The 57671-nt window shown below is 53.6% G+C and carries 43 protein-coding genes (2 of these 43 cut by a window edge); 30 read left to right on the plus strand and 13 right to left on the minus strand.

Features of this window, described 5'->3' with window-relative positions; genetic code table 11:
• The 3 genes in view from GC101_RS16665 to GC101_RS16675 are tightly spaced (at most 36 nt apart) and all read left to right on the plus strand, a layout consistent with a single transcriptional unit that may run on beyond the window.
• On the plus strand, positions 1 to 277 hold the end of the coding sequence (locus GC101_RS16665; RefSeq protein ID WP_042238062.1) for an ABC transporter permease. The gene continues 647 nt to the left of window position 1, outside the view; 277 of the gene's 924 nt are visible here — the last part of the coding sequence; the start codon falls outside the window, past its left edge; its stop codon occupies positions 275 to 277.
• A gap of 16 nt (positions 278 to 293) precedes the next feature.
• On the plus strand, positions 294 to 1217 hold the full coding sequence (locus GC101_RS16670; RefSeq protein WP_171718152.1) for a carbohydrate ABC transporter permease: 924 nt from the start codon (positions 294 to 296) through the stop codon (positions 1215 to 1217).
• Positions 1218 to 1253: 36 nt separating this feature from the next.
• A complete protein-coding gene (locus tag GC101_RS16675; RefSeq protein WP_171718153.1) occupies positions 1254 to 3683 on the plus strand; it encodes a glycoside hydrolase family 31 protein in 2430 nt (809 codons plus the stop codon).
• A gap of 719 nt (positions 3684 to 4402) precedes the next feature.
• Here the strand turns inward: GC101_RS16675 and GC101_RS16680 are convergent.
• The gene (locus GC101_RS16680) at positions 4403 to 5839 is read right to left on the minus strand and encodes an alpha/beta hydrolase family protein (protein ID WP_171718154.1); all 1437 of its coding nucleotides are present in this window, start codon (positions 5837 to 5839) and stop codon (positions 4403 to 4405) included.
• 227 nt (positions 5840 to 6066) lie between these two features.
• On the opposite strand from GC101_RS16680, the gene GC101_RS16685 reads away from it, so the two are divergent.
• From GC101_RS16685 to GC101_RS16750, 14 genes are all read left to right on the plus strand, one after another.
• A complete protein-coding gene (locus GC101_RS16685; protein WP_171718155.1) occupies positions 6067 to 6579 on the plus strand; it encodes a stalk domain-containing protein in 513 nt (170 codons plus the stop codon).
• A 215-nt stretch (positions 6580 to 6794) separates the two neighbouring features.
• The gene (locus GC101_RS16690; protein WP_171718156.1) at positions 6795 to 8588 is read left to right on the plus strand and encodes a sensor histidine kinase; all 1794 of its coding nucleotides are present in this window, start codon (positions 6795 to 6797) and stop codon (positions 8586 to 8588) included.
• Positions 8566 to 9639 (plus strand): response regulator transcription factor, encoded by a 1074-nt coding sequence (locus GC101_RS16695; protein WP_171718157.1) that lies wholly within the window; start codon positions 8566 to 8568, stop codon positions 9637 to 9639. The genes GC101_RS16690 and GC101_RS16695 overlap by 23 nt, the downstream gene beginning before the upstream one ends.
• 132 nt (positions 9640 to 9771) lie before the next feature.
• The gene (locus GC101_RS16700) at positions 9772 to 11094 is read left to right on the plus strand and encodes an ABC transporter substrate-binding protein (RefSeq protein WP_171718158.1); all 1323 of its coding nucleotides are present in this window, start codon (positions 9772 to 9774) and stop codon (positions 11092 to 11094) included.
• Positions 11095 to 11126: 32 nt separating this feature from the next.
• Positions 11127 to 12014: a carbohydrate ABC transporter permease gene (locus tag GC101_RS16705; RefSeq protein WP_171718159.1), complete on the plus strand. Its 888-nt coding sequence runs from the start codon at positions 11127 to 11129 to the stop codon at positions 12012 to 12014.
• Complete coding sequence (locus GC101_RS16710) at positions 12011 to 12883, plus strand: carbohydrate ABC transporter permease (protein ID WP_171718160.1); 873 nt, start codon at positions 12011 to 12013, stop codon at positions 12881 to 12883. Before GC101_RS16705 ends, GC101_RS16710 begins: the two co-directional genes overlap by 4 nt.
• Positions 12884 to 12898: 15 nt before the next feature.
• The gene (locus tag GC101_RS16715) at positions 12899 to 14728 is read left to right on the plus strand and encodes a glycoside hydrolase family 5 protein (RefSeq protein ID WP_246354371.1); all 1830 of its coding nucleotides are present in this window, start codon (positions 12899 to 12901) and stop codon (positions 14726 to 14728) included.
• Between the two features lie 998 nt (positions 14729 to 15726).
• The gene (locus GC101_RS16720; protein WP_171718197.1) at positions 15727 to 16653 is read left to right on the plus strand and encodes an ABC transporter permease; all 927 of its coding nucleotides are present in this window, start codon (positions 15727 to 15729) and stop codon (positions 16651 to 16653) included.
• Positions 16647 to 17507: a carbohydrate ABC transporter permease gene (locus GC101_RS16725; protein WP_171718161.1), complete on the plus strand. Its 861-nt coding sequence runs from the start codon at positions 16647 to 16649 to the stop codon at positions 17505 to 17507. Before GC101_RS16720 ends, GC101_RS16725 begins: the two co-directional genes overlap by 7 nt.
• 79 nt (positions 17508 to 17586) lie before the next feature.
• Positions 17587 to 19131 carry an extracellular solute-binding protein gene (locus GC101_RS16730; protein ID WP_171718162.1) on the plus strand — a complete coding sequence of 515 codons (1545 nt, stop codon included), beginning with the start codon at positions 17587 to 17589 and terminating at the stop codon, positions 19129 to 19131.
• Between the two features lie 80 nt (positions 19132 to 19211).
• Positions 19212 to 20966, plus strand: coding sequence for a sensor histidine kinase (locus tag GC101_RS16735; protein WP_171718163.1), 1755 nt, complete (start codon positions 19212 to 19214; stop codon positions 20964 to 20966).
• Positions 20944 to 22497, plus strand: coding sequence for a response regulator (locus tag GC101_RS16740; protein WP_171718164.1), 1554 nt, complete (start codon positions 20944 to 20946; stop codon positions 22495 to 22497). The genes GC101_RS16735 and GC101_RS16740 overlap by 23 nt, the downstream gene beginning before the upstream one ends.
• 120 nt (positions 22498 to 22617) lie before the next feature.
• The gene (locus GC101_RS16745; protein WP_171718165.1) at positions 22618 to 23655 is read left to right on the plus strand and encodes a LacI family DNA-binding transcriptional regulator; all 1038 of its coding nucleotides are present in this window, start codon (positions 22618 to 22620) and stop codon (positions 23653 to 23655) included.
• Between the two features lie 191 nt (positions 23656 to 23846).
• The gene (locus GC101_RS16750; RefSeq protein WP_171718198.1) at positions 23847 to 27032 is read left to right on the plus strand and encodes an alpha-mannosidase; all 3186 of its coding nucleotides are present in this window, start codon (positions 23847 to 23849) and stop codon (positions 27030 to 27032) included.
• 114 nt (positions 27033 to 27146) lie between these two features.
• Here the strand turns inward: GC101_RS16750 and GC101_RS16755 are convergent, their stop codons facing one another.
• Together GC101_RS16755 and GC101_RS16760 are read right to left on the minus strand one after the other, a co-directional pair.
• On the minus strand, positions 27147 to 28886 hold the full coding sequence (locus GC101_RS16755; protein ID WP_171718166.1) for an ABC-F family ATP-binding cassette domain-containing protein: 1740 nt from the start codon (positions 28884 to 28886) through the stop codon (positions 27147 to 27149).
• A gap of 104 nt (positions 28887 to 28990) precedes the next feature.
• Positions 28991 to 29914 (minus strand): AraC family transcriptional regulator, encoded by a 924-nt coding sequence (locus tag GC101_RS16760; RefSeq protein ID WP_171718167.1) that lies wholly within the window; start codon positions 29912 to 29914, stop codon positions 28991 to 28993.
• A 150-nt stretch (positions 29915 to 30064) separates the two neighbouring features.
• On the opposite strand from GC101_RS16760, the gene GC101_RS16765 reads away from it, so the two are divergent.
• A complete protein-coding gene (locus GC101_RS16765) occupies positions 30065 to 32725 on the plus strand; it encodes a glycoside hydrolase family 78 protein (protein ID WP_171718168.1) in 2661 nt (886 codons plus the stop codon).
• A gap of 485 nt (positions 32726 to 33210) precedes the next feature.
• On the opposite strand, the gene GC101_RS16770 is transcribed toward GC101_RS16765, so the two are convergent.
• A complete protein-coding gene (locus GC101_RS16770; RefSeq protein ID WP_341068689.1) occupies positions 33211 to 34092 on the minus strand; it encodes a LysR family transcriptional regulator in 882 nt (293 codons plus the stop codon).
• Positions 34093 to 34251: 159 nt separating this feature from the next.
• On the opposite strand from GC101_RS16770, the gene atoD reads away from it, so the two are divergent.
• Genes atoD through GC101_RS16785 form a run of 3 tightly spaced genes read left to right on the plus strand, consistent with a single transcriptional unit; the run spans position 34252 to position 36771 of the window.
• Positions 34252 to 34911, plus strand: coding sequence for an acetate CoA-transferase subunit alpha (gene atoD, locus GC101_RS16775; protein ID WP_076245753.1), 660 nt, complete (start codon positions 34252 to 34254; stop codon positions 34909 to 34911).
• A gap of 1 nt (position 34912) precedes the next feature.
• Positions 34913 to 35584, plus strand: a complete 672-nt coding sequence (locus tag GC101_RS16780; protein WP_042138826.1) for a 3-oxoacid CoA-transferase subunit B — start codon at positions 34913 to 34915, stop codon at positions 35582 to 35584.
• A complete protein-coding gene (locus GC101_RS16785; RefSeq protein ID WP_171718169.1) occupies positions 35581 to 36771 on the plus strand; it encodes an acetyl-CoA C-acetyltransferase in 1191 nt (396 codons plus the stop codon). Before GC101_RS16780 ends, GC101_RS16785 begins: the two co-directional genes overlap by 4 nt.
• A 766-nt stretch (positions 36772 to 37537) precedes the next feature.
• Here the strand turns inward: GC101_RS16785 and GC101_RS16790 are convergent.
• From GC101_RS16790 to GC101_RS16800, 3 genes are read right to left on the minus strand one after another with little or no spacing between them, the layout of a single operon-like run.
• Positions 37538 to 39715 (minus strand): serine hydrolase domain-containing protein, encoded by a 2178-nt coding sequence (locus GC101_RS16790; RefSeq protein WP_171718170.1) that lies wholly within the window; start codon positions 39713 to 39715, stop codon positions 37538 to 37540.
• Positions 39716 to 39745: 30 nt separating this feature from the next.
• On the minus strand, positions 39746 to 40831 hold the full coding sequence (locus GC101_RS36765) for a DUF5808 domain-containing protein (protein WP_171718171.1): 1086 nt from the start codon (positions 40829 to 40831) through the stop codon (positions 39746 to 39748).
• A gap of 2 nt (positions 40832 to 40833) precedes the next feature.
• A complete protein-coding gene (locus GC101_RS16800) occupies positions 40834 to 41229 on the minus strand; it encodes a GntR family transcriptional regulator (RefSeq protein ID WP_042138822.1) in 396 nt (131 codons plus the stop codon).
• 337 nt (positions 41230 to 41566) lie between these two features.
• Between GC101_RS16800 and GC101_RS16805 the strand changes: the two genes are divergently transcribed.
• The gene (locus GC101_RS16805; RefSeq protein WP_171718172.1) at positions 41567 to 41923 is read left to right on the plus strand and encodes a hypothetical protein; all 357 of its coding nucleotides are present in this window, start codon (positions 41567 to 41569) and stop codon (positions 41921 to 41923) included.
• 79 nt (positions 41924 to 42002) lie between these two features.
• On the opposite strand, the gene GC101_RS16810 is transcribed toward GC101_RS16805, so the two are convergent.
• Both GC101_RS16810 and GC101_RS16815 read right to left on the minus strand, forming a co-directional pair.
• Positions 42003 to 42788: a 3-hydroxybutyrate dehydrogenase gene (locus GC101_RS16810; protein ID WP_171718173.1), complete on the minus strand. Its 786-nt coding sequence runs from the start codon at positions 42786 to 42788 to the stop codon at positions 42003 to 42005.
• A gap of 26 nt (positions 42789 to 42814) precedes the next feature.
• Positions 42815 to 44194 carry a GntP family permease gene (locus GC101_RS16815; RefSeq protein WP_039295304.1) on the minus strand — a complete coding sequence of 460 codons (1380 nt, stop codon included), beginning with the start codon at positions 44192 to 44194 and terminating at the stop codon, positions 42815 to 42817.
• 349 nt (positions 44195 to 44543) lie between these two features.
• Here GC101_RS16815 and GC101_RS16820 point away from each other — a divergent pair, with 349 nt between their 5' ends.
• The 3 genes from GC101_RS16820 to GC101_RS16830 all read left to right on the plus strand — a co-directional run bounded on the left by GC101_RS16820 (position 44544) and on the right by GC101_RS16830 (position 46525).
• On the plus strand, positions 44544 to 44945 hold the full coding sequence (locus GC101_RS16820; RefSeq protein WP_039295309.1) for an RrF2 family transcriptional regulator: 402 nt from the start codon (positions 44544 to 44546) through the stop codon (positions 44943 to 44945).
• Positions 44946 to 45022: 77 nt separating this feature from the next.
• A complete protein-coding gene (locus GC101_RS16825; RefSeq protein WP_171718174.1) occupies positions 45023 to 45928 on the plus strand; it encodes an SAM-dependent methyltransferase in 906 nt (301 codons plus the stop codon).
• A 168-nt stretch (positions 45929 to 46096) separates the two neighbouring features.
• On the plus strand, positions 46097 to 46525 hold the full coding sequence (locus tag GC101_RS16830; RefSeq protein ID WP_171718175.1) for a GreA/GreB family elongation factor: 429 nt from the start codon (positions 46097 to 46099) through the stop codon (positions 46523 to 46525).
• A gap of 283 nt (positions 46526 to 46808) precedes the next feature.
• On the opposite strand, the gene GC101_RS16835 is transcribed toward GC101_RS16830, so the two are convergent.
• Together GC101_RS16835 and GC101_RS16840 are read right to left on the minus strand one after the other, a co-directional pair.
• Positions 46809 to 48746 carry an NAD(+) synthase gene (locus GC101_RS16835; protein ID WP_171718176.1) on the minus strand — a complete coding sequence of 646 codons (1938 nt, stop codon included), beginning with the start codon at positions 48744 to 48746 and terminating at the stop codon, positions 46809 to 46811.
• Between the two features lie 594 nt (positions 48747 to 49340).
• A complete protein-coding gene (locus GC101_RS16840; protein ID WP_171718177.1) occupies positions 49341 to 49682 on the minus strand; it encodes an antibiotic biosynthesis monooxygenase family protein in 342 nt (113 codons plus the stop codon).
• A gap of 304 nt (positions 49683 to 49986) precedes the next feature.
• Here GC101_RS16840 and GC101_RS16845 point away from each other — a divergent pair, with 304 nt between their 5' ends.
• Positions 49987 to 50838 (plus strand): MBL fold metallo-hydrolase, encoded by an 852-nt coding sequence (locus GC101_RS16845; protein ID WP_246354372.1) that lies wholly within the window; start codon positions 49987 to 49989, stop codon positions 50836 to 50838.
• A gap of 166 nt (positions 50839 to 51004) precedes the next feature.
• Here the strand turns inward: GC101_RS16845 and GC101_RS16850 are convergent, their stop codons facing one another.
• Positions 51005 to 51775, minus strand: a complete 771-nt coding sequence (locus GC101_RS16850) for a DeoR/GlpR family DNA-binding transcription regulator (RefSeq protein ID WP_039295325.1) — start codon at positions 51773 to 51775, stop codon at positions 51005 to 51007.
• A 339-nt stretch (positions 51776 to 52114) separates the two neighbouring features.
• Between GC101_RS16850 and GC101_RS16855 the strand changes: the two genes are divergently transcribed.
• From GC101_RS16855 to fucU, 4 genes are read left to right on the plus strand one after another with little or no spacing between them, the layout of a single operon-like run.
• Positions 52115 to 53881 carry an L-fucose isomerase gene (locus GC101_RS16855; RefSeq protein WP_171718179.1) on the plus strand — a complete coding sequence of 589 codons (1767 nt, stop codon included), beginning with the start codon at positions 52115 to 52117 and terminating at the stop codon, positions 53879 to 53881.
• Positions 53882 to 53909: 28 nt separating this feature from the next.
• On the plus strand, positions 53910 to 55397 hold the full coding sequence (locus GC101_RS16860; protein ID WP_171718180.1) for a rhamnulokinase: 1488 nt from the start codon (positions 53910 to 53912) through the stop codon (positions 55395 to 55397).
• Positions 55394 to 56047 carry a class II aldolase/adducin family protein gene (locus GC101_RS16865; protein ID WP_231575179.1) on the plus strand — a complete coding sequence of 218 codons (654 nt, stop codon included), beginning with the start codon at positions 55394 to 55396 and terminating at the stop codon, positions 56045 to 56047. The genes GC101_RS16860 and GC101_RS16865 overlap by 4 nt, the downstream gene beginning before the upstream one ends.
• A 39-nt stretch (positions 56048 to 56086) precedes the next feature.
• Positions 56087 to 56527, plus strand: a complete 441-nt coding sequence (fucU, locus tag GC101_RS16870) for an L-fucose mutarotase (protein WP_171718181.1) — start codon at positions 56087 to 56089, stop codon at positions 56525 to 56527.
• A gap of 529 nt (positions 56528 to 57056) precedes the next feature.
• Here fucU and GC101_RS16875 read toward each other — a convergent pair.
• Positions 57057 to 57671: the 3' portion of a sugar phosphate isomerase/epimerase family protein gene (locus tag GC101_RS16875; RefSeq protein ID WP_171718182.1), read on the minus strand. It continues 228 nt past the right edge of the window; the window shows 615 of its 843 coding nt (coding positions 229-843); its start codon lies off the right edge, out of view; it ends in the stop codon at positions 57057 to 57059.

A 57671-nucleotide genomic window follows, 5' to 3' on the forward strand; every position in this document is an offset into this window, starting at 1 on the left:
CGATATCCCGATGCTGATGCCGACGGCAATCACGCTGCTGATTCTGCGGGTGGGCGGCCTGCTCGGCGTAGGATTTGAGAAGGTCTATCTGATGCAGAATGATCTGAACATCACCTCCAGTGAGATTCTGTCCACCTATGTCTACAAAATCGGTCTGCTCAGCAGCCAATACAGCTTCTCGTCGGCCATCAACCTGTTCAATACGGTCATCAACTTTATTCTGCTGATCATGGTGAACCAGCTTTCCAAAAAACTTAGTGAAAACAGCCTGTGGTAGAAGGGGGAGCAGCACAATGGGAGTACTAGAGCCTGCAGCCAGCAAGAGAACTGGTAAAATCAAAAATAACCGGTCCTCGGATTCGGTAATGGAAATTATTATGTATGTTATCGCCGTCCTGTTTCTGATCATCCTGATCTATCCGCTGTATTTCATCGTTATTGCTTCATTCAGTGATCCGTCTGCGGTGGCGGGCGGCAAGGTCTGGCTGTTCCCGAGGGGGTTCACGCTTGACGGTTATCAGGAGCTGCTGCGGCATAAAAACATCTGGATCGGCTACCGGAATACCATCCTCTACACGGTGGTGGGGACGGCCATCGGTCTGGTTGTGAATATATCGGCCGCCTACGCGCTGTCCAGAAAAGATCTGGCGGGACGCAAAATCCTCTCGCTGTTCTTCATCTTCACCATGTTCTTCAACGGCGGGCTGATTCCGACCTTCCTGACGATCCGGGACTTCCACATGTATGATACCTTCCTGGTTATGGTGCTGCCGTTCTCGGTCGGCGTCTACAATATTATCGTAGCCCGGACCTTCTTCCAGACGAGCCTTCCCGGAGATCTGTGGGAGGCGGCGCAGATTGACGGCTGCGGGAATCTGCGTTATTTCCTGCAGATTGTGCTGCCGCTGTCCAAAGCGATTATTGCCGTGCTCGGCTTATGGATTGCCGTCGGATATTGGAACTCCTATTTCAATGCATTGATTTATCTGAAGAATCCGAACATGTATCCGCTGCAGCTGATTCTCCGTAACATTCTGATTACCAATCAGATGCAGTCCGGCATGGGCAGTGGTGAAGCGGCACAGATTGCGCTGCGTCTGGCTAATATGATGCGCTATTCCGTTATTATCATTGCTACCGTTCCCATTATGTGTGTGTATCCGTTCGTTCAGAAGTATTTCAATCAAGGCGTCATGATCGGTGCCGTGAAGGAATAGACAGATTGCTTATCTACGCAGAAATGAGGTTTATCGATGAATACAACAACTCAAGAGCTGCTGCCGTTGCCGGAACATTTACGGTTTGCATCTGAACCAGCCGCAAGTGCGGGTGCAGTCATTCAAGGTGACTGCTACCGGTTCACGGTGCTTACTCCGGCGCTGATCCGGATGGAATACAGTCCTGAGGGAGGCTTCGAAGACCGGGCGACCCAAATGGTGATGAACCGTAAGTTCCCGGTTCCTGACTTCCGGGTGACCGATCTCGGGAACAGGCTTGAAATTATGACGGACCGCCTGCAGCTTACTTATGACAAAGCGCCCTTCTCCCGGCATGGGCTGAGTGTGAAGGTGAGGAATGAATCCGGACATTTGCTGAGCGTCTGGCACTATGGTGATGAGGTGCAGGATCTCGGCGGTACCGCGCGCACGCTGGATAATGCTGACGGTGCCATTCCGCTGGAGCCGGGACTGCTGTCGCTTGCCGGGTATACGGTGGTTGATGACAGCCGTTCTCTGCTCCTGGAGGCAGACGGCACGGTGCAGCAGCGGGAGCAGGACGGACTGGATCTGTATTTGTTCGGCTATGGCCATGAATACCTGAAGTGCCTGAAGGATTTCTACCGGCTGTGCGGCAGCACTCCGCTGCTGCCCCGCTATGCGCTGGGCAACTGGTGGAGCCGGTATTACCGGTATTCAGAGGAAGAATACATGTCGCTGATCGAACGCTTCGGACAGGAGCAGCTTCCGTTCTCGGTGGCTGTAATGGACATGGACTGGCATCTGGTCGATATTGATCCGAAGTACGGCAGCGGCTGGACCGGCTACACCTGGAACCGGGAGCTGTTCCCGGACCCGCAGCGTTTCCTGGACTGGCTGCATGGCAGGGGCTTGCGCGTAACGCTGAATGTCCATCCCGCTGACGGGGTACGGTCCTTCGAGGAGCCGTATCTGGCAATTGCGGCGGAGCTGGGCATGGACCCGGAGCAAGGGGAGGCAGTGGAGTTTGATATTACCGATCCGGAGTTCCTGCAGGCTTACTTCAAGTTCCTGCATCATCCGCTGGAGGAAGAGGGCGTGGACTTCTGGTGGATCGACTGGCAGCAGGGCGGGATCACCAGGGTTCCGGGCCTTGATCCGCTGTGGATGCTGAACCACTATCATTACCTGGACAGCGGCCGGCGGGGTAAGCGGCGGCTTACCTTCTCGCGTTATGCAGGTCTTGGCAGCCACCGTTATCCGGTAGGGTTCTCCGGCGACACGATCATCACCTGGGAGTCGCTGGACTTCCAGCCGTATTTCACGGCAACGGCGTCCAATAGCGGGTATGGCTGGTGGAGTCATGATATCGGCGGCCATATGGGCGGGTATCTGGATGATGAGCTGGCACTGCGCTGGGTGCAGTTCGGCGTATTCTCCCCGCTGCTGAGGCTGCACAGCTCAGCCAGTCCGTTCAACAGCAAAGAGCCATGGCGGTTCAATCGAATTGCCGGGGAGGCTATGAAGGATTCCCTGCGTCTGCGGCACCGTCTGCTGCCTTATCTGTATACGATGAACCGTTATGCCAGCCGGGAAGGGTCTCCGCTGGTACAGCCGATGTATTACCATCATGCAGAGCAGCGGGAAGCTTACGGGGTGCCTAATCAGTATTATTTCGGCACGGAGCTGATCGCTTGCCCGATTACCCAGCCTGTACATTCCAAGACAGGCGTGGCGGAGTTCAAGGCCTGGCTGCCGGAAGGGCTATGGACCGACTTCTTCAGCGGAAGAGTGTATGACGGCGGCAGAAGGCTGTCCTTGTACCGCACGCTGGAGCAGATTCCGGTGCTGGCGAAAGCGGGGGCCATCGTGCCGATGGCCGATCTGAGCGAGCATACATCAGCGGTAGACAATCCGCAGCAGCTGGAGGTACGGGTGTTCGCCGGAGCGGACGGCCAGTTCCAGCTCTGGGAGGACGCAGGTGACACTGCGGAAGACCTGGACGGGAACTGGTGTGTTACCGGGATGGCCCTGGCATGGGGACAAGCCGGACAGTCGACGGTCTTTACCATCCAGCCTGCGCAGGGCAATACTGCGGTGGTGCCGGAGCGGCGGAGCTGGAAGCTGGTCTTCATGGGTTGTGCAGAGACGGATGTGACAGTCCAGGCTGGAGGAGGAGCAGCGGTTGCGGCCGAAACCAAGTATGATGAGGCTTCGCATACCTTGACCGTGACTGTGCCGGAGCTGGAGGTGACTGAGGAGCTGACGGTAACGCTCACTACGGCGCGGGTTGCGGTGAACCGGGTGGAGGAGGAGGTATTTGCGCTGCTAAACCGTGCGCAGATCCGGTTCGATCATAAGGAACAAATCTACCGGCTGGTGAAGGAGAGCTCAGGTCCTGCGGCGACGCTTGCCGCGCTGGCTTCGCTGGAGCTGGAGCCGGCGCTGTATGGTGCGATATGTGAGATTGTGACGGCCCGGCTGTAAGCGGGCTGCGTCTCCGGAACTGAAGCGCGGAGTATAATGTGAAGCGCGAAATGTGGAGCATGGAACATGAGGAATGAACATGAGCGTGAGCATGAACATGAGCGTGAGCATGAACATGAGCATGAACATGAGCATGAACATGAGTATTGAGCATAAGCATTCAGCATGAACATAAGTATGAGTATGAGTATGAGTATGAGTATGAGTATGAGTATGAGTATGAGTATGAGTATGAGTATGAGTATGAACATGAACATTAAGCATGGAGCGTTCAGTGTTGTCCCCCTGCGAATTCCCCGTCTGCATAAACGGGGAATTCGCAGGGGGACTTTTTGAAGCCGGGCAGGTAGAGCATTCAGGATGGAGAATTAGATTCTGATTGGGTGGATACGAAAATTCTAACAGTTTCTAGCGGATATCAGCGGCCTTATCGTAAGGTGCACCTGTTACGGACTGAGGAGATCCTATTTCCTCGAAAAGCACCGTTTTTCTGTGCTAACGGACTCAGATGCAGCTATTTGCCAGGATTCACCTGAAATCGGCTCCGTGGCGAGGCAATAAGCGCGCTGGAGTCCGTTAGCCTGGCGAATCGTGCCCAGGACTGAAAATAAGCGCGGTACAGTCCGCAAGAGAACAGGTGAAAGACCTAAGCAAGCCAGAAGCAAGCCAGAAGTAAGCCGGAGACAAGTCAGAAGCAAGCGATATGTATTCCAAGGAGATTAAGGCCTAACCTCCTCCACATACCCGGCATCCGTCCCGGCATCCTCTCCATCCTCATGGATTCCCTTCAAATGGCTGTTGAAGAAATCCAGCACAAGCTGATTCACAATTTCGTTGCTTCGCCCGCCGTCAATGCTGCCCGTCATTCCGGTGTACTTCAGCAGGCTTGAATAGAGCTGCAGATCTGTAAAGTTGAAGTGTGCTGTGCCTTTGATATAGAGCTTGCCGCCCCCGCTTAGCCTGGCGTTATTCATTATTTTTTCCTCGGCATCGATATCCGGATCTGCAATCTGCTTCTTCCGGTTATAGTAATCCTCCGATTCTATGAACAAAAACGGTTTACCCCGGGACGGACCTGTGAGGGTATACAAGCTTCCATCCAGATCGATTCCGGCTTTAAGCTCAGGAATGGAGAACATCGCCTCGTACGCAGCCGCTCCACCGAAGGAGTGTCCTGCTATCCCAATGTGATCAGTATCTATGTAATCTGCGAATTGCTGCTTCAATTGGCTGAGGACAAAGCGGTTATCGTCGTTCCATACATTGCCCAGCTGCGTTCCTGTTGCTATGAAATGATCACTGCTTAAAGACTCGCTGAACCCGGTAACTGTCCCGTCTGGAAATAAAGTAGCCGCTGTACTGTAGGTATGATCTACTGCCGCTACAATATAACCGTTCGCTGCCAGGTTCTCTGCAAGTGCGGTATGCAGCAGGCTGGAGGTGCCGTTACCATGATTGATCAGGATCAGCGGATAAGGTCCTTCTGAGCGCAGCCAGTCCACATTAGGATAAGCATTCGTATGAATGTACTGCCAATAATCCAGGGAGAATGATGGGATGCCCAATGATCCGGCAAAAGCGGACGTCAGCTTCCGGTTGCTTGGTCTATCTCCATGCAGCAAAGGTGCGGTCTGGCGATCATTCTTTGCCGCTGCCGGATACCATACATAAACCATCAGCTCCCGCGAATCCCCGGGGTCAGGTGTCTGAGGTTCCGGCCGGCTGCTGTCGGTGAGATGTAGAGTCTGGATACCAACGGCATATGGTCCTGCCGGATCGGGGAACTTCACAACCGGAATCGTGGAAGACAGTACTGCCGAGCCGATCACCATAAGTATACCTGTTGCAGTACCTGCAACTACACAGCATCGTTTCAGCGAGCGGAATGCAGATTCCCCGGTTTTTTGGCCAGCGGATAACAGCTTCTGCGAGCGGCCTCTGATTATGCCTGCCATGCGGAGGATCATGCCAAGCAGCACCATTACATACACACCCGCCATTTGCCAGCGGTACCCTTCGATCCAAAGCTGTGCCGCGCACAATATAATACTAATAGCAGATAATACCAATTTTACCTTGAGAAACAACTTGCCTGACACGAAGCTGAACATTAATAATAATGCTGACATGGTCAAAATAATCTCCAATACTCTCATATGTACCTCCTATATTTATATCCACAGTAAGACCGCATGCTGCGTACCTTCAGCCTCTCTAAAGTGTACAGACTGAAGGTTAAACTCAGGTATCTGCCGGGTTTAAATTTGGGTTAAAAGGTTCCTTCGGTCAGGCACATCCCACGAAATCAGCGCCAAAGGGCGGCACAGGCCGCTGTAAAATGATAGAATAGTAGTCATAGTCTTTGACGGGGAGTGAATTTCTTATGAAAAAGATTGCTGCCGGATTCATTGCCGGGGCGATACTGATGGTGGGTGCGCAGGCGCTTGGCGCTTCGGCAACGCTGGTGGGAAAGGCAATTCAGGCGGAGTATACCGTGAAGGTGTATGGCAAGAAGCTGGCCGATCCGGCTATCGTAATTGACGGCAAAAGCTATGCGCCCGTACGCGCAATCGGTGAATTAGCCGGGTTCAAGGTTTCTGTAGAGGGCAAAACGATCAGCCTGGAGGAGAAAACGGGAGCGGATTCTTCCTCAAGCGATAAAAATACCATTGTGGGTCCTGTGCCGATTGTAACGCCTGATCCCGCCTTAACCGTGACCAAGAGCAAAATTGAAGTCATCGACACTAAAATTGATACTGCTGTCAATAATATTCTGGCCACCAGCAGCCTGCTGAAAGCGAGTCCGGACAGCGCTGACTTGAAGCTGAAGCTGGAACAGTACAAAGCGGAATACGCTGACCTGCTGAAGCAAAAGGATCTGGAGCTGCAGAAATAAGCAGGAGCACGCACAAAGTAACAGCAGCAGGATGCCCCTTACAGCCGTGAATGAAATGAATCATGGCTGCGGCGCATCCTGTTTGGCGTGCATGGACCTAAGAACAGATAGAACAGCCAACCTGCGATATTCTCAGCACCGTATTGTCTGGCCTGATCCGGCATGCTATATTTTGACGGTAAAAGCAATCCAGCTTCGCAGAAAGGAATCAGCCTATGATGAAGCGGACAAGTCTCCGGGTCCGGCTCCTGGTCATCATGATTTGCCTGACCACATTGCCGGTGCTCACTGTTACCACCATTGCCACGTACAATACGCGGCAATCCGTGGAGAAGGAAATGATCAATGCGAATAACTCCCGGATGCAGTGGGCGGATCAGTATCTGGATGAGCTGATTGAACAGCTGGATACCCTGTTCTACACCCTGCAGATTAACCCGCAGCTTATGGCGGGGCTAACGGGTACGGACAGCCCGGACATTAGTGTCCAGTACCGTTCGCTGAACAATATCCGCGAAGCCATAACCTCGCAGTTCTATACGAACTCCCGGAAGGTAGACGAGCTGACACTGTACATGCATGACCAATTGAAAGCCATTTCCGTTGACTTCGTGAATAGTGGAAGCGTTTCCCCGCTGGATATCGGTGAGGGCCCCTGGAGCCGGCTGCCCTACGGGCCGGTCAATATGTATTTCAAGCAGAACGGCAGCGGCATCTATGCCTATCACGGCATTAACCGGTTCGAGGATCACCGGCTGCTCGGAGGCATCGGCGTGCGGATCAACCGGGAGGTATGGGAGGAGGTCAGCCATATTCTCCAGTCCGAAGACGAGAGCTCGGTCTTCCTGCTGAATGATGAGGGAGAGCTGCTCTCCGGCTCGAGCATTTCCGAGAGCTCCGGTGATATCGGCAGGCGGCTGCAGAGCCTTGCCGTCTCTGAGCATGAACTGGAATTCAGGCAGGAGGACGGCTATTTCTTCTTCATGAAAAAAGTGGCCGACGGCCAGCTTACCGTTGTGAAAGCCATTCCCTTATCCACTGTCGCTAAGAGCGCACGGCCTACGATTGCTGCCGGTTTTCTGACCGGAGGCTTGTTCATGATTGCCTCCATTCTGCTGTCCATCCTGTTCTCGCTGCGCATTACCCGCCCGATTGTCAGTCTGGCGGTGTCGATGCGCAAGGCGCATGTAAGCAACTTCGAACAGCACTCGGTGCAGAGCCGTGATGAGATCGGGCTGCTGGAGCGCGGCTACAACTCGATGATGGAGCGGATCCGGGAGCTGATTGAGGTGGAATACCGGCAGGAGATCGAGGTCAAGAATGCCCAGCTCCTCGCTCTTCAGGCCCAGATCAATCCGCATTTCCTGAACAATACGCTCCAGCTGATCGGGGGGATGGCTTTGTCGAGGAATGCCGATGATATTTATAACATCACCCGGGTGATTGGCGACCTGCTGCGTTATTCGATCAGCAATGAAGGCGGGCTGGTGAAGCTGGAGGAAGAGCTTAAGCATGTGCGCAATTATGTGTTTATTCAGGAGAACCGCTTCCTGGGACGCTGCAGCGTGGTGATTGAGGCGGATGAGTTCTCCCGGGCCAGCCTGCTGCCGCGCTTCACGCTGCAGCCGCTGGTGGAGAACGCTTTTGAGCATGGGCTGCAGCCGCAGCGCGGGCACTGGAGGCTGCTGATCCGGATCCGGACCGTCGGCAGCCGCACCGTATTCATGGTTAAGGACGAAGGCGTCGGCATGACGCCGGAGCGGCTGGAGGAGATCCGTGCGGCACTCCGGGGGAATGTCACGATGCTGGCCGATCCCGGGGCGGGAGAGCTTCCCCGGCGGAGAAAGGGCATCGGCCTGCACAATGTCCATTCGCGGCTTGTGCTGCAATTTGGAGAGAAATATGGAATGCGTATATACAGCAAGGCCGGGGCGGGAACACTGGTTGTGATCCAGTGGCCTGCGGCCGCAGAGGGGGGAGAGCGGAATGCTGAAGGTTCTGATTATTGACGATGAGCCCTGGTCCAGACAGGTCGTGAAGTCGCTCGGCGCCTGGGAAGAACACGGAATGCAGGTGATCGGCGAAGCGGAGGACGGAATCGAAGGACTTGAGCTGGTGGAGAAGCTTCATCCGGGGCTCGTAATTACCGATATGCGGATGCCCGGACTGGACGGGGTAGAACTGCTGGAAAGGCTGAAGCATCAGTACCCTGAGGTGCAGATTATTGTGATGAGCGGATATGATGACTTCGTCTACCTGAAGCAGGCGATCCGCTCGAAGGCGGTTGAATATCTGCTGAAGCCGGTGGACCGGGCAGAGCTGAATAACGTGCTCTCAGAGTGCGCGAAGGAGCGGGAACGGCAGCGCTTAACCGGATCACCGCTGATGCTCATGGATCAGCCGCTGATGGAGCGTTATCTCGCCTACCGCCAGCGGATCTATGATCAGCTGCTGGCGCTGAACAAGCCGGCGGCAAGAGAAGAGCTGGAGAAGCTGGGGCGGGAGCTGGAACGCTCGGTGCCGCAGCATCAGCTGGAAGCAATGATCGAGCGGACTGCACGTGATCTGCTGCTGCTGGCCGGTGAAGCCGCGAAGACAAACGGGGGTGTGACGGCAGCGGATGCGCCGGATACGCCCGATAGACCTGATAAGCCATGGCCGTCGGTTCAGGCCATGGTGGCGGGGCTCGGGGATCACTTCACAGAGCTGATCAACACGCTTCTGGAGCAGCGCAAGAACCGCGTTAAGCTTGATCTGGCGGAGGTTGAGGACTATATCCGGAATCATTACCTGGAGCAGGTGTCGCTGGAGGGCATCGCCGCACATTTCCTGGTGACGAAGGAGCATCTCAGCCGCGCTTTCAAGGCCGCAACGGGAGATACGGTACTCGACCGGATTACCCGGCTGAGAATGGAGCGGGCCAGAGAGCTGATCGCAGGGCGTGACATGCCGATCAAGGAGGCTGCCGGACTCTGCGGGTACGAGGATCTGGCATACTTTTACCGTGTCTTCAAGAAGCACTACGGCATTACCCCCGGAGAGCTGCGGAGCGAGAAGTGAATTTTGCGGATGATAAATAAAAATGAAAGCGTATCAATATAATGCAACTCCCGATGTTAATATCCTCAAAAGACGCTGCCCCTTATATCCCCTAGACTAAAGAGGCAGACATAACAGAAGGGGGTAACAGAAATGAAGAAAGCGCTTAATACAGCAATGACACTGATGCTTGTTCTGGGGATTGTATCGGGGTGCAGCTCCGGTTCAAATGGAAATACGCCAAGTGAGGGCGCAAGCAGCAAGCCGGCGGAAAGTGCGGCAGCAGCTTCGACTGAAGGCCCGGCCCAAAAAGTGGAGCTGAAGGTATTCATGAGCTTCCCGCGTTTTAAGGATCAATTCGATAAGTATTTCGAGCAATTCAAGGCCAAGGAGCTGGCGGAGAAAAATATTGATGTCACCGTCAAGCTGGAGATGCCGAACCCGGATCAGGCCAAGCAGATTCTGGAGACCCGGATGGCCTCAAATGATGCGCCGGATGTATTCACCCTCCATGCGATTGCGGATGTGCCCCGGTATTACAAGGCCGGCTATCTAAGCGATCTGTCGGATCAGGACTTCGTACCGAAGCTGTATGACAGTGTCCGGCAGACCGTTACCTATGATGATAAAGTTGTAGCCCTTCCGCTGGAGAGCCTGTCCTGGGGTTATCTGTACAACAAACAAATCTTCAGCGAGCTCGGCATTCAGCCGCCGCAGACACTGGATGACATGCAGGCAGCGATTGACAAGCTGAATGCAGCCGGGATTAAGCCGTTCGAGCTGAGCTTCCAGGAATCGTGGATTCCACAGCTGATGATGGCGCTGTCTCTAGGAGGCATCGTATCCTCCGAGCATCCGGACTGGGTGGAGAAGATGAACAAAGGCGAAGCCTCCTATGCCGATGTGAAGGATGTTTTCAACATTATTGATCTGATTATGGCTAACGGCACGGATAAACCGTTTGAGGTGGGCAGTGCGGCAGGCTCAACAGATTTTGCTAATGGCAAAGCGGCGATGTGGGTGCAGGGACCGTGGCAAGCGGAATCCATCCTCAAGGCCAATCCTGATATGGAATTTGGTGTGGCTCCGCTGCCTGTCAGCAACGATCCGGCTGCTACGCAGATCAATCTGGCGACCTCGACCTCCCTGGCGGTATCCCCCAACAGCAAGAACAAGGATGTGGCGCTGGATCTGGTGAATTATGTGCTGGATGACCAGGATTCATCGGCGCTGTTTGAGGAGCTGAAATTTAATCCGGTCGCGAAGCAGCACACCTACAATACCTATCCGTGGGTGACCGAGGCCAGCTCTTATGTCTCCGAGGGCAAGGCTTATCTGGATCTGTCGCTCCCGAACGGCGTAACCGATGAGACAGCCAAGCTGCTGCAGAGCTATTACACCAAGGGGGTAACCCAGGAGGAGTTCGTTAAGACGCTCGACAAGACCTGGGCCAATGCGGTAAAAGCAGGCAACTAAGGAAACCCAGAAACAGCATAGGAGTGATAGAGATGAGTGGTAGCAGTAAAAGCAAACAGTCGCTCATTCTGCTGGCCTTCGTGTTTCCCGCCCTGCTGTTCTACGCCGTATTCATGCTTGCTCCCGCCTTCGGCGGGGCATGGTACAGCTTCACGGACTGGAACGGATTGAATCCCGCCTACCATCTGGTGGGATTCGCCAATTACATCGAAGCGCTGACGGATGATGCTTTTTTCATCGATTCAGTCTGGTTTACCCTGAAATTTGTAGTGTTTATGGTCGTGCTGCAGAATGTGCTGGCGGTGCTGCTGGCGGTACTGATCGAATCACGCCGGCGCAGCAAGGCCTGGTTCCGGACGATCTTCTTCATGCCCAACATGATGAGCATGATTATCGGCGGCTTCATGTGGCTGTTTATTTTCACCAAAGCACTGCCTTATATCGCTGAGCATGCGGGCCTGGCTTTTCTGGACCAGTCGTGGATCGGCGACCCGAAATACTCCTTTCTGGCGATTGTCATTGTCTCCCTGTGGGGCGGCGTAGGTTACCTGATGGTGATCTATATTGCGGCGCTGCAAGGGGTACCGGATTCGCTCAAGGAGGCGGCTGCAATCGACGGCGCGAACAGCTGGCAGACCTTCCGCAGCATTACGCTGCCCATGGTCTATCCGGCTGTAACGATCGGTATCTTCGTGACGCTGAACAGCTCGTTCAAGGCCTTTGATGCCGTGTTCGCGCTCACCGGAGGCGGGCCGGGGAGGGCGACGCAGGTGCTGGCGCTGAATATTTTTGAAGAAGCGTTCAAGATGAGCGGCCGCTACGGCTACGCCAGTGCCAAGGCGATGATCCTGTTCCTGGTGGTCCTGGTGATCACGCTGATACAGCTGAGCATTATGAAACGAAGAGAGGTGGAGGCATGAGTACCGTCCGGTTGAATTCAACATCTAAGTCCGGTATTGCGGAGCGGCGCAGATTGTCTTCGTTTATCGTCTTTCTTTTCCTGCTGGCAGGTGCCGTAATTACGCTCTTTCCGATCTACATGGGGGTGCTCAACTCTCTGAAGACGGAAGGGGACATGATGAATAATATTCTGGCCATTCCGAGTAAGCTGGAATTCGGCAACTATAGTGATGCTTTTGAGAAAACCAATTTCCTGCGCAGTCTCGGCAATACCGTGGTGGTCGCAGCTACCGGCCTGGTCGGCATTATTCTATTCTCGTCCATGGCCGGCTATAAGCTGTCCAGAACACCCGGCAGACTCAGCACGTTCCTGTTCAACCTGTTCGTCCTGTCGATGCTGATTCCGTTTCATTCCATTATGATCTCGCTGAATCGGATCTCCATGAAGCTGGCGGTGCAGGGCACAACGGTCGGCCTCGGCCTGATCTATATCGGGCTTGGCGTGTCGATGGCCATCTTCCTGTACCACGGATTCGTCAAATCGGTCCCCCGGGATCTGGATGAGGCGGCGGTGATCGACGGCTGCGGGGAGGTCAGGCTGTTCACTACGATTATTTTTCCGCTTCTGCTGCCGATTACGACAACTGTGGCGATTCTCAACCTGCTGTGGATGTGGAATGACTTTCTGCTGCCGCTGCTCATGCTCACGGATGCCGATCAATATACACTGCTGCTGTCCACCAACATGCTGTTCGGACAATATGGCAATAATGACTGGTCGGCGATTCTGTCTTCGCTGGTGCTGACCATGCTGCCCGTTGTAATTCTATATCTGCTGCTGCAAAAATATATTCTGAATGGCATTGCCGAAGGCGCCGTCAAAGGGTAAAGGGAGGAAATACAAATGATTCACCCGGACGATCATGAAGTAAGCGGGTTTCTCTATGCAGACGGACACCGCTTAAGAAACGGGGATGGGCGCGAGCTGCTGCTGCGCGGTGTAGGGCTTGGAAGCTGGCTGCTGCCTGAAGGGTACATGTGGCGTTTCCCGGAACAGGGAGACCGTCCGCGCCGGATCGAAGCGATGATTACAGCGCTTATTGGTGCTGACGGGGCGGAGGCGTTCTGGGAGACCTATTATGACCGCTATGTGGCCGAAGCGGATATTGCGCGGATTGCCGCAGAAGGCTTCAACTCGGTCCGGATTCCGATTAATGCCCGCTATATCCTGCGGGAAGAAGAGGGAGTGTCCGGCTGGCATGAGGAGCATCTGGTGCGACTGGATCAGGTTATCGGCTGGTGCAGGGAGCACAGAATCTACGCCATTCTGGATCTGCACGGAGCACCCGGCGGCCAGACCGGAACGAATATCGACGACTCCGCGCGGGATGTGCCGGAGCTGTTCACGGATGAACGCAACAAGCAGCTGACTATCGCCATCTGGCGGATGCTCGCCGGGCGGTATAAGGATGAATGGATCGTTGCGGGCTATGACCTGCTGAACGAGCCGCTGCCGGATTGGTTCTCGCAGTACAATGATCAGGTGATGCCGCTGTACCGCGAGATTATTGTGGCTATCCGGGAGGTTGATGCCCGGCATATGATTATTCTGGAGGGTGTGCACTGGGCGACGGACTGGTCGATCTTCGAGGGATTGCCGGATAATAAGCTGCCGGATGATAATGTAATGCTGCAGTTTCACAAGTACTGGAACAACCCCGATACCGAGAGCATTCAGAAGTATCTGGACGCAAGAGAGCGGCTGAATGTGCCGCTGTTCATGGGCGAGGGCGGAGAGAACAATAAGGACTGGTACGCCGGTGCTTTTCGCCTGTTTGAGGATCACGGGATCTCCTGGAACTTCTGGACCTGGAAAAAGCTCGACACGGATAATTCCCCCTGTTCAATCGTTCTTCCGCAAGGCTGGCATAAGCTGGTCGGCTATCTGGAGGGAGGCGTGAAGCCGGAGCGTGTGGAGGCACAGGGGATTCTGGACGAGTACTTGCTTAATCTGAGCCTGGACAACTGTGTGTACCATGCGGACGTTGTCCGCTCGCTGTTCCGGCGGCTGCCGGTGCGGATTCCTGCTATTTTTTATGGCTACAAGGGGAGCGGTCTCAGCTTCGGGAGAGCTTCCGGCAGGCAGGCTGCGGCAGGCACCGGCTTCCGGGAGGAGGACGGAATGGACTTCCGCTTCGTGGAGGGAGACCGGACGGTACCCAATTTCCAGCACGGCCGCGGACAGGCCTGGCTGCCTGAGGAGAGGCTGTGTGTCAGCTTGACCGAGGGCGACTGGGCGGCGTATGAATTTACGGTTGCGGGCCGGGATTCGGAGCGGCTGAGGCTGGGGGACAAGGAGGGCTTGCGGGAGCGGCAGGAGTCACGGGACTCGGAGGATGCGCCAGAGTTGCAGAGCTTGGAGGAACCGGGGGACACGCAGGAGTCGCAGGACACGCGGGTCTTGGAGGAGTCGCAGGACACGCAGGGCTCGGAGGATAGGCAGGATTCGCTGGCTCTGGAGCTGCGGGTCCTGATGAGCGGGCCGGACAGTGAGCTGCTGGTGAAGCTGGACGGTCAGGAGATCGGCCGAATTCACGGTGCTGCCTCGGACTTCGGGCAGGACTGGCAGACGGTGCGGATTCAGAGCGGCCAGCGGCTGGAGGCCGGAAGCCATGAGCTGACAGTCAGCGCTGCGGCTGGTGCGGCATCCCTGGAGTGGCTGGATTTGCGGTAGTGCAAAGGTGCTGTAAAGGTACAACATGAAGGTACAGTAAGGATGCAGCGAAGGAACGGTGAGGGTACGGTAAAGGTACAATGAGAGTGCAGTAAAGGTAGAGTAAAGGTACAGTAGAAGTACAGCAAAGGTACAAAGAAAGTACAGTATGCATGCAGAGAAGGAACGGCGAGGGTGCAGTAAAAGTAGAGTAAATGGTAGGGGAGAGGTAATGTAAGAATAGAATATAATTAGAGTGCAGGTAAAATAGAGGTACAGCGAAGGTACAGTAAAGGTACAGTATCGGAACGCAGACAAGCATGCCCGCCTGCGCTAACAGGATCATTCAGCTAATGTGATAAGGCTCGTAAATTGCGTTTCCGCAGTTTACGGGCCTTTTTGTATGCAGTAATACTTTGTTACTTAGGTACCTTTGTTACCTCAGGAATTTCCTCATTCATCCGCTTTCCGCGGCAGGAGCGAGTGACTTTTTGTGAAATCCTGCACAAAATACAACATTTTCTGCCTAATATCGATTCAAATCCAATATTGTTGTATCTAATGCAACATTTTTCCTGTTTCAGACGGCTTAGCCGGATTATTCTTGTATTTTATACAACAATCCTCCCGAACACTGAGCTATCCATGAATCAAAGTTGTAAAACGTACAACAATTTTGTCTTCAGTACTTCTAGAGTGTCTCCATTTAGCCGGCAACGAATCACGCGCATGGAATTGACGTATTCCGCCAGTCCTACAGCGATCATTCGGTAACTTGTCGGGTTGTTGTCTTTAGTGCGGCCCAGATAGATTGGAGTTGAAACTGTAATGCAGGTTATTGCTGTTTCATGTTCCCGACAGACCGGCTCAATCCGAATAGTAATATTGTTCTATCAATCCCTTAAATCCGTTCATGGCTGCGCCGCGGTTCCCTTGTTATTCTTATCTTGTAAACGATATCAATGCAAAGAGGTGAATTCCTTGTGGCGCATTTCCCGGCTCCCCTGAACACTGCCGCAATGCCGAAGAGCGCATACAGAGCTAAGGTGTGGAAGCGCATATGGAGCATGCGTATCCTGTATCTCATGCTGCTTCCCGGTGTGGCCTACTACATTATTTACAAGTATATACCCATGTACGGAGTGCTGATTGCCTTCAAAGATTATGACATTTTGAGCGGGATTGTGCGCAGTCCGTGGGCAGATCCCTGGTACAAGCATTTTCAGTTTTTTTTCGAATCGCCTTATTTCAGTCAATTGCTCACGAACACCTTCCTGATCAGTCTGTACAAAACAATCTGGGGAACGATTCCTGCCATCGGCGTGGCTCTGCTCATTCATGAAGGCCGCAGCCTTTGGCTGAACCGGATCGTACAAACGCTGAGCTATATGCCCCATTTTCTGTCCTATGTCATTATCTACGGCATTGCAATTGCCTTTCTGTCGGAAACCTCAGGCCTCGTCAACCGCTGGGTGGTGGAAGCGGGCGGGAACGGCATTCCGTTTCTGACCTCGACAGCGTATTTCCGCAGTGTGCTGGTGGGAACCGATGTCTGGAAGGATCTTGGCTGGGGGGCTATCATTTATCTGGCGGCCATGTCCAGCATTGATGCTACTCTGTATGAAGCGGCCCGCATTGACGGCGCGGGAAGGCTGCGCCGGATCTGGCATGTGACACTGCCCGGCATCCGCTCCGTGATTATCCTGCTGCTGGTGCTGAAGGTCGGCTCCGCACTGGATGCCGGTTTCGAGCAGATTTACATTATGTACAATCTCCAGGTAATGCCGGTGGCAGATATTATTGATACCTGGGTATTCCGGGTAGGCTTGGAGCAACTGAATTTCAGCCTGGCGACAGCGGTCGGATTGTTTAAATCCCTGATTGGACTTGTGCTTATCTTCCTGTCTAATAAGCTGGCCCGGAGATGGGGGGGCAATCTATGGTAAGCCACGGAAACGAACGCTATTTCGATTATTTCATTAATATTCTGCTGATTTTGCTGGCTGTGATTTCCGTCTTTCCCCTGCTGTATGTGTTCGCCGTATCGATTACGCCATACAGCGAGGTGCTGCGCAACGGCGGTTTCGTACTGATTCCCCGCCGGATTACCTTTGAGGCTTATAAGGCGCTGTTTGGAATGGATGCCATTCCCCGCGCCTTCCTCGTGACCAGCTTCGTTACGGTAATGAACACGCTGATCAATCTGGTCCTGACGGTGCTCATGGCCTACACCTTGAGCCGCAAGCATCTGGTGGGCCGCAGCTTCTTCATCTTCCTGATCGTGTTCACCATGATGTTCGGCGGCGGCTTGATCCCGACCTACCTGGTCGTAAAGGGAACCGGCCTGCTCAACACGATCTGGGCGATGATTATTCCCGGGGCGATGTCTACCTGGAATGTGCTTGTGGTCAAAACGTTCTTCGAAAGCCTGCCCGAAGAACTGTTCGAATCGGGACGGATCGACGGTGCGGGCGAATTTACAGTGCTGCTGCGGCTGGCCCTGCCGCTCTCCATCCCGGTGCTGATGACCATCGGCTTGTTCTGTGTCGTAGGCAGCTGGAATACCTTCTTCAGCGCCGTCTACTATATTACTGACCCCGGCTTGAATCCGCTTCAGGTCATCATCCGCGGTCTGTTATTATCCTCCGAGCAAATGGAATATAATGCGGACATTGTACTGCCGACAACGACCTTGCAGATGGCTTCGGTAGTGGCGGCAAGCCTGCCGGTCATCGTGGTCTATCCCTTTGTGCAGAAGCATCTGACAAAAGGCATGCTGATCGGTGCCGTGAAGGGTTAACGGATTGTTCCCGGCGCTGTTCAAACGCTGGCAGCGCCGACTCAATACAACATTTGTTATACGAAAGGGGAGTATCACTATGAAACACAAGAAGCGTATTCCTGCTGTACTGGCCTGTGTATTAACAGCGGGCCTGCTGCTGTCCGCCTGCGGAGGAAGCCCGAAATCAGATTCTTCATCTACGAAGGGGCCAGGCTCATCAACAGACGCTCCGGCGGACGCCCGGGCGGAGAAGGTAGCTATCGAGGTCATGCGGGTCGGCTGGAACACCACCACCCAGATGCCCAAAGAACAAGATAACTTCGTGAAGAAGACGCTGGATGAGAAACTCAATATTGACCTGAAAATGACGCTGACCTCTTCAGCGGATGAATTCATTCAGAAGCTGAATATCCGGGCGGCGGGCAGCGACCTGCCCGATGTGATCCTCTTCAATGGGCGGAATGAGTTCCAGGAATATGTCAAGAAGAACATTCTGCTTGATCTGGAGCCGTATAAGGAGAAATTGAAGCCCGCAGCGGATGCCATCGGAGACAATGTGTACAGCCGGGTGGAGGTTAACGGCAAGCATTACGCCATATCGCTTAATCCCCAGAGTAACTGGAATTTATTCTGGGTGCGCAAGGATTGGCTGGATAAGCTGCAGCTGCCGGTTCCTGAGACCCTGGATGAAGTGTTTGAGGTTGCGAAAGCGTTTACCGATCAGGACCCGGACGGGAATAACAAGAAAGACACGTTCGGGATCACAGGCAGCCTCGGCACTCTGGTCCATTTGATCAACCTGCAGCATGGCGTCGCCGACGCGCTGTATATCAAGGACGGGAAGATGGTCAACGGCATGTTCGAGCCGGAAATGAAGGAAGCGCTGGCTTATACTCAGAAGGTTCTGAATTCCGGCGTGGTTGATCCGGAGATTGCCAGCAACAAGGGCGACAACGCCAAAGACAAAGCATTCCAGGGCAAGGCCGGCATTATCATCAGCGACTGGACGCAGATTATGAAGGACAATGAAGTGGAGAAATGGAAGGGCGCCAATCCGGATGCGGAATTCCTGATGCTGAACAAGCTGCAGGGACCCAAAGCGAACATCCTAGCCGCCATGGATAAGTCCAGCGTATCCGGCATCGTAGCCATCTCGCGCCAGGCCGCCCAAGACGAAACCAAGCTGAACCGCATTTTTGACCTTATCAATTATACGGCCTCCGGTGAAGGATCCGAGCTTGTGCAGTTTGGCCAGGAAGGTGTACATTTCACCAAAGAAAACGGTAAGCCGGTCATTACGGACCGGTCCGCAGAGGCGGCATTCACCTGGGTCTACCAGCTGGCCGGCCGGCCGGAAGCGGAATATCTGAGCACCAAATTTGCCAAACAGATTGACTATATTCAGGCGAGCGAGCAGGTTGAAGTGCTGGATACCTACAACGGGTTTGTTGTTTTCCCGCAGAACTACAACGCAGCCGACGCCGACCGCTTCAAGAATGAGGAAATGCTCAAATTCCAATACGGCAAAACAAAGCTGGAGCAATACGACAGCTTCCTGGAGAAGCTGAACACGACCTTCAAGTACCAGATCTTCCAGGACAGCGCCATGAAACAGCTGCAGGAGCTGGGTTATGCGGAATGAACAGGATAAACCTGCGGAAGCCGGAAGTTGTGATATACTGTAGCATGAATTTACGGTAACGATAACCGGGAGGGAAGACGATGGGAGGCTGGAAACGCATATGGCCACAAAAGTTCAGAGACCGCTTGTTTGCCGCTGTTGTGATCTTCCTCCTGCTGCCCTTTTTCCTGCTGCAAATCTATAATTACCGGATGATGGAACGGACCGTATCCCGTGAGTTTCAGGAAAAGGCAATCGAGCAGCTCAACGTGGTTAACGACGCCTTGAACAACGAGATCAATAAAGCTTTCCTCTATTATGTGTACCTGGAGCGGGACCCTTATACCCGCTCCGTATTGCTGTATCCGGGACAATTCAATCCTGCGGAGAAAGCGGTATTCCTGCAAAGCACCGCCCGTCCGGCATCGCTGGAGTTGCCCGCCCAGATTACTGTCACGCTGGCTGACCGGTCCGGAACGGTGTACCGCACCGACGGGCTTGTGCAGACCGGGCTGGAGCATGCCGATTTTGTCTCGGAGAGCGGGTTTGCCGGACTCGGTGCTGAGGGAGACTCCTTCCGCTGGGTGACCGGCGAGGATTTGTCCATGTATGCTGTATTGCTCGATAAATGGCAGCAGCCGTTCGGTTATCTGCGGATTAATTTTTATTATGACGGCTGGCTTGCTGAAGCGTCGCGGGATCTGCTGCTCCAGCAGCATTATGTATTGATGGACCAGGGAGGCCAGTTGCTCAATTCCTCCGATTACTTCCGGGCAGTGGACCGCACGGCCATCCAAGAAATGATCCGCGTTCCGGAAAGAGAGGAACCTATGCAGCGGGTTGATTATGAGAGCTCGTCGATTCTGACGATCAGCCCGCTCTACAATCTGGATTGGTATCTGGCAGCGTCCATGCCGCTGAATACTTATCTTGGGAATATGAAGGAACTGCGGGAGCAGAATTTCAATTTCTCCCTGCTGTTGTCCGGCGGCTTCCTCCTGCTTACCTTCCTCATCGCCGGTGCCATGTCCCGGCCCATCGCGCTGCTCCGGCGCAAGATGGCGTTATCCGCACAGGGGGAATTGAATACACGGGTGGAAGAATCCTTTTTCCATGGAGAGATGAGGGATCTGGCGGCAACGTTCAATACGATGATGACGGATATCGGCGGATTGCTGCAGAAGCTGAAGCTGGAGGAACGGCAGAAGGAAGCGCTGCATTACCAGATGCTGACCGCCCAGATGAATCCGCATTTCCTGCTGAACACGCTGAACACGATCAAATGGATCGCCTATGAAAAGGAAGAGGATGAACTCGCGGAAATATCGATTTCATTGGGCAAATTGCTGGAAACAAGCCTGTACTCGGATGTAGAGCTGATTCCCTTGCAGAATGAGCTGGATCTGTTGCAGGCATATGTATATATCCAGAATATCCGCTATGAGGGCAAAGTAAGGGTCACTCTGGATGTGGAGGAAGGGCTGGCCTATGCTCTTGTTCCGAAGCTGGCGCTGCAGCCGCTGATGGAGAATGCCTTCAAACACGGCTTCTCCACGCTGCAGGAGGATGCCCGGGTCTCTGTCCGGGCAAGGAGATCGGGACGCACGCTGATTCTGGAGCTGGAGGACAACGGTGTCGGCCTTGCCCGCGCCGGGGAACACCCGGAGCTCCGCACGCGCAAGGGCATCGGAATCGCCAACATCCGCCAGCGCCTGCAGCTGCTGTTCCGGGAAGATGGCAGTCTCGTTCTTCTGGAGGGGGAGAAGGGGACAATGGCACGCATCACCATCCCGTTATTGATTGCAAATCCTTTTCAATCCGGAGGTGTAGAGCATGTGGAAAATTCTTCTGGTTGAAGACGAGCCGTTTGTCCGGCGCAAGCTGCTTAAACTGGTGGACTGGGAAGCTTATGGCTTCAGTGTGGCAGGGGAGGCTTCCGACGGAGAGGAGGCTCTGCAGCTGATGCATCAGCTGAGACCCGATCTTGTCATTGCCGACATTCTTATGCCCCGCATGGATGGCCTGGAATTGCTGCGGCAGACGCGCCATGCCGGGCTGGACAGCCGGTTCGTCATGCTGACCTGCATGGGTGAGTTCGAATATGCCCGCAAAGCGCTGGAGCTCGGAGCCAGCGGGTATGTGCTCAAGCTGTCGCTGAGTATCCCGGAGCTGCAGGAGATACTGCTTAAGATCGGCGAAGAATTGTCAGCGTCGCGCAGGCAGCGGCATGCGCTGCTGGGGCAGGCATTCGACCGCTATTATCCCCTCGTCTGGGAGGCGGTGAAGGCGGGGCAGGAGACAGCGCCTCCAGCGCCTCCGGCATCTTACCGGCGGCTGCTCATGATCTCCTGCATCGGGACCGCCCGGCCGCTGCTGGAAGCCGTTCTGGAGGCCTGCCCGCCAGACACCTGGATGGAGGAGGTGTGGACCGGTTCTTTTACGGCAGACGGCTGTACGACCTGCTTCTTCTGGTCTGACGGCAGCCTTAGGCTGCCCGGTAAGCTTGCAGCGGGCCTGCCCGTTCCGGCTGTGGCCTGCGGCGGTCCGGTTCCGCCCGGTCTCATCCATGCGGAGTGGACCCGGCTCTACCGGCAGCTAAACGACCTCTGGTACGAAATTAAGGGCGAAGCTCCGGCAGACGGCAGCGGAGCAGAGTCCGCTTCTACATCTGCCGCCGGGCCCGAGGCGGCCGGAGAGCCGAAGCTTCCGCCTATATGGGTCATGGAGAAGGAGATTGTTCTGGCCTTTGCCCAGCGGCGGAGCGCGGATATGCAGCGTACGGCCTGCGCGATGTGGGAAACGCTGCGGGCAAGCCGGCTGCCCTTCTGCCTGGTGATGGAGAAGGCGGAACGCCTGGTACGGACCTTTGCCGAAATCGGCAATCCTCCTCCGTCCGGTGCCGCTCAGCGTCTGCGCGAAGCGGCCACCCACCGGGAGCTGCTCGCTTGCTTTTTGGGTGTGGCGGATGAAATGCAGGTGCGCATGGCCGCAGCGGAGGGGATAACAACCAATCATCCCGAAATCAACCGTGTGCTGGAATACATCCACAGCCGTTTTGCCGAGAACATCACTCTGCGGGCGGTCGCCCGTTATGTCGCCATGGAGGAGCATTATCTCAGCGGGCTTTTCCGCCTGAAGACAGGGGAGACGCTCATCAACTACCTGCAGCATGTGCGTGTGAAGAAAGCCCGGCGCTTACTCCGCGAAACAGACTTAACCGTTAATGAAATCGGCCGCAGCGTCGGGTTCCCGAACGATAATTATTTTATCAAAACGTTCAAGAAATGGTCCGGACAAACCCCAGGGACCTACCGCAGGGATGAAAGGGGGATCGGAGACGGTGCACCCGCCTCAGGCGAGGCCAGTCTAGATCCCAAGCGCACTTAGCAGGGGCCATTCAGCAGAGTTATTGCAAAAGGCCCCCTTATTTTCGCCAGGTGCAAAAATAAAGAAAGCGCTATACAACTTTTGATAACACGTGTTATACTCTCGGTGAGGTGCTGATATATGAGCAAAAAAAGAGTGACCAGCTTTGACGTAGCCAAGCGGGCAGGCGTGTCCCGCAGTGTGGTATCTGCAGTGCTGAATGATACTCCCGGCATCGGGGTTGGAGCCGAGACGCGCGAAGCCGTGCTGGAAGCCATCCGCGAGCTGAATTACCATGTGGACGCCGGAGCGCGCAGTATGAAGACGGGAAGAAGCATGACGCTTGCCGCTTTCGGTGATACGCGTCATCCGCTGTTCACCCGGCTGCTGGAAGGCATGCAGCGGGAGTGTGAGCTCAGCGGGTATCATATTCTGCTCTGCTCTCCACGCCATAAGGGGAACGCCAACGGCAGGGCCGAGCTGCTGGAGCTGTATCACCAGCGGAAGATTGACGGGATAGTGACGCTGGATCATACCAGCTACCACGATGAGGAGTGGGCTTCCCGCATAGGGAATGCCGGAATCCCCTATGTTTCTGTGGAAGGGTATGCAGAAGTACCCGGTGTGTTTTCCGTGCTGGCCGATTATTCGGGCAGTGTGGAGACGGCGCTGAATTATTTGCTGCGGGAGGGTACACCGCAGCAGCCCGGCCCGGTCTATGCCGAGGTATACCATGAGCATAGTGCGGATAACTGGGCAGAGCGGAACCGCCGCGATGCCTATACCGGCTGGTGCAGTGCACACGGGATGAAGCCAATCGTGATCCGGCTGGAGGAACACCATGGCGACTGGACAGCGTGCCTGCAGAGGTTGGCGGATAGCGGTCCGCAGCATGCGCCGCTGCTGGTTAATTGGTCAAGCGCGATTCCCGACCTGTACCGGGCGGCTCACAAGCTTGGCCTGCGCATTGGTGAAGACGTGCGGATCATGGCGGCAGATAATACGATTCAGGGCCACCGTCTTAGCCTGCCGTCTCTAAGCTGCGTAGAAATCCCTTATGTGAGTATGGGGGAGGAAGCTGTGCGCTGCTTACATATGCAGATGAACGGCGGGATGGGAGCAGGTCAAGCAGAGAAGATTTGGCTGCCGGCCGTATTACGGGCAGGAGAAAGCGCGTAGCATGGGTTGTGCAGGGGATTAGGGAACGGCTTAACCTGTGAAATTGTGGGTTGGTAGCGGCAGATGAAGCTGGTTGGTATGCGTTGTAACATCATTTTTACCAGCGAACGGTACCATCCTTACACGGATGGACCGTCTTTCTGCCCGTTTTATAACACGTGTTATATAAAAGGAGGAGAATCGGAATGGGAATGTTTTGGACTGAAGAGAAGCTTGCACTGCGGTTGAAGGAGCTGGATCGTTACCGGTACCGTGAGAGTGTATCGCTTGATGAATGGCTGGTTACAGAGGATCAGGAGGGTGACAATGGTGTCTATCCGTCCGCCCCGGAAGGAGACAAGAAGCTTCGTATAGGAGATTACTGGACCGGCAGTGACGTATATTTGTGGCTGCACCGCAAAATAACCGTACCCGCAGCTTGGCAGGGGAAACGTATTGTAGGTATATTCGATTTCGGCCGGACAGGCGGAGGCAACAACAGCGGCTTCGAATCCCTGTTGTTTCTGGACGGCAAGCCGTATCAGGGCGTGGATTCCAATCACCAGGAGGTGTTTCTTGAGGATGCCGCTGGCAGGGATCTGGACTTCACCTTCCGCTTATGGTCAGGCCTGAACGGAGACGGCCAGCTGATTGCTCAGGAACACCGGATCAAACGGGCGGAGCTGGCTTATCTGGATGAATCAGCCGACAATCTGTATTATACAGGCCGGGCGGCACTGGGTACTTTCAAGCAGCTTGCCGACAGCCAGATCGAGAAGCATGAGCTGCTGATGGCATTGAACCGCTCGTTTAACAAGCTGGACTGGTCAAGGCCCGGCAGCGCGGATTTCTATGCATCAGTCCAGGAGGCCGAGAAGAGCCTGCTTGAGGCCCTGGCCCTGCTGGAGCAGCAGCATCCGGTTACGGTAACCGCGATCGGTCATACCCACATTGATGTGGCCTGGTTATGGCGGCTCACCCATACGCGGGAGAAAGCGGCCCGCTCCTTCTCTACTGTGCTCCGGCTGATGAAGGAGTTCCCGGAGTACATCTTCCTGCAGACCCAGCCGCAGCTCTATGCCTACATCAAGCAGGATTATCCGGAGATTTATAGCGAAATTAAGCAGCGGGTGGAGGAAGGCCGCTGGGAAGCCGGAGGTGCAATGTGGCTGGAAGCGGACTGCAATCTGACCAGCGGCGAGTCGCTGGTGCGCCAGATTCTGTACGGGACGAAATTTTTCCGCGAGGAATTTGGCGTAGACTGCAAGTACCTATGGCTGCCGGATGTGTTCGGCTACAGCTGGGCGCTGCCGCAGATTCTGCGCAAGTCGGGCATTGACACCTTTATGACGACCAAGATCAGCTGGAGCCAATACAACCGCATGCCGCATGATACGTTCCACTGGAGAGGGATTGACGGCAGCGAGGTACTGACCCACTTCATCACCACACCCGAAGCTCCTGATTCCAGCGCCTGGTACTATACGTATAACGGCCTTATCGAGCCTTTCTCTGTGCAGGGAATCTGGGACCAGTACCGCGACAAGAACCTGAACCGTGAGCTGCTGCTCTCCTACGGGTATGGCGACGGCGGCGGCGGTGTGAACCGCGAGATGCTGGAGATGCGCCGGAGGCTGGATACCATGCCGGGGCTGCCGCAAGTGAAGCCGGGCCGGGCGGATGACTATTTCGAGCGGCTGCATGAAACGATAGAAGGCACCGATCAATATGTGCATACCTGGGACGGGGAGCTGTATCTGGAGTTTCACCGCGGGACTTACACCAGCCAGGCTTATAATAAAAGAATGAACCGGAAGCTTGAGCTGCTGTACCGCGAGGCGGAGTGGCTGCAGATACTCCTTGCTGCGGAGACAGGCGGACTAGCGCAATATCCTGCGAAATCGCTCCTGGAAGGCTGGCAGATTATTCTGCGCAACCAGTTCCATGATATTATCCCTGGCTCCTCGATCCATGAGGTCTACCAGGATTCACGGCTGGAATATGCCGAAGCAGAGCAACTGGGCCGGGCTGCGCTTAATGCTGCGGCTGCAGGACTCGTCAACCTTAACAGCCCTGATGCTGCATCAGCGGGTGAGGATGACCCGGCGTATACCGCGTCACACAAGGAGTACACGCTGTTCAACAGCTCCCTCTTTGGAGGTCCCCGCCTGGCAGCCGTCCCTCACAGCGCAGAGAATGCCGTCTGGAGTGATGCCGCCGGCAACCTGCTGTCCGCCCAGCGCTCCGGCAGTCAGTGGCTGGTCGGGGTAGAAGATGTTCCGGCGATGGGCAGTGCAGTGATCCGCGCTGCACAACCCGCCGCTTCCGGAGAGAATACGGAGCCCTCCGTTCCTTTTACCTGGCAGGATTCTACGCTAACTACCCCTTATTACATTCTGGAGTGGAATGCAGTGGGGCAGCTGAGCCGGATCTTCGACCGCAGAGAAACCCGTGAGGTGCTGGCACCGGGCGAATGCGGCAACCTGCTGCAGGTATTCGAGGATAAGCCGAAGATGTATGATGCCTGGGATATCGATCTGTATTACCAGGAGAAAATACGGGTGGTGAGCGATCTGCGCTCTGTAGAGCTGACCGAATGCGGCCCGCTGCAGGCGGTGCTTGAGTTCACCTGGCAGTACATGGATTCCTCGATCACTCAGAAGGTTAGGGTATATGCCGGAAGTGCACGGATTGATTTCGAGACCCTGGTGGACTGGCATGAACAGCATCAGCTTATGAAGGTAGCTTTCCCTGTTGCGGTTCGCGCGACGGAAGCTACCTATGATATCCAGTTCGGGAATGTGAAGCGGCCGACCCACTGGAATACGAGCTGGGATTATGCGCGGTTCGAGAGCGTCGGCCACCAGTGGGCGGACTTGTCGGAGCGGGGCTATGGCGTCAGTCTGCTGAACGACTGCAAATACGGATACGACATCAAAGATCACACGATGAGGCTGTCGCTGATCAAATCGGCAACCAGCCCGGACCGGCTGGCTGACCAGGGCGAGCACCGCTTCACGTATGCCTTGCTTCCGCATAAAGGGGATTGGGCTTCGGCTGGCACGGTGCAGGAAGCCTGGGCGCTGAATAATCCGCTCCTCGCTGCAGAAGGGGGTTATGCCGCCGGTAACGGCAAGTCGTTGATCACCTGCGATGCCCCGAACATTGCCGTCGATGCCGTCAAGCTGGCCGAGGATGGCAGCGGATGTATCGTCAGACTGCATGAGTACACCGGAACACGCTGCACGGCAAATATCGGCAGCGATTACTCCGCCGTCTCCTGGCAGCTGCGCGATCTGATGGAGCGTCCGCTGGAGACTGAAGCGGTGGACGGACCGGCCATCCGCCTTGATTTCAAACCGTATGAGATTCATACGCTGCATGTTGTCTTTGCCTAAGCTAACACTAGGCAGAATGCGGTTAGTGTATAAAGCAAAAGCAAATGATCCCCGGACTTTGGGGATCATTTGCTTTATTCTTGAGGCTATTGCCTAAAGTAGAGACATGTTGATTTACAGCAGCTTAATCAGCTCTTCCAGCTCATCCATCAAACCTTGTGCAAGTTCAAAGTTAGCAGCTTTCAAAGCCAGCTCGATTTTCGTTTCAACAGCTTTTTTATTTTGTTCCAGTTCCAGATAGTCCTTATCGAAATGCCGGGCATAAATCATCTTTTTGAATTTCTTGATCGTCATTTTTCTAATCGTCTTGCCGTCAATGATCAGAACATAATCCATCCCGTTTACCACCGAATAGAAATCATGCGAAATCATGAGAATCGCACCTTTATAGTTCTGGATTGCATTCTCCAGTGCGATTTGTGTATAGGTGTCCAAATGGCTTGTCGGTTCATCAAGCAGCAGTACGTTCGCTTTACTGGCCGAAACTTTAGCTAACTGAAGCATATTTTTTTCGCCGCCGGATAAGGATTCTATTCTTTGCTCAAGGATTTCCCCTTCAAAGCCGTAGCTTGAAAGATGCGATCTAATCTCATCATACGTTGCGAACCCGGCATCGATGAATTCCTCCAGGATGGTATTAGAATCCTTCAGCATTTCACCTTGAAGCTGAGATAAATAAGTCACATTAGCATCCGGATTTACTTCAATTGCATCATGATTATTCCTATATATCTCCCGGAGTAATGTCGTTTTCCCGGTGCCGTTTGCACCGATAAGGGCTACTTTATCCGTAGATTTGATCTCAAAGTTAACATTTTCTAACAGCAGCTCATCAAAGGAAACGCTATAGTTATTAACAGTTATAACAGTCGTGTCTTCCAGTTCATGATCGATACTGAAACGGATATCCGGCTGCTTAATCTCTACGAATGGAGCTTTAATTCTGCGCGCTTCCAGTCTTTCCTGAAATTTAACTCTGGCTTTTAGCGCTCTCCCTCTGGAGGCCTCTGAATTATAAGTTGCGATTGCTCTAAGGTTATTAACGATGTTCTCGTTTCTCGCAATTTCTTCCTCTTCAGCGATGGCGAGCTCCTGCAGCTCAATTTTGGTTTGCAGCAAGGAGAAGTTGTAATCAATATACCGCCCGTCAAACTCCTGGATCTCCTTGTTTTCAAGGTGCAGGATTTTGTTGAAGCAATGATTGAGCAGATAGCGGTTGTGCGTAACCACCAGCAGTATGCCTTTGTGGGCATTAATAAGATTCTTAAGCGAATTTAGGTTGTCAAAATCTAAAAATACATCGGGCTCGTCCATAATCATGAAGTCCGGACGGCTGAGCATTTCCTTCATTACTTGAATGAGCTTGAATTCCCCGCCGCTCAGGTCAGATACCCTGACATCCTTTAGCTTCATGAGGTTTGCCAGATTTAGCTTCTTATTAATATTGCTTTCGTAATCATTCCCGTCCATAGCATCGAAGGCGTCCAACGCTAACTGATACCTTTCCAGCAGCGAATCCATATCCGAGGAGGTTTCCATTTCAGCCAAAATAGAATTTATTTCATTTTGTACCTTAATAAATTCTTCGCCGATATATTCAAAAACGGTTGTTTCTTTAGTTTTCTCCGGTTGGGAGAACTGGCTTACATACCCGATGCTGCAAGCGGGATCTATCTCTAACCTGCCCTCAAACAGATATTTTTCCGGGTCCATCAGAATATCGGTCAGTGTACTTTTCCCGCTGCCGCTTGTTCCAATGAAAGCACAATGCTGTGCGGCTTCAAGCGTAAAGGAAATATCTTTATATAGTTCTTTTTGCGGGAATGAAAAGGATAAGTGTTCTGCTTTTATCATATGTTACCTTTCTTTCTAACTAAATTTGTGACTATTTTAGGATGTATTGAAGAGCACAGATGTTGAGTTTACCGTTGATAGCCTAACACTATTTACAAATAACATCAATCATTCCGCGTTAAAGTTGTTCCTCCCGGCTCCGGCCCCTCCGGATGCTTCCTGCCGGACGCCTGCCTGTAGCTCCCCGGAGTGGTGCCGATAATCCGCTTGAACACCAGATTGAAGGTCTTCGGGTCATGGTAGCCGACCTGCTCCGCAATGAGCTGAACGGGCGCTTTGGGCTGCTGAACCAGCAGCAGGCAGCTTTTCTGGATCCGGACATTCTGCAAGTAATGATGGAAGGTCTGCCCGGTATGCGCCTTGAACAGCCGCTGAAGATGCCTTTCACTCCAGTCAAAGCTGCGTGACAGACGCTTCAGGGTGATTTCCTGCGCGTACTCCTGGTTGACATAATTCAGAATCTGCAGGAATTGCGTCTGCTTGTTCAGCGGAAACTGGACCTCGTCATGCCTGAGCCGGTAGATACTTATCAGCAGTTGAATGAACAAGGTCAGCAAATAGCTGCCCGCGCCGGTCTGCGGAAGATGAACCTCCCGGTGAAGCGCCAGAAACAGGCTCTCGATGGAACCGTTCAGATCCGTCACGGAGAATGCGGGCAGCTGATGATTGCGGATCTGCTCCAGGTAGGAGGCAATCGGCGGGTCCGGAATCAGGGCGGCAAGGCTGTCCAGCAGCTCCGGCTTAAACAAACAATTGTACACCACGAGCGGCTCACGGAGCGGGCCGGGTGAAGACGGACGGAAGACATGGGAGACTCCTACGGGAATGTAGTACAGCTGGCCCTTGCCGGTCTGCTGAGCCTGCTGCCCGATATAATGAAAGCCCTTGCCTTCGGCAACGAACGTCAGCTCCATGAAATCATGGGTGTGAAGCGGAAGATCATAGTTCTCGGTAGCGCGGTTCACATATAACTGGAGATTGTTCTGGAAGAAATACTCTCCTTTTAGCGTATGATTGGCCGAATGCATCAGTTCACTCCTCTAAACAACAGAATGTCCTTTTTACCCCGGTGAAATGTCCATATTGCAGGTCATTTAAATGCTGCGGAATTCTATAATTGTAATAGAAAGCGTTTCATATTTATAGGGGCAATCCCAGAAAAGACGGGGTGTAATGAAATGATAGCTGTTCATAAATTACGTGTGGAGTACAAAGACAATCCGCTGGGGCTGGATGTCCGTTATCCAAGAATCAGCTGGCAGCTGGATGCGGATGAGCGGGATGTCATGCAGCAGGCGTATCAGCTTCAGGCAGCAATGGATCAGAACTTCGGAAGCACGGTATGGGATTCGGGCAGAGTGGAGTCCGGACAATCCCTGCATATTGAGCTGAAGGAGCTGCAGCTGCAGCCTAAGCAGCGCTATTATTACCGGATCAGAGTATGGGATCAGCAGAACCGGCCTACAGAGTGGTCGGATACCGCCTGGTGGGAGACGGGCCTGCTCTCGCCGGAGGATTGGGTGGCAGAGTGGATTACAGCGCCGCTGGCTTGCCTGGATGTCCAGGCAGAGCAGGCTCCGCTGCTGCGGCGGAGCTTCCATGTAGACCGGCAGGTCACCCGGGCCAGAATGTATGTGACCAGTCTCGGTCTCTATGAAGTAGAGCTGAACGGTACAAGAGTCGGCGAGGATTATTTGACCCCCGGCTGGACCAGCTACAGCACCCGCCTGCAGTTCCAGACCTATGACATCACAGGGCAGCTGACAGTGGGGGACAATGCGGTTGGCGCCTGGCTGGGGAACGGCTGGTACAAGGGAAACCTGGCCTGGGATAACAAAAAGCATGTGTTCGGCGACCGCACGGCCCTGCTGATGCAGATTCATCTCATCTATGCGGACGGGGTGGAGCAGATCATCGGAACGGATCAGGGATGGACAGTATCACCCGGACCGCTGCTGATGTCGGAGATCTATCACGGCGAAACCTATGATGCCCGTCTGGAGCAGACCGGTTTCAGCAGGGCGGAGTACGATGACCAGTCATGGATGCCTGCGGAGATCCTTCCGTACACCAAGGATATTCTGCTGGCCCAGGAGAATATTCCGGTAAAAGCAATTGAAGAACTGTCACCCATCGCACTCCTGCGCACTCCGGCCGGGGAGACCGTGCTGGATATGGGCCAGAATATGGTCGGCTGGATGCGGTTCTCCATGGAAGGGCAGGCAGGACAGGAATTTCAGCTGCGGCATTTCGAGGTGCTGGATCAGGAAGGTAATGTGTACACAGACAACCTGCGGGCAGCCAAACAGACAGTTACTTATATTGCCAAAGGTGGAGGACGGGAGAGCTTCCAGCCGCGTTTCACCTTCCAAGGCTTCCGGTATGTTCAGCTGATAGGCTTCCCTGAGAACCTCTCGCTGCAGGATTTCGCAGGTGTTGTCCTGCACTCGGATATGGAGCCGACCGGTAGCTTTACCTGTTCGAATCCGCTGCTGAATCAGCTGCAGCATAACATTCTCTGGGGGCAAAAAGGCAATTTCGTCGATGTGCCGACAGACTGCCCGCAGCGTGATGAACGGCTCGGCTGGACCGGGGATGCGCAGATGTTCATCCGTACGTCGGCGTATCTGATGAATGTGGCCCCCTTTTTCAGCAAATGGCTCAAGGATCTGGCGGCCGATCAGCTGGATAACGGCGGTGTGCCGTTCGTAATTCCCCATGTGCTGGATGAGAATTCCCATTCTTCCGCGGCCTGGGGCGATGCGGCTGTCATCTGTCCGTGGACGATTTATCAGTGTTATGGCGACAAGCGGATTCTGGAGCAGCAGTACAGCAGCATGCAGGGCTGGGTGGAGTATATCCGCCGGCAGGGGACGGATGAATTCCTGTGGAATACCGGTTTCCATTTCGGAGACTGGCTGGGCCTGGATGCCAAGCCGGACAGCTACATCGGCGCTACGAACAGGGACTATATCGCGACTGCCTTCTATGCCTATTCTGTAGAGCTTATGGGTAAGACTGCGGCAGTGCTGGGCAGAACAGAAGATGAGCAGTACTATTCACAGCTGCATGTGCGGATCAAACAAGCTTTTAACCGGGAATTCATCACGCCTGCCGGACGGATAAGTGTAGCTACACAGACGGCCTGTGTGCTGGCGCTGATGTTCGGTCTGGTGGAGGGTAAGGCGGAAGAACGCACGGTTGCCAAGCTTATAGAGCTGCTGGAAGAGAGCAAATATCATCTCACCACAGGCTTCGTCGGCACGCCTTATCTGAATCTGGTGTTGGCTGGAGCGGGGCATTATGATGCTGCCTACAAGCTGCTGCTGCAGACCGATTACCCTTCCTGGCTGTATCAGGTTACCCGGGGGGCGACGACCATCTGGGAGCATTGGGACGGGATTAAGGAGGACGGCAGCTTCTGGAGCAAGGATATGAACTCGTTCAATCATTATGCGTATGGGGCGATTGGTGATTTTCTGTACCGCTGTGTTGCCGGCATCGAGCAGGTGGAAGAGTATCCGGGTTATAAGCAGTTTCTGATTCAGCCGCATCCGGGAGGCGGACTGACTTCGGCTGCCGCCGGGCTGGAATCTATGTATGGAGAGATCCGCTCCGAGTGGACGATTGATTCCGGCAAAATAGAGCTGGTGACCGTAGTTCCGCCGAATACCTCGGCTACTGTACTGCTCCCGGACGCTGTGCTGGCGGGTGTGCTGGAGAACGGGCAGGAGCTTCAGGCGGTCCGCGGTATTCATTCTGCCGAGCAGCTGGAGCTGTCGGTGAAGATTACGCTCGGCTCCGGTGAATACAGATTCGGATATGCCTTACGAAAGTAAGCGGTATAGCAGAGTTCCTGTGGAAAGACGGGGCTCTGCTTTTTGTTGATTAGGAAATTATGAGATTCGTCTGTTGTGGATAAATTTCATTGGAATTTGGTTGGATCATTCAATTTCTGGTGTGTGGTTTGATTTTCCCTTAGGACGAATTTGTTCTTATGCAGCCAGTAACTAGCGTGATGTGCATAGCATTTAATTGTATTTTCTGCAGTTAAAAGACGGCGAGATTCCGGATTTTCCGGTTTAACTGTATTCTGTACAACTAAAAAAGCGGTGAGTCCTCTTTTACGAAATATGTGGATTTTTAAGTGTAGAAAGTGCAATTAAAACCCTCACAGCGCAATAATCGCCCGTTTTAGTTGCACAAAATACAGTTAAAGCTTAGACGGCGCGAATCCCGGCACAGCCAGCTGTCCAAGCGGTGAGCCCGGGACTAATCAGAAAGATTACCAGTTCAAGCTATCAAGCTACATATTCACATTGCGCTATACAACCAAGGAATGATCCTCCAGGAAACGGATGAACTCCCGCATGCATTTACTGATGTAACGCTCCTTGTTCCAGATCAGCACAACGTTCCACGGAATGGACGGATTCCGCAGCGGCAGAATGCGCACATTCTGGTTGGATACCTTCTCACAGAGCGGCTCAGGCAGGAAGGCGATGCCCAGATTGGCCGACACCAGCTCGACCAGCAGATCCCATTGAGCGCTTTCATAAGCGATATTGGCTTCAAACCCTGCGCTGATGCAGGCTTCGATAATATGCTGCCGCATGGCGAACCCCTTGGCGAACAGGATCAGCGGCTCTTCCCGGAGATCGGTCAGCGAAGCCTCTTCAAGTGCCGCCAGCGGATGTGACTTGTGGACAACAATTGCCAGATTCTCACGGACAAAAGGCTTGATTCCGAAGCTGCCCTCCCGGACGGGAAGCAGGACGGCGCCCAGATCAATACTGCCCTCCAGCACCATATTCTCAACATTCTTCGAGCCCTGTTCAATGAGCTCGAAGGAGATGTTGGGATATTTTTTTTGGAATGGAGTCACGACTTTGGGGACAAAAACGGAGCTGATCACCGGAGGAAGGCCAATTTTGATCGTACCGGTCTTAAGGTTGCTGATGTCGTCCAGCGTCATATGCAGATTGTCCACTGCGGCAATAATCAGCCTGATCTGCTCCATCGCCGCTGTTCCGGCATCGGTCAGCCTGACATATTTGCCCGAACGGTCAAACAGGATGACACCAAGCTCGTCCTCCAGGCTCTTAACCATCTTGCTGAGGGTGGGCTGGGTCAGGTGAAGCTTCTCCGCCGCCTTGGTGATGTTGTGCAAATTGGCCACTTCCAGCACGTATTTCAGGTTCCGCACATCCAAAAGTAAGCGCCTCCAATCTATGATATATTTTCATGGTTTGCATGCGATGTCTGAATTTTACCCCTAAAAAAGCGCGTTGTACACTGTATACATAAAGACATCCGCATCACATTTGTCAATGGGCTGCAGCAAAAAAAACAGGAGGGGTTCGGTGTGGGGAAAGTAACGACGCTTGAAGAAATAGGCGAACTTGTGCATGACGGTATGACCATTATGGTTGGCGGTTTCATGGGAACCGGAGCACCTGATGCACTGGTAGGCATTTTGATGGACCGGGATATCAAAGACATTACGCTGATCTCCAGCGACACGGCTCTGGTCGATACAGGAGTAGGCCCGCTGGTCTTGGGCCGGCGGCTGAAGAAGGTGATCGCTTCGCATATCGGCACCAACCCGGAGACGGGCAGACAGATGCTCGCCGGGGAGCTGGCGGTGGAGCTGGTGCCACAGGGTACGCTTGCCGAGCGGGTGCGGGCCGGCGGTGCAGGGCTCGGCGGCATTCTGACGCCGACAGGAACGGGGACGATGGTCGCCGACAACAAGCAGACGCTGACCATTGAGGGCAGGGAATTTCTGGTGGAGCTGCCGCTGCGGGCGGACGTTGCCCTGCTGAAAGCACACAAAGCGGATAAGTCGGGCAATCTGGTGTACCGCAATTCGGCACGCAATTTCAATCCGCTGATGGCGCTGGCCGCCGATCTGGTCATTGTTCAAGTGGATGAAATTGTGGAAACCGGGGAGCTTGACCCCAATATTGTGGTTACGCCGGGTGTCCTGGTCGATAAAATCATCTGTTATAAGGAGAGTGAATAACATGGATACGAAAGAGCTGATCGCACGCAGAGCGGCAGTTGAACTGCATGACGGGGACGTAGTCAATCTGGGCATCGGGCTGCCGACGCTGATCCCGGATTATCTGCCGGCAGGCATCAACATTATTCTGCAATCCGAGAACGGCTATATCGGACTTGGACCGGTGCAGGATACGATCATTCCCGATCTGGTCAATGCAGGAGGCAAACCGGCTAACATTCTGCCCGGGGGTTCCTTCTTCGACAGTGCCACTTCCTTTGCGCTCATCCGCGGCGGACATGTGGATGTTACCATTCTTGGCGGACTGGAGGTAGACGCGCACGGCAATCTGGCCAACTGGATGGTTCCCGGCAAAATGGTGCCCGGCATGGGCGGCGCCATGGATCTGGTCACGGGTGCAAAAAAAGTTATTGTCGCCATGGAGCATACCTCCAAGAACGGTGCTTCCAAAATCGTAAGCGACTGCACCTTGCCTCTAACCGCGCGCGGCGCAGTATCGATGATTATCACGGAGCTGGCGGTATTCCGTTTCACCCCGCAGGGGCTGGTGCTGGAAGAGCTGGCTCCAGGCGTTGAATTGGAAACGGTTACAAATAGAACGGGTGCAGCGTTTACGGTTTCTGCGGATTTGTCTCCCATGCGGAATATCCCTTCGAATGAGGTGTTGTTATGAATACAGCCCAAGAAATTGTCATTGTCAGTGCTGTGCGGACGGCACTCGGCACCTTTGGCGGAAGTCTTGCCGGAATTGCCGCTGTAGATCTGGGGGCGCTGGTCATCAAGGAGGCGCTGCAGCGGGCGGGTGTTGCTCCGGAGCAGGTCGATGAAGTCATTATGGGCAATGTGCTTCAGGGCGGGCTGGGCCAGAATCCGGCGCGTCAGGCGGCAATGAAAGCGGGCATTCCAGTGGAGGCCTCAAGCCTGACTATCAATAAGGTCTGCGGTTCGGGCATGAAGGCGGTTCACCTGGCTGCGCAGAGTATTATGGCGGGAGACAGTGAGATTATTGTAGCCGGCGGGATGGAAAATATGTCGAAAGCGCCTTATGTGCTGGATCAGGCCCGTTACGGCTACCGCATGGGCAACGGCACACTGATCGATACGATGGTAAGTGACGGCCTGACCTGCGCGTTCAACCAATACCACATGGGGATCACGGCTGAGAATGTTTCCGAACAATTCGGGATCAGCCGCGAAATGCAGGATGCCCTGGCGGCGTCCAGCCAGGAGAAGGCCGTGCGCGCCATTGAAGCAGGCCATTTCAAGGAAGAAATCGTGCCTGTAGTCATTCCGCAGCGAAAAGGCGATGCCATCATCTTCGATACCGATGAGTTTCCGCGGAAAGGAACAACGGCCGAGAAGCTGGCAGGCCTGCGCCCGGCCTTTAAGAAGGACGGTAGTGTAACCGCCGGGAATGCCTCGGGCATTAACGACGGTGCTGCGGCGCTGGTCATTATGTCGGCGGAGAAAGCTGCGGCGCTGGGGCTGAAGCCGCTGGCGCGTATCCTGTCTTACGCGTCCGGCGGTGTGGATCCTTCCATCATGGGGATGGGGCCGGTACCGGCAACGAAGAAGGCGCTGCAGCGGGGCGGCCTGACGATCAGCGACATCGATCTTATCGAGGCTAACGAGGCGTTTGCCGCACAGATGCTGGCGGTAGGCCAGGCCCTGGACTTCCCGGAGGAGAAGGTCAATGTGAACGGCGGGGCCATCGCCCTGGGCCATCCTATCGGTGCGAGCGGCGCTAGAATTCTCGTAACACTGGTACATGCACTGAAGCAGCGCGGTGCACGCACCGGACTTGCCACGCTGTGCATCGGCGGCGGCCATGGCGTCACGACGATTATCGAGCGGGTCTAGAGCAAAGATTGCGCGAAGATAGAGTGAAGATTGAGCGAAGATAGCGAAGATAGCGAAGATAGCGAAGATAGATCGGATATATGCTGCAGACATCCGCGAAGGCGGCATCCTTGCCAGGACGATCAGAAGGTTTGTGAAATAGGGAACAATATTGTTGCAGGCAAAGCTCCTATATCTGGGGCTTTGCTTTTTTTGAAATATTACGCCAGAATTTATATGCTTCGCATGATAACTTATCCTTCTATTTCTCGCTGAAACGCACCGTCCTTTAAAGGACGGTGTAGCCGTTCCCACTTGATAACAAACTGTCAGACCAGCTTCTCCTCCCTGGATCCATTTCTCCTGAAGCGGACTGAGATTCCTCTATTTCTCAAAAAAAACTGTAATATGAGATGAAGCGGACTGAGATTCCGTTATCTTATTCATTTGAACCCGAAAGACGGCATTTCGGGTTAGATAAGCGATTCTGAGTCCGATTAACCGGCAATTTCGCCGAATTTACTCAAATAACGGATTCTCAGTCCTCTTCGGTGACGGACAAGTTATGAAGATTGCGGCACGATATCGTTTTCTTAGCATAACTACGTCAAATCAGAGCTAGCACGGTACAGGCTTTAAGGGGCTTGACCATGGAAGTTCTAGTAATGACAAACTCTAGTAACTGGAGCCTTGTTTATATTGACTTTACGGCCGGAACACGTAACATCAAGACGCATCCGCGGTGCCGGGCCTCCAGAGTAATGATGAAGAACTACCCGATACGATGTTATTGCACTGAAACCTCAAACTTCGTGCCGGCATCCCCTGCGAACACAATCGATCCTCCCGCAGGCAGCATGATCTGATCTTTGCCTCCGATGACACTGAAATAGATGCATGTTCCCTTGGCATCATAAACGGCGAAGGAGGCTTTCGAGGGCATACTCACCTTGATGTTCTTGCCCCCGTCTTTGTCGCTTATCGTATACCACCTGGCGTATCCGCTCGGCGGAATCGTTACGGTTGACTTCTTAGCGAAATTAGTAGGCTTCAAGGCGTCCTCGTTCACTAAGATGAATCCGGCAAGATTCAAGTACTCAACGCCATCTTGTGTAAAGAACGTAAGACCGGAGAGATCCCGCCCGCTGTTTCCCGGAATTTGCAATTCGGAGACGGCTGAATCCGGACCGGTTATTCGCTTATCGAGCACGTACCCCGGCAATTGCTCCGACACATTCAATTCGGTGGGAGGCAATACGAGATAACCGAGCGACGTATACTTCGCATTCAGCAGATAATACTTCTTGCCGTCGCGCTTCATCCATGCTTCCCTGGTTTCTGCCGGAAGCTCTTGGGGCTGGAGCTTCTCGGAAGTGTACTCTGACGATGCGGTCTGCCCAAGACCCGGCACCGAAACGTATTGACGAATCCAGAAGTAAGTGCGGCCGTTCTCCTCTTTCACGAAGCTGACCATCGCATCTCCATCCGAACTATGAAACATGCCGTCCCTTGAATAGTTGAAGATCTGTTTCGGATTATTGGAGGGCTGTTCCGAAGTAATGGACAAGACGCCGCCTGCGGATATTTTGATATTCATCATTGTACCAGTCGCGCCATAGATTCCCGAATACTGCAGCATGGACTCCGGGATGTCAGCTTGTACCGGCGCACCGTATGACTTCTCAGGCTTAAATTCAGTAATTGTACCTTTTTCCTTCAATGCCTGCAGCAGAATTTCGTTCGCCATGAGCTGATTGTACATGCCGCTCCCGCCGGAAGAGACAACAGCTGCCGCTATGTCCTGTCCGGGAAGCACAACGAGCGACGCTTTATAGAGAGTGATTTCCCCGCCTTTGGTCAGCGCCTTTATTCCGTATTCACTGAAGGGATACAGATCGACACTGTCCCAGCCGAGACCGTATCCGATGGAGTTGTCCGCATCGTCAGGCCAGAGTGGCGTCTTATACTCGTCTTGTGCCATGAGCGCAGCCGATTTGCCGGCCAATACTTCTTCCGCTTCTCCCGTGAAAAGTTGCGAGAACCGGGCCAAATCTTCCGCTGTGGAATAAATGCCGCCCATTCCGATCGCGTTGACCGTCTGGTCCGGAAGTTGTCCGGGATATGCAGGATAATAGAGTCCCGCCATCTTTGCCCTGTCCGGTGAATCGAGCGGCGTCAGCGTATTCATCATACCCAGGGGTTCCGTAATATACCGGTGGACATAAGAGGTGAAGTCCATGCCGCTGACCCGCTCGACCAGAATCTCGGCCAGTGTAAATCCGTCATTGCAGTACACCGAATAAGCGCCCGGGTCCGCCTTCAAGGTCTGACCGGACAGTTGCTTCAGCAGTGTGTCGTGGGCATAAGTATCGTTGTCTTCGAATAAATCAGCGTTCACGTTCGACGATCCGTTCAGCCCGGAGGAATGATTCAGCAGCATGCGCGGCGTAATCTGCTTGTAGCGTTCATCCGTCATCGTAAACTCCGTGATATACCGGATGACCGGCGTGTCGAGACCGATTTTCCCTTGTTCGGCCAGCTGCATAACGGCAACCATGGTAAACATCTTACTTATCGAGGCGATCCCGTACATCGTGTCTTTCGTGAGCGGGTTCAGGCCCTGCTCATCATTCTTGCCGGATTGGCCAGATACGGTGATGCTGCCATGATCGATAAGGGCGTATTGCACGCTGTTCGTGGCATATGTAGTTGTGAGAAGTTCTGCTTTCTCCTGTGCGGCTTGCCGGGTAATTTCGTAAGTGGGTTCAGCTTGCTGTGGAGGCGAGTCCGCTTCCGCCGTTGACACGGCTTGCGGAGCAGCACTTGACAGGGTTACCTCAGCCGTATTCAGTGCTTCTGCTACGTTCTGCATTTCAGCCACTGGTGTGTTGTCATTGCAGGCGGTTAGTAGGAGAAGCAGACACAAGAATAGTACAGCTGCGGTTCTCCACCGATTTCTTATCATTTGAACTCTCCCTCTCCAGGATTTCTTTATTTATTGAAGATATTTATTGAAGATAGGATAGCAAATTATAAATTCGATCACCAGAACGGCTAGGATGGCGGAGATTATGATCTTGCTGCGCGAATTGGCCCAATTGATCGTCCAGCCGAAACCACGGGTGTTCGGAACGATCAACGCCGGATCTTCAGGATTCACGTAGAGGCGGCCAAGCCACTTCCAGTGCTTTTCCTCCAGCGACGGAACGTCCCTCAGCTGATCAATACCCTTGATTCGCATATACAGGATGACGCCGAACAGTGCGACTAAGAGTGCTGTACAGAGCGACATGCCGGAGAGGAAGAGCAGATTTCCCTTCCAGCCGTACAATGTTATGGCTTGCGTCACCCCGTAGAATATAACCATCAGGAGCGACGCGCTCCAAGCCAGAAGCGAATGGATTCTCTTGTGCTTCAACTGTTTCTGCAGCGAACCTTCCCGGTCCTGGGGGTCCAGCGAGGTTCTGGCACGGCTAATCAGCAGGTTGTAGCAGACGAACACGGTAATATTCAGTACTTGCACGAAGTTTAAAGAGAACACCGTCCAACCGGTTTTGTAAAAGCTACAATTTCCGAGATGCAGCACTTGTGGAATCGTATCCCACCTGGCAATAGCCAAGAGGATGCATAGCGACATAACGCCGGCATTTGCCGAGTACCACCAAGAGCTCAGCACCGGGCTATGCATCCGGCCGGCCGTAAGGCTGGCTGTGCGCTTCTTCTGCACTACAGCCTTCCAGCCTCTGGCTGCCTTCAAGTGTTGCGCGGATATCCGGCTTAGCCGGGCTGCGAAGGATGAAGCAATCATTAAAAGCAAGATGGATGACGTCAAAATCAGGAGACCCCGCGCCGGTTGATGGCGCAGCCAGAACAAGCAGGCACCCCCGATGAAGGCCGCAAAAATGCTGGTTAGCAAAGCGTAATTCCGGCGGATGGCGCGGACGGACGGATCCTTCAGGGCCTCCTCCGGCAGCACAATGCCGAACAGAACAGTCCGCAAGCCGGTATAGACCTGTAAGCTGAGCATCAGAGCAATCATCAAATAGCTGCTGGATATAATAATCATCTGTTCTTGTGTCACCGTTATTCCCCTCCACGGTTCGTAATTATATCCCGGTATACCGATTTGCTCTCCTGCGCGAATACCTCTTCCGCCATGCCACGTACCGCAGCCGCTGCCGCAAGAGAGCGCAGCTGCCGCCGGAGCTTTGCCTCGAACGCCTCCGTCACACCGGGCATCCCGTCCGGCTGAACAATAACGCCCGTCTTCCGGTGCACTTGAAGCAAGCCTTCCTGCTTAAGCAAATTGTAGGCTTTGTTGACGGTATGGAGATTGATCCCGAGGTCCTCAGCCAGTCTCCGGATCGACGGAAGCGGATCACCCGGCTTCAGCTCGCCTGACGCGATCCCTTCGGTCAATTGATCGGCCAGCTGCGTGTACAGCGGGGTGTCCGATTGCAGATCGAGCTCTATGAACACGAATATCCCTCCTTATGGTTATTTATGTATTAAAAATACATTTTGTTTGTTATATTACATATATAACATATATGTTGAAAGTGGTGCAAGATTCAGCAGAAAATTGTTCCACTACCGTTTGATTAATGCTGATGCATATGGATATATAAGGTAATAGAATTATCTCTTAAAGGGGGTGTTTATCTTCTTTAAAGCCAAAAGGAGAAGAAAAAAATTTGATGAATTAAAAAGAGAGTTGAGATTCTACCAACCGATATTCGAATACGTCTCGTATGACGTTCACTGGGTGATGCTAAACAGGCGCCTGTTAAGGATCCTGGTAAGAAGAATCGAAACTATGTATGAAATAGAGCAGCAAGCTCTGGAAGCAGCAATTGACTTAGACAACAATACGATTGAATACATTGAACTGCTGACCCTTTTTTTTGAGAAAAGAATTACTGCATTACGTGACTATTTTGATCAGTATTACATGTCCATTAATCCGCTAATACAAGAATCTCCAGATTTTTTTTACGGTCATTTTGATTACATTACAAAGATTTTAATAAACATCAAAGCTGAAATTAAAAGAAAGCAATTCTCCATGCTTCAGCTTCGATATTTAAATAATTATGTATTTTTCTTTTATATGGAAATAGTCCAAGGTATAAACAGATTTGAACAAGTCTCTAAGGAGCTTGAGCAGCTATAACACAAAACAGCAAAACAGCGGTCCCCCAGTTAACGGGAGGACCGCTGCTTAACTTTGTATGAGGACTGAATAATCTGGCTTACTGCGCAGTATACCCGCCGTCGATCAGCAGGGTAGAGCCGGTGACGCCCCCGAGGCGCTCGCTGGCGATCAGCATGGCGTAGTCGGCGATTTCTTCAACGGCCAGCAGGCGTTTCTGCGGGACGAGCGGATAGATGACCTCCTCCAGCACGCTCTCCAGCGGCACGTTCCGGGTTCGGGCCAGATCCTCCATTTGTCCGCGTACCAGCGGGGTATCCACATAGCCCGGGCAGAGGGCATTCACGGTAATGCCGTGGGCAGCGCCTTCCAGAGCGGCGACCTTGGTCAGCCCGATCAGGCCGTGTTTGGCGCTGTTGTAAGCGGCTTTGCCGGCAAAGCCGATGACTCCGTTAATGGAGGCCATGTTGATAATGCGGCCGTAGCCTTGCTCCTTCATAATCGGGAAGGCATGCTTGATGCCGATAAAAGCGCCGGTCAGCATCACCTTCAGCATGAACTCGAATTTCTCCACGGGGAAATCCTCAATCGGCGACACATGCTGCAACCCTGCGTTATTCACCAGAATATCCAGTCTTCCGTAGACTTCTTTAGCTTTGGCAATCGCCGCGCTGTATTCCACCTCCTGGGTAACATCGCATCTGAGGCCATAGGCTTCATAGCCCTGGGCTTGCAATTCTTCGGCGGCGTTGACGGCCAACTCCTCACGTACATCGGAAATGACTACCTTGGCGCCTTCATGGGCGAACTTGCGGGCAATCTCCAGACCGATGCCGCTGGCAGCTCCGGTGACGAATGCTACTCTATTTTCCAAAAATCTGCTCATTTCTGCATAACCTCCATGGGGATGAATTAGAAGATGGATAGAACGATGGCAAGGGTGAATACGGCAATTGTCTTCAGGCAGGTGATGGCAAAGATATCTTTATAGGATTGCTTATGCGTAAGTCCGGTAATCGCCAGCAAAGTGATGACGGCACCGTTATGTGGAAGCGTATCCATTCCTCCGGAGGCCATGGAAGCGATTCTGTGCAGCATTTCCGGGCTGATCCCCAGCGTCTGTGCCATGGAAAGGTATGATTTGCCCATGACCTCCAGGGCGATGGACAAACCGCCTGATGCGGAGCCGGTGACTCCGGCGAGAATGTTGACGGACAACGCTTCGGAAATTAGCGGATGATCGCTGATATTCATAATCCATTCCTGGATGGATTTGAAGCCTGGGAGTGTTTTGACGACGTTACCGAAGCCTACTTCTGAGGCTGTATTGAAAATGGCCAGCAGGGAGCCCATAGCTGCGGCGGTCAGGCCAGCGGCCATTTTGCCTTTGACCTGGCGGATATTGATACATCCGGCAGCGATAACCCCGATGCAGAGGGCAATAATCAAGGCCCAGCTTGAGGATACGGTTTTGACATTGGCGATATTGAAGGTTTCCAGCAGCTCGCTGCTGTACCAGTTGGTTACTGACATGGACGTCCGGCTGAGCAGGAAGTTGAATACGAGCACCAGCAGAAGCGGCAGAACGGAGATCCAGATGTTTGGATATTTGGCGTTCTCCAGCACTTCCGGTTCGTTCTTATGGCCGGTGCCATAGCCTTCCCCGTTAGCAGCTGCCTGCTTGCGGCGGCGTTCCAGCCACCACAGGCCGCCGATGAAGACGATCAGCGCGCCGGCAATACCGACGAGCGGAGCAGCATAGGCATCTGTACCGAAGTAAGTGGTCGGGATGATGTTCTGAATCTGCGGCGTACCCGGCAGGGCATCCATCGTATAGGTGAACGCTCCAAGTGCGATGGTGCCGGGAATGAGCCGTTTCGGGATATCGGCTTCACGGAAGATCGCTACAGCGAACGGATAGACAGCGAAGGCTACGACAAACAGTGATACGCCGCCATAAGTGAGTACGGAGCAGGCGAGTACAACGGCAAGCATGGCTCTCTTTGAGCCGAGCGCTTTGACAATCGTCTGGGCGATGGACGAGGCAGCGCCGCTAAGCTCCATCATTTTACCGAAGATAGCGCCTAGCAGGAAGATCGGGAAGAAGTTCTTTACGTAGTTTGCCGCATTCAGCATGTATACTTCGGTGTAACTCGGCATCAGGGCGACCCCTGAGATAACTACCGCAAGCAGTGTGAATATAGGTGCAAAAACAATAACCGGAAACCCCCGGTAAGCGAAGAACATCAGCAGGCCAAGCGCCAGAACGATGGCTAAAACCTGAATAACCATGAGAACCCCCCTAATTAAATGTGTAACCTACTTTTTGCTTAAACGGAACCATAGCTCTGTTCCAGAAAACCTCGAATATGCTTTCGTCCCTTCCAACCTTGTGCGCGCAGGTCATTTGTTATGATGGTAACGCTTACATTCAAAGTGTACAACAGCATTCAGCAGGCGTAAAATTCAAGCGGTGCATGCAATCCATGAAAAAATTTTATGGATAGGCCGGGACTATTTCTCCCACTTCGCTTCAGACAGGAAATCATTTCTGCACTTGCTTTTTGGTTGTATAAAATATATTATAGATAAATAAAGTCTTTGATTAGGAACAAAGTCCATACTTAAGGTGGAACAAGACATGAAATACTCAAAAGCAACGAACTACGCGCTGCACACGATGCTGTTCCTGGTGGCGTACGCTCCGGATAAGCCGGTAGGAGTGCAGCAGCTTGCCGAACGGCAGAATGTATCCCCTACGTATTTGTCCAAAATCCTGACTAAGCTGGTGAAGGCGGGGCTGGTGGAATCCGCATCCGGCGCGAACGGCGGGTACCGGCTGAGACGCAGGAAGGAAGAGATCTCGTTCCTGGACATTATCCATGCGATCGAAGGTACGGCTTCGCTGTTTGACTGCACACTTAATCATTCCAGTGAGTGTCTGATCCAGCAGGAGATGGTGAAGGCAGAAGGGCAGATGGAGGAGTATTTGCGCAATAAAATGATGTCCGAGCTTGCCGGAAAATTAACGGAGAGCCATTAAGCTCCGTTATTTTTTCGAGATTTTCATAGATATTATAAGTCTGTTAAGTCTGTTAAATAAGAGAGGATGGATTAGAGATGAACAACGGATTATTTGATGCAGCAGTATGGGAGAAGGCCTGGAAGGAAGACCCTAAGGCAATGGCCAACAAATTCAAAGCAATGGGGATGGACCCGCACCGCAGCTTCGATCATAAGGCGAAGGTATTTAACGAAGAGGTATTCAGCAGCGCCGGAAGAGACAGAAGTGAGCGGATTATCAGCTGGATGGAGGGCCAGGGAGTAGATTTCAATGGGCTCACTGTCCTGGATGTGGGCGCGGCTTCGGGCGGCTTCACCGTACCTTTTATCGAGAGAGGGGCTAAGGTAACGGCAGTAGAGCCTAACATTCCGCTGTCTGAACTGTTTCTGCACAACACCGCAGGCTACGCCCCCGGTCAAGTGGAGCTGGTACGCGAAGCCTTTGAGGATATCGATATTGCGGCCAAAGGCTGGCTGAACGCCTTCGATCTTGTGTTTGTGTCCATGTGTCCGGCGGTATTTGACTGGGAGAGTGCGGAGAAGGTCATTAGCTGTGCCCGGCAATACTGTTATATCAGTACATCGGCGGGGGTTCAGGAGCATAGCCTCATGAATGAAGTGCTGCCTCTGCTGACGGGCCGGGCGGTGCATGCGGAATCTTCGGATATGGCCTACCTGATGCAGCTGCTGTATTTGAAGGGATATTCCTACGAATCGATTGTGACCCGCGAGACGAAAAGCAAGGAGCTATCCGTTGAAGCGGCGCTTGCTGAAGTAATAGAGATGCTGCCAATGCATCATTTGGACGGGAAAGAGGCTACCCTGAAGGCAGTTACCGAATATTTGCATACAGCTTATCCTGATCAAAAGGTAGTGATCCGCCAAGGCGGACGGTTTGGCAAGGTGCTGATCAAGCTGCAGGATCTCAACATGTACAGCAGAGCAGCTGCAGCCAAGCAGTAAATCATAACAGCATATATACATGACATTGTCTTTCCATAGAAAGATGCTATCATAGAGAGTAGATCCCCACGCGGGATCTATTTTATTATCCGGGAGGACTGAGGGCTATGAGTTTGAGCAAGCGTATTTTCGAGCATGACCTGATGAAGAAAGTGGGTGAAATCTACTATGAGCCATAGTCTCATAACGATTTCCCTGCGCCAGGAGCTGGTGCAGCAGCTGGTCTATCTCGATGAGCATAAATTCGTTATTCTGGACCGGGGAACATGGGAGTCACCGGCCGAGCGGGCGGAGATTCAGTCCATGATCAGGAGGTATCAGGAAGCGGTGGAGCAGATTCTGTCCGGCGGGGATGAAGCGCTGGAGCAATCCACTGTTCTGGTCGGGTCGCGGGTATCGCTGCGGATCGGGCAGGAAACGCTGAAGGATGCCTACAGAATTGTAATTCCGGGCGAAGCTGAGCTGGATGAATTCTGCATCTCCCTCTGGTCTCCGATGGGCAGGGGGCTTATTCTGGCGCGTCCCGGCGATACCGTCACGATCCAAACCCCGTTTGGCAGTGATGAAGTGCTGATTCTGGATAATGTGTATGATTGAACGGGCAGGAAGTGCAGTAACTGACTAGGGCGGTTAATAAAAAAAGGCGAAAATCAGCAGAGCAGCGATCCTCCAATAACGCGAGGATTGCTGCTCTGTTTTAAGATTGAAGATACGATTCCCGCTTAAACAGCGGAGAGGACAGAACGATTGTGTAAAAGCGGCAGCGGTCGCCTTTGTCCCCGGATTTTCACCGCTAAGGAGAATGAATAAAATCTGGGGACAACAGCGATTGGAACAACGGTCTGTTCGCGGAGCGTCCTTACGAGCGCCCGGGCGGTGATTACAATTCTTCGATTTCCTGGAGCCAGAGTGCAGCGGATGCATCACTCGGCATACGCCAGTCGCCGCGCGGCGAGAGGCTGACCGTACCGACCTTCGGTCCGTCCGGCAGGCAGGAGCGCTTGAACTGCTGGGTGAAGAAGCGTGTAACGAATACCTTCAGCCAGGCAACAAGCTGCTCTTTGGGATAAGCCTCACCGAAAGCGTGCTGGGCGAGGTAGAGCATTTTGCCGGGCGAAGCTCCTGTGCGCAGCATGTAATACAGGAAGAAATCATGCACAATGTAAGGTCCCAGAATGTTCTCGGTAAGCTGAACGATCTCCCCGGTTGCCGATGGCGGCAGCAGCTCTGGACTGATTCCTGTCTCGATGATGCTGTAGAGGAACTTGCCCACCGTCTCATCGGCTTCATGATCCGCATACCAGGCGACGACATACTGAATCAGCGTCTTCGGAATGCCGGAATTCACGCTGTACATCGACATATGGTCGCCGTTATAGGTACACCACCCAAGTGCCAGCTCGGATAAGTCGCCTGTTCCGATGACAATGCCGCCGTTCTTATTGGCGAGGTCCATCAGAATCTGCGTACGCTCCCGGGCTTGGACATTCTCATAAGTCAGGTCATGCACATCTTTGTCATGGCCGATGTCCTCGAAGTGCTGGAGGCAGGCAGCCTTGATATCGACGACCTGAAGCGAGGCGCCGAGCGCTTTGATCAGGCCGACAGCATTGTCGTAGGTCCGGTTCGTTGTGCCGAAGCCCGGCATCGTGACGGCAAGCACATCGCTGGCCGGACGGCCGAGCAGCTCCATCGCCCGCACTGCGACCAGCAGCGCAAGCGTAGAGTCGAGGCCGCCGGAGATGCCGATTACGGCCTGCTTGGTGCCGATGTGGCGGATGCGCTTCATCAGGCCGGAGGTCTGAATCGAGAGGATTTCCTGGCAGCGTTCGTCACGCTGCAGTGGATTACCCGGGACAAACGGATTGACACCCACTGTCCGCTTCAGTTCACGCTGGCTGTTCTCACGGACGGGTGAAACGTAGAGCAGCTCGCGGAAATTGCGGCCGCCCTTGCCGGCCCGGAAGGTACCCATCACGGTGCGGGAATATTGAAGCCGCGGCAGGTCGATGTCGGCGGTGATCATCCGGCTCTCATGGGTGAAGCGCTCAGACTCGGCCAGCAGCTGGCCGTTCTCCGCGATCAGCGAGTGCCCGCCGAAGACAACATCCGTGGTGGATTCGCCGGTATTGCAGCCGGCATAGACATACCCGGCTACGCAGGAAGCGGACTGGCTGCCCACCAGCTGGCGGCGGTAATCGGCTTTGCCGACCAGCTCATTGCTGGCAGACGGGTTGAACAGCAGCGTTGCCCCTGCCTGGGCCAGCAGGCTGCTTGGCGGCACCGGCACCCAGAGATCCTCACAGATCTCCACGCCGAAGGATACATTGCCATTGTTCTCGCAGGCAAAGATGAGATCATTGCCGATCGGTACAACGGCTCCGCCGATCCGCAGCTCGGACACTTCCAGTTCTTCCGCACCGGCGAACCAGCGCGGCTCGTAGAATTCGCTATAACCGGGAATGCAGGTCTTCACGACAATTCCGAGAATATGACCTTGCTGAATGACAGCAGCGCAGTTGAACAGCCGGCTCTTGATGGAGATGGGCAGGCCGGCAATAACGATCATTGTATGTTCTGACGTTGCGGCAGTGATCCGGAGCAGTGCCTCCGTGGCGGCGTCCAGCAGCCTGGGCTGCAGGAACAGATCCGCACAGGTGTACCCCGTGATGCACAGTTCCGGGAGTACCAGGTACTCAACCTCCTGTGCCGCGGCATTTTTTATGACATCAATAATTTGTTCGGAATTGAATACGCAGTCGGCCACCCTCAGCTCGGGGGAAGCGGCAGCGACTCGCGCGAATCCGTGATTCTGCATGCATTTCACCTGTCCTTTACCTGTCCTTTAGTAGAAGTACACTATCTAAATATTGTACCCATCAAATGGCATTGGTAACAAGCGGGGATTTGCAGCAATAAGCAGCAGCCGAAGGGGACGCGCTTTTTGGTAGATTAGGAAATCATATATTTCCCGCAAATATGGATAACTTCGAAGAAGCACCTGAAGAAACGGGGAACAGCATTGGTAGTTGGCAGGAGTGAGTGTGGTAGCGTTGGCGGCAGGCAATAGGTGGATTTTCTCCACTTGATCATGAACGGAGGCGCATTTGCCGGGCAGCAGTTGGATAAACAGCACTTACTTTACCGGAAATAGTCTGGAGTAGGGGGAACGCTCGAAATTAAATGACGTTTTTCCAACTAATTACCTCTGACGCTCCAAAACATCCGAATTAAGATACGTTTCTCCAACTAATTACCTCTGGCGTTCCAAAACATCCAAAATAAGATACGTTTCTCCAATTGCTACTAATGATGCAGAGCCAGAGTGGGTATGATCTAGGATCACCATTTAAGCAGCTGCTAATTTCAATGGGGGATTCAGCCGGTACCTAACCATTGATTTTGGGGTGGACTAACGGACCGGGGGGCTCCCCTTTTCAAATCCATAGTCTCTTTCAACCTTGCAGATTCTTGTCTTATAAGTCATATACCAGTCCGCAATCCCTTTCCGCTGGGCGACCAGATGCCGTTCGTTGTGCTTCCATTGCTGGATAGCTTCGAGAGAATCCCAATAAGAGACAGTAATCCCTAGACCTTCTCTGGCGCTCTCTACTCCAAGAAATCCAGGCTGGGCGGCTGCGAGTTTGTCCATTTCCTCGGCCATCTCCGCATATTGGTTATCCCCGTCTGTCCGTTCAGATGTGAAAATCACTGCATAATAAGGCGGCGCTGGTGTGTTGGCAATTTCACTCATGAACTTTCCCTCCGTTTGATTGGAATGTTGCTATTTCATTTATTTATTTTATCAACTAATTCTTTATCTATAGTAGTGCATCTATGATCCGGATGTATAGCCTGGCGGACGAACCGGCCTGTCAGAGCTGCTTGAAGCAAGCGCCGGTCCACAAAAGCGGGATGGCAGGGTAGGGGATTGTGCAGCGGTAAAACAACGGGCGGAGGAGCAAAATCCGCGATTGAAGCCAGGGGCCTGCGGGCCGCGTTTGCGTGCAAGCTGGTTTTGGGTTAGAATTTTGCCGAGAAGAAGGGAGGGCATGTACATGCCGTTAACAGGAAAAGAATTGATCGAGGAAGTCCGGGCGACCGAGGTGCCCTATGGCTGTCTGGCCGTCTGGTTTCTGGGACAAGCCAGTGTGATTATCAAAGGGGCAGAGGTGACCGTTTATATTGATCCATATGTCTCTCCTGACCCGGACCGGACGTTCCCGCCGCCGATTCCGCCTGCGGAGATTACGAACATGCAAGTATGCCTGATCACCCATGACCACTCGGATCATCTGGATGAGCGGGCGTTGCCGATGCTTGCAGAGCTCAATCCCGCAGCCCGGTTTATAGCTCCGGCGGTCTGCCTGGAACGGTTGCAGGGACTCGGAATACAGAAGGAGCGCCTAACCGCAGCGTTGCCTGCTCATGCAGCAGAACCCGCACCCGGCCTGCAGGTGTTCCCGGTTGCTGCGGCGCATGAAGATCTGGAGCGCGATGAACAGGGCAACCCCAAGTATGTCGGCTACATCCTGCAGCTGAACGGGGTCACGCTGTATCATGCCGGAGATACGGTTCTGTTCCCTGAGCTGATTGAGGAAGTCGGCAGCCGGAAGGTTGATCTGGCGCTGCTGCCGATTAACGGCCGTGACTACTACCGGGGAAGCCGCAATATTGTCGGCAATATGAACTACCGGGAAGCGGCGGAGTTTGCGGCGACCAGCGGTTTTGAGACCGTCGTTCCGCTGCATTATGATCTGTACGCCGGTAACGCCGAGAATCCGGGGTATTTCGTCGATCACCTGTACCGCCACTTCCCGGAGCAGAAGTTTCATATGATGGCCAGAGCCGAACGGTTCGTCTATGTGTCGGCGCAGGCTTTTAAGAACAGCACTCCAGACTCCAAGTAAGCGCATTCAAAAGATCAGCCGAATTTCTTGAACACCATCCACAAAAGCGAAATCAGACACACGCCGACGGCGGCGAGAACCAGCGGAAACCACAGCGGAGCGGAGGTTGCAGCAATCTGGATCATCCCCATTCTGTGGTTCACCTCCTTCCGGTGCAGAGTTTGCGCTACTGCAGCGCAGGATAGAGCAGAGACACCTGATATTTGCTTAAGAAATCAATCCATTCTTCGGACGGCCGCTGATCGGTGACGATATAATCGACTTTGTCGAAGCTGAACAGCCGGATGAAGGCGATCCGGTCGAACTTGGAATGGTCGGCCAGGAGCACAACCTTGTTCGCCTGCTGCTGCATCAGCACCTTGAGCTCGGTCTCGGCTTCATTCGAATCGCTGAGTCCGCCGGTCATGGAGAGCGCCTTGCAGCTGAAGATGGCCACATCCACATTATATTTCAGGATCGTCTGCGACGCCGTCGGCCCTACAAAAGAGCTGGTCTCCGGACCCAGAATGCCCCCCGTGGAAATGAGCTTCTGTCCGGAATGCTGGAACTCTGACAATACCGCCAGGGAATTGGTGATGATTGTCAGATTTTTTTTGTCCTCCACGATTCTCCGCAAGCCTTCAAAAGCCGTTGTGCTGGTATCAGTCATCACACTGTCCCCGTCACTGATCAGCTCCAGCAGACATGCAGCAATCATCCGCTTCGCTTCAATGTTGACCTGATGCCTGTGGGAGTAGGAGGGGTCCTCGTTGGTATGGGCGTTCAGAATCGCCCCGCCGTAATTCTTCTTGGCAATACCCTCTTTATCCAGCCGGTCGAGATCACGCCGGATGGTCTCCTCCGATACACCGAATTTCTGCGCCAGGTCCGCTACGTGAACCTTCTTATGCCTGTATAGCTCGTTGATTACCAGATCCCGCCGTTCAAAAGCCTTCATCGCGTTGCCCACCCTTGATTAAATAGTTCTAGCCATAGTATATCAACTAGTTTACTACATATTTCTCCAAAACTTAAATAATTAAAACGAACATAATCCCACACTATATTTGAATTATATCACACAATACCACATAAATATCAAATATAAAGTGTGGAATATTGTTGACTTTATGAGTTTAGAAATCTATGATGGAGAAGAAAAGGATTAGTCGGCGGAGAATGCCCATAGTTTGCAGACAGTAGCAGGCTGTATTTGATAGCGCTTACTAATCGGAGTGTACAGCTCCAATGAAATTATTTTATCCAAATCAACCATTGATTCCGGGGAGGAACGGCAGTGACAGCAAATTATCCGAAGATTGGTATACGGCCTACGATTGACGGCAGAAGACGCGGGGTGCGTGAATCGCTTGAGGCCCAGACTATGGGGATGGCACAGCGTGTGGCGGCATTTTTGCAGGAGAATTTATTTTATCCGGACGGTTCGCAGGTGGAGTGTATTATTGCCGATTCTACCATTGGCGGTGTGAAGGAAGCTGCGGCGGCAGCGCAGAAGTTCGCAGGTGCGGGTGTAGGCGTATCAATTACGGTCACACCTTGCTGGTGTTACGGATCAGAAACGATGGATATGGATGCTTCGATTCCGCATGCGGTATGGGGATTTAACGGAACGGAACGCCCCGGGGCGGTGTATCTGGCGGCAGTGCTGTCTGCTTATGCGCAAAAAGGCATTCCGGCCTTCGGCATCTACGGCGAAGATGTTCAGGAATCCAGCAGTGAGGAGATCCCGGCGGATGTACAGGCCAAGCTGCTCCAGTTCGCGAAGTCGGCACTTGCGGCTGCACTGATGAAGGGGAAGTCTTATCTGTCGATGGGCTCCGTATCCATGGGGATCGCCGGTTCTATCGTCAACGAGCAGTTCTTCCAGGAGTACCTCGGCATGCGCAATGAGTATATCGATATGTCTGAATATGTCCGGAGATTCGAGGAAGAAATCTATGATCCTGAGGAGTTCAAGCGGGCACTGGCCTGGGTGAAGGACAACTGCCGGGTGGGAGCGGACAATAACCCGCAGCATCTGCAGCTCAGCGAAGAGGTTAAGGAAGAGCAATGGGAGACCTGTGTCAAAATGGCGCTGATTGCCCGCGATCTGATGATCGGCAATCCGGAGCTTGCGAAGCTTGGCTTCGAGGAAGAAGCAAACGGTCACAACGCTCTGCTGGGCGGCTTCCAGGGCCAGCGTCAATGGACGGACCATTTCCCGAACGGTGATTTCATGGAGACGATTCTTAACTCCTCGTTCGACTGGAACGGCAGACGGGCGCCTTATATTGTCGCGACCGAGAATGACAGCCTGAATGGGGTCACGATGCTGTTCAATTATCTGCTGACGAATACGGCGCAGATTTTTGCCGATGTCCGCACCTTCTGGAGTCCGGCTGCAGTGAAGCGTGTGACGGGATACGAGCTGGAGGGGGCGGCGGCAGGCGGTCTGCTGCATCTGATTAACTCCGGTTCAGCGGCACTGGACGGAACCGGTGAGCAGAGCATTGACGGCAAGCCGGCGATCAAGCCGTTCTGGGACATCACGGATGAGGAAGCGGCTGCCTGTCTCGCACAGACCCAGTTCCGCCCGGCCTCGCAGGAATATTTCCGAGGGGGCGGCTTCTCAACAGACTACCTGACCAAGGGCGGAATGCCGGTCACCATGGCCCGGCTGAATCTGGTTAAGGGGCTCGGGCCTGTGCTCCAGCTGGTGGAAGGCTTCACGGTGGAGCTGCCGGGAGAAGTGCATGATACGCTGGACCAGAGAACGGACCCTACCTGGCCGACAACCTGGTTCGCACCTAAGCTGACAGGCAAGGGCTCGTTCCAGTCTGTATATGATGTGATGAACAATTGGGGCGCCAACCACGGAGCGATCAGCTACGGGCATATTGGAGCCGATCTGATTACACTGGCCTCGATCCTGCGGATTCCGGTCAGTATGCATAACGTGGAGGATTCGCGTATTTTCCGGCCGCGTGTCTGGTCGCTATTCGGCACAGAGGATCTGGAAAGTGCTGACTATAGAGCCTGCCGCAACTTTGGGCCGCTCTACTAATCTTCAAAGTGAAGCGGGTGCGGAGAACATGGGCGAAGAGATAATCAAGCTGCTGGCAATCGATCTGGGTGCCAGCTCCGGCAGGGTCATGCTGGGAACGTATGCTGGAGGGAAGGTGGAGGTGGAAGAAATCCGCCGCTTCCCTAACGGGCCCGTAGAGGCTGACGAGCAGTTGTACTGGGATGTCCAGCAGCTGTTTCATGAGATGAAGCAGGGGATTCTGGAGGCCGCGAAGTCCCGCGGCCCATTGCAGTCTTTGAGTGTCGATACCTGGGGAGTCGACTATGGCTTCCTGGATGCTGAGGGGGAGCTGCTGTACTCCCCGCATCACTACCGGGACCAGCGGATGGAGGGTATTGCTTTGGCGTTGGAGGCAGCCCTGCCCCCTGAGGAGCAGTTCAAGCTGACGGGCAACCAGTCCAGCCCGATTAATACGGTGTATCAATTATTTGCCGATCTGCAGGCTAACCCGGAGCTTACACAAAAGGCCAGTCTGCTGCTGATGATGCCTGACCTGTTCAATTATATGTTCAGCGGCACGGCGGTCGCTGAGCAGACCATCTGGAGCACCAGCGGCCTGCTGAATCCGGATTCGTCTGCTCCGGCAAGCGAAGTGCTGCGCAGGCTGGAGCTCCCGGTGAAGCTGATTCCCCGGCTGGTGCCGGCGGGCACTGTAATCGGCGAGCTTCGGCCAGGCCTGCAGGAAGAGCTTGGTTCCGGCCCGCTCAAGGTCATTGCCGGGGCTTCGCACGACACTGCTTCCGCTGTGGCTTCCATCCCTTACGGGCTTGGAGGCTCCACCGGCGGAGAGGGTTCCGCCGCCTTCATCAGCTGCGGAACCTGGTCGCTGGTCGGCCTGGAGACTGCGGAGCCTATACTTAGCGCCGAGGCCGACGCCTACGGCTTCACCAATGAGAGCTGCTTCGGCGGCACGAACCGCCTGCTGAAGAATATCACCGGCCTGTGGCTGCTGCAGGAGACCCAGCGCGGCTGGGCAGAAGCGGGAGAACCGCTCAGCCATCAGGAGGCGGCAGAGCTGGCTGAGGGGCTGGACCGGTCGACAGCGCGTATAGCCGTTCTGGACCCGAACGATCCCCTCTTCAGCACCCCGGGGGATATGCCGCTGCGGATTGAATCGTATTGTATCCGCACAGGCCAGCCTGTACCGCAGAGCCGGGCGGAGATCATCCGCACCATTCTGGAGAGTCTGGCCCAGTCTTACGCCAGCACGATCCGTGAACTGGAGACACTCACAGGCAGCCCGGTCAGCTGCATTCATATGGTCGGCGGAGGCATCCAGAACAAGCTGCTATGCCAGCTTACAGCGGATGCCACAGGCAAAGAAATCATTGCCGGACCGGTAGAGGCAAGTGCAATCGGCAACGTATTGGTGCAACTGACGGCACTGGGAGCGATTGAAGCATCCGAAGCCAGAACAATTGTAGCCCGTTCCAGTGCCCCTGTCCGGTATCAGCCGGCTTTATCAATTATTCATAGCGATCAAGGAGGACAATGATGAATACGAAGGAAGAGGAATTGCGGCGGCTTATCTGTGATATCGGCCGCAATCTGTTTAATAAGGATTTTATTGCCGCCAATGACGGCAACATCTCGGCACGCCTGTCGGCTACAGAGGTAATCACCTCACCAACAGGAGTCAGCAAAGGCTATCTGCAGCCGCATATGCTGGTCAAAGTGAATCTGCAGGGAGATATCCTTGAAGCTGCGGAGGGCTACCGGCCATCCACGGAAGTGAAGATGCATCTGAAGATTTACAATGAGCTGCCGGAGATGGGCGGCGTAGTGCATGCGCATCCGCCGTATGCGACCGCTTTTGCCATCAAGGGCGAAGCGCTCGACAAGATGATGATGCCTGAGTCGGTGATTGCCATGGGGGATATTCCACTGGCGGTATACGGAACGCCTTCAACCGAGGAGATTCCGGATTCGCTGATCCCCTTCCTCGGCAAGAAAACGGCTGTCCTGCTGGAGAGCCATGGCGCATTGACCTGGGGCAAGGATGTAATGGCTGCCTACATGAATATGGAGCGGCTGGAATATACGGCGAAGCTAACCTTCCTGACCCGGATGATCGGCGGGGAACGTGAGCTTCCTCAGCACCGGATCGAGGAGCTGGTAGCTTTGAGATCGTTCTACGGCATGTAAGCCGCGGCTTCAACACAGGAATGAAGGAGGATAGTAGTCATGCTCAAAAAAATACCCAAGCTCCTCTCCCCCGAGCTGGTCCGTACCCTGATGGAAATGGGCCATGGGGATGAACTGGTCCTGGCGGATGCCAATTATCCGGGCCACGGGCTGCATTCCAGAGTGCTCCGGGCGGACGGCATTGGCATTCCCATGCTGCTGGACGCGATCCTGGAGCTGCTTCCGCTGGATCACTATGTGCCCGCACAGGCGGCATTCATGGCTGTGGTGGAGGGTGATCCTACCGTTCCGGTGATATGGGAGACGTACAGGGAGATCCTGGCCAAACATGACGCTGCGGCACAGGTGGAGTATGAGGAGCGTTTTGAATTCTACAACCGCTCGAAGCGGAGTTATGCGATCGTGATCACCGGGGAAGAGGCGCTGTACGGGAATATTATTCTCACCAAAGGCGTGATCCCGCCGGATGCAGGGGTATAACAACAGGTTCAAGTCTGCGTAATATCGCAGGATAAAGGATAATCCTTCACTTGACCTAATACTAAATTTATAAAAGATAAGACCGCCCGGCATTGGAGAGCGGTCTTATTGCTATATCAGTTGCTCAAATGTAGAAACGTCACATGAAATGTTATATGTTGTGTAATTTGGATCCACTGACCCTGGGTTTGCAAATATTTTGAGAGTAACTAGTGTGAAGTGAATAGATTTAATTGTATTTCGTGCAATTAAACAGATGGTGAAAAACCGGATTGTCCGTTTAACTGTATTCAGTACAATTAAAATCAGCGGTAAGTCTACTTTAGCGGAATATGGGGGTTTTTAAGTGTACAAAGTGCAATTAAAACCCTCGCAGCGCAAAAATTGATCACTTTAGTTGTACAAAATACACTTAGGACCGGAGCGAACGACCGGTTACTGTTAATTGCTCATTTCTAGTATTGAATCGGCCCTAAACCGGATTCAATATAAACAAGTGCCCCGTACGCCATATGACCGGGGCAATTGTTCATATTTCGTTATACATCCGCCGGAGCAGCTCTGCACTGCCGCTCATATGCACTTCGGGAGTGCTCTCCAGCAGGCCCTGAATATGCGGACGCTTATATTTCATGTAATGGAGCAGCGGAGCGAAGTTCAGCAGTCCCTGTCCTGCAGGGACGATCTCAATCCTGCCGTCTCTGACCGTGAAATCCTTCAGATGCAGCACCGCGATCCGGTCACCCAGCAGCTCAAGGGCCTCCGCAACAATACTCTCCTGCTGCAGGTAGTTATCCGGCGTCATCAGATTGGCGGCATCGAATATAATCTGCAGATTACTGGAGGCCACTTCGTCCAGCAGCCGTCTGGTCAGCTGAGCCGTGTGAAGCGGGTGGTTAATCCCTGCCTCGATGCCGACCGTTACCCCGAAACGCTCTGCTTCCGCAACCATTGCTTTGACAGAAGCCACAACTTGTTCAAAAGCTTCCTCAGTGAAATTATCCGGCGTATATCCCTTTCCCACACTGCCTGTCTCGGTACCTACGAGACTCGCCCCGAAATCACGGGCCAGCCGCAGATGGGTACTGAAGTCATTCAATGCCTGTACGCGCCGGGCGGGATCAGGATCGATGATGTTTACATA

This window comes from Paenibacillus phytohabitans (assembly GCF_013141775.1).
Classification (GTDB): domain Bacteria; phylum Bacillota; class Bacilli; order Paenibacillales; family Paenibacillaceae; genus Paenibacillus_AQ; species Paenibacillus_AQ phytohabitans.

Excerpts from the sequence above, each read along its gene's own strand:
- GC101_RS16670 (WP_171718152.1), top strand. The coding sequence starts at position 294 with ATGGGAGTACTAGAGCCTGCAGCCAGCAAGAGAACTGGTAAAATCAAA.
- GC101_RS16675 (WP_171718153.1), top strand. The coding sequence starts at position 1,254 with ATGAATACAACAACTCAAGAGCTGCTGCCGTTGCCGGAACATTTACGG.
- GC101_RS16680 (WP_171718154.1), bottom strand. The coding sequence starts at position 5,839 with ATGAGAGTATTGGAGATTATTTTGACCATGTCAGCATTATTATTAATG.
- GC101_RS16685 (WP_171718155.1), top strand. The coding sequence starts at position 6,067 with ATGAAAAAGATTGCTGCCGGATTCATTGCCGGGGCGATACTGATGGTG.
- GC101_RS16690 (WP_171718156.1), top strand. The coding sequence starts at position 6,795 with ATGATGAAGCGGACAAGTCTCCGGGTCCGGCTCCTGGTCATCATGATT.
- GC101_RS16695 (WP_171718157.1), top strand. The coding sequence starts at position 8,566 with ATGCTGAAGGTTCTGATTATTGACGATGAGCCCTGGTCCAGACAGGTC.
- GC101_RS16700 (WP_171718158.1), top strand. The coding sequence starts at position 9,772 with ATGAAGAAAGCGCTTAATACAGCAATGACACTGATGCTTGTTCTGGGG.
- GC101_RS16705 (WP_171718159.1), top strand. The coding sequence starts at position 11,127 with ATGAGTGGTAGCAGTAAAAGCAAACAGTCGCTCATTCTGCTGGCCTTC.
- GC101_RS16710 (WP_171718160.1), top strand. The coding sequence starts at position 12,011 with ATGAGTACCGTCCGGTTGAATTCAACATCTAAGTCCGGTATTGCGGAG.
- GC101_RS16715 (WP_246354371.1), top strand. The coding sequence starts at position 12,899 with ATGATTCACCCGGACGATCATGAAGTAAGCGGGTTTCTCTATGCAGAC.
- GC101_RS16720 (WP_171718197.1), top strand. The coding sequence starts at position 15,727 with ATGCCGAAGAGCGCATACAGAGCTAAGGTGTGGAAGCGCATATGGAGC.
- GC101_RS16725 (WP_171718161.1), top strand. The coding sequence starts at position 16,647 with ATGGTAAGCCACGGAAACGAACGCTATTTCGATTATTTCATTAATATT.
- GC101_RS16730 (WP_171718162.1), top strand. The coding sequence starts at position 17,587 with ATGAAACACAAGAAGCGTATTCCTGCTGTACTGGCCTGTGTATTAACA.
- GC101_RS16735 (WP_171718163.1), top strand. The coding sequence starts at position 19,212 with ATGGGAGGCTGGAAACGCATATGGCCACAAAAGTTCAGAGACCGCTTG.
- GC101_RS16740 (WP_171718164.1), top strand. The coding sequence starts at position 20,944 with ATGTGGAAAATTCTTCTGGTTGAAGACGAGCCGTTTGTCCGGCGCAAG.
- GC101_RS16745 (WP_171718165.1), top strand. The coding sequence starts at position 22,618 with ATGAGCAAAAAAAGAGTGACCAGCTTTGACGTAGCCAAGCGGGCAGGC.
- GC101_RS16750 (WP_171718198.1), top strand. The coding sequence starts at position 23,847 with ATGTTTTGGACTGAAGAGAAGCTTGCACTGCGGTTGAAGGAGCTGGAT.
- GC101_RS16755 (WP_171718166.1), bottom strand. The coding sequence starts at position 28,886 with ATGATAAAAGCAGAACACTTATCCTTTTCATTCCCGCAAAAAGAACTA.
- GC101_RS16760 (WP_171718167.1), bottom strand. The coding sequence starts at position 29,914 with ATGCATTCGGCCAATCATACGCTAAAAGGAGAGTATTTCTTCCAGAAC.
- GC101_RS16765 (WP_171718168.1), top strand. The coding sequence starts at position 30,065 with ATGATAGCTGTTCATAAATTACGTGTGGAGTACAAAGACAATCCGCTG.
- GC101_RS16780 (WP_042138826.1), top strand. The coding sequence starts at position 34,913 with ATGGATACGAAAGAGCTGATCGCACGCAGAGCGGCAGTTGAACTGCAT.
- GC101_RS16785 (WP_171718169.1), top strand. The coding sequence starts at position 35,581 with ATGAATACAGCCCAAGAAATTGTCATTGTCAGTGCTGTGCGGACGGCA.
- GC101_RS16790 (WP_171718170.1), bottom strand. The coding sequence starts at position 39,715 with ATGATAAGAAATCGGTGGAGAACCGCAGCTGTACTATTCTTGTGTCTG.
- GC101_RS16805 (WP_171718172.1), top strand. The coding sequence starts at position 41,567 with ATGTATGAAATAGAGCAGCAAGCTCTGGAAGCAGCAATTGACTTAGAC.
- GC101_RS16810 (WP_171718173.1), bottom strand. The coding sequence starts at position 42,788 with ATGAGCAGATTTTTGGAAAATAGAGTAGCATTCGTCACCGGAGCTGCC.
- GC101_RS16815 (WP_039295304.1), bottom strand. The coding sequence starts at position 44,194 with ATGGTTATTCAGGTTTTAGCCATCGTTCTGGCGCTTGGCCTGCTGATG.
- GC101_RS16820 (WP_039295309.1), top strand. The coding sequence starts at position 44,544 with ATGAAATACTCAAAAGCAACGAACTACGCGCTGCACACGATGCTGTTC.
- GC101_RS16825 (WP_171718174.1), top strand. The coding sequence starts at position 45,023 with ATGAACAACGGATTATTTGATGCAGCAGTATGGGAGAAGGCCTGGAAG.
- GC101_RS16830 (WP_171718175.1), top strand. The coding sequence starts at position 46,097 with ATGAGCCATAGTCTCATAACGATTTCCCTGCGCCAGGAGCTGGTGCAG.
- GC101_RS16835 (WP_171718176.1), bottom strand. The coding sequence starts at position 48,746 with ATGCAGAATCACGGATTCGCGCGAGTCGCTGCCGCTTCCCCCGAGCTG.
- GC101_RS16840 (WP_171718177.1), bottom strand. The coding sequence starts at position 49,682 with ATGAGTGAAATTGCCAACACACCAGCGCCGCCTTATTATGCAGTGATT.
- GC101_RS16845 (WP_246354372.1), top strand. The coding sequence starts at position 49,987 with ATGCCGTTAACAGGAAAAGAATTGATCGAGGAAGTCCGGGCGACCGAG.
- GC101_RS16850 (WP_039295325.1), bottom strand. The coding sequence starts at position 51,775 with ATGAAGGCTTTTGAACGGCGGGATCTGGTAATCAACGAGCTATACAGG.
- GC101_RS16860 (WP_171718180.1), top strand. The coding sequence starts at position 53,910 with ATGGGCGAAGAGATAATCAAGCTGCTGGCAATCGATCTGGGTGCCAGC.
- GC101_RS16865 (WP_231575179.1), top strand. The coding sequence starts at position 55,394 with ATGATGAATACGAAGGAAGAGGAATTGCGGCGGCTTATCTGTGATATC.
- fucU (WP_171718181.1), top strand. The coding sequence starts at position 56,087 with ATGCTCAAAAAAATACCCAAGCTCCTCTCCCCCGAGCTGGTCCGTACC.